Source organism: Streptomyces sp. NPDC048001, assembly GCF_043203115.1.
Lineage (GTDB): Bacteria > Actinomycetota > Actinomycetes > Streptomycetales > Streptomycetaceae > Streptomyces > Streptomyces sanyensis.
In genome coordinates, this window is sequence record NZ_JBIDBN010000001.1 from 512794 (window position 1) to 568015 (window position 55222).

General features: G+C 75.4%; 53 protein-coding genes (1 of these 53 cut by a window edge). 26 read left to right on the forward strand and 27 right to left on the reverse strand.

The features are described 5' to 3' along the window. On the forward strand, positions 1-141 hold the 3' end of the coding sequence (locus ACGF15_RS02150) for an MBL fold metallo-hydrolase (protein WP_345608895.1). 642 nt of this gene lie to the left of the window's left edge; only the last 141 of its 783 coding nucleotides appear in the window; the start codon falls outside the window, past its left edge; the stop codon is at positions 139-141. Then, entirely contained in the window at positions 138-791 is a 654-nt protein-coding gene (locus tag ACGF15_RS02155; protein WP_345608897.1) for a VTT domain-containing protein, read from the forward strand. The genes ACGF15_RS02150 and ACGF15_RS02155 overlap by 4 nt, the downstream gene beginning before the upstream one ends. Before the next feature lie 357 nt (positions 792-1148). Here ACGF15_RS02155 and ACGF15_RS02160 read toward each other — a convergent pair whose 3' ends face one another. After that, entirely contained in the window at positions 1149-2366 is a 1218-nt protein-coding gene (locus tag ACGF15_RS02160; protein WP_392796600.1) for an aminotransferase class I/II-fold pyridoxal phosphate-dependent enzyme, read from the reverse strand. A 221-nt stretch (positions 2367-2587) separates the two neighbouring features. Between ACGF15_RS02160 and ACGF15_RS02165 the strand changes: the two genes are divergently transcribed. Next, complete coding sequence (locus ACGF15_RS02165) at positions 2588-4108, forward strand: phosphatase PAP2 family protein (protein WP_345608901.1); 1521 nt, start codon at positions 2588-2590, stop codon at positions 4106-4108. 230 nt (positions 4109-4338) lie between these two features. On the opposite strand, the gene ACGF15_RS02170 is transcribed toward ACGF15_RS02165, so the two are convergent. Next, on the reverse strand, positions 4339-4782 hold the full coding sequence (locus ACGF15_RS02170; RefSeq protein WP_392796601.1) for a protein phosphatase: 444 nt from the start codon (positions 4780-4782) through the stop codon (positions 4339-4341). A gap of 164 nt (positions 4783-4946) precedes the next feature. On the opposite strand from ACGF15_RS02170, the gene ACGF15_RS02175 reads away from it, so the two are divergent. The 4 genes from ACGF15_RS02175 to ACGF15_RS02190 all read left to right on the forward strand — a co-directional run bounded on the left by ACGF15_RS02175 (position 4947) and on the right by ACGF15_RS02190 (position 9119). Next, positions 4947-5765 (forward strand): methyltransferase domain-containing protein, encoded by an 819-nt coding sequence (locus ACGF15_RS02175; RefSeq protein WP_392796602.1) that lies wholly within the window; start codon positions 4947-4949, stop codon positions 5763-5765. A gap of 430 nt (positions 5766-6195) precedes the next feature. Beyond that, positions 6196-7368 carry a PP2C family protein-serine/threonine phosphatase gene (locus tag ACGF15_RS02180; RefSeq protein WP_345608907.1) on the forward strand — a complete coding sequence of 391 codons (1173 nt, stop codon included), beginning with the start codon at positions 6196-6198 and terminating at the stop codon, positions 7366-7368. 211 nt (positions 7369-7579) lie between these two features. Beyond that, positions 7580-8698, forward strand: coding sequence for a cation diffusion facilitator family transporter (locus ACGF15_RS02185; protein WP_392796603.1), 1119 nt, complete (start codon positions 7580-7582; stop codon positions 8696-8698). Between the two features lie 64 nt (positions 8699-8762). Then, on the forward strand, positions 8763-9119 hold the full coding sequence (locus ACGF15_RS02190; protein WP_345608911.1) for a VOC family protein: 357 nt from the start codon (positions 8763-8765) through the stop codon (positions 9117-9119). Positions 9120-9150: 31 nt separating this feature from the next. On the opposite strand, the gene ACGF15_RS02195 is transcribed toward ACGF15_RS02190, so the two are convergent. The 12 genes from ACGF15_RS02195 to ACGF15_RS02250 form a co-directional block, all read right to left on the reverse strand. After that, entirely contained in the window at positions 9151-9825 is a 675-nt protein-coding gene (locus ACGF15_RS02195; protein ID WP_392796604.1) for a formylglycine-generating enzyme family protein, read from the reverse strand. Positions 9826-9912: 87 nt separating this feature from the next. Further along, positions 9913-10482: a GNAT family protein gene (locus tag ACGF15_RS02200; RefSeq protein WP_362612369.1), complete on the reverse strand. Its 570-nt coding sequence runs from the start codon at positions 10480-10482 to the stop codon at positions 9913-9915. A gap of 26 nt (positions 10483-10508) precedes the next feature. Then, positions 10509-11489, reverse strand: a complete 981-nt coding sequence (locus ACGF15_RS02205) for an LD-carboxypeptidase (protein ID WP_362612366.1) — start codon at positions 11487-11489, stop codon at positions 10509-10511. Then, on the reverse strand, positions 11486-13483 hold the full coding sequence (locus tag ACGF15_RS02210) for a prolyl oligopeptidase family serine peptidase (protein ID WP_392796605.1): 1998 nt from the start codon (positions 13481-13483) through the stop codon (positions 11486-11488). Before ACGF15_RS02210 ends, ACGF15_RS02205 begins: the two co-directional genes overlap by 4 nt. 9 nt (positions 13484-13492) lie before the next feature. After that, positions 13493-14833, reverse strand: a complete 1341-nt coding sequence (locus ACGF15_RS02215; RefSeq protein ID WP_362612361.1) for a M20/M25/M40 family metallo-hydrolase — start codon at positions 14831-14833, stop codon at positions 13493-13495. After that, positions 14826-15665 (reverse strand): M55 family metallopeptidase, encoded by an 840-nt coding sequence (locus tag ACGF15_RS02220; RefSeq protein WP_392796606.1) that lies wholly within the window; start codon positions 15663-15665, stop codon positions 14826-14828. The genes ACGF15_RS02215 and ACGF15_RS02220 overlap by 8 nt, the downstream gene beginning before the upstream one ends. Before the next feature lie 166 nt (positions 15666-15831). Further along, positions 15832-17055, reverse strand: coding sequence for an ornithine--oxo-acid transaminase (rocD, locus tag ACGF15_RS02225; RefSeq protein WP_362612358.1), 1224 nt, complete (start codon positions 17053-17055; stop codon positions 15832-15834). Further along, entirely contained in the window at positions 17052-17882 is an 831-nt protein-coding gene (ddaH, locus tag ACGF15_RS02230) for a dimethylargininase (RefSeq protein ID WP_362612355.1), read from the reverse strand. The genes rocD and ddaH overlap by 4 nt, the downstream gene beginning before the upstream one ends. Before the next feature lie 151 nt (positions 17883-18033). Then, the gene (locus tag ACGF15_RS02235; protein ID WP_392796607.1) at positions 18034-18555 is read right to left on the reverse strand and encodes an Lrp/AsnC family transcriptional regulator; all 522 of its coding nucleotides are present in this window, start codon (positions 18553-18555) and stop codon (positions 18034-18036) included. 213 nt (positions 18556-18768) lie between these two features. Further along, positions 18769-19215 (reverse strand): SRPBCC family protein, encoded by a 447-nt coding sequence (locus ACGF15_RS02240; RefSeq protein WP_345608931.1) that lies wholly within the window; start codon positions 19213-19215, stop codon positions 18769-18771. A 224-nt stretch (positions 19216-19439) separates the two neighbouring features. Beyond that, on the reverse strand, positions 19440-19742 hold the full coding sequence (locus ACGF15_RS02245) for a hypothetical protein (RefSeq protein ID WP_345608933.1): 303 nt from the start codon (positions 19740-19742) through the stop codon (positions 19440-19442). A 141-nt stretch (positions 19743-19883) separates the two neighbouring features. After that, the gene (locus ACGF15_RS02250) at positions 19884-20453 is read right to left on the reverse strand and encodes a HEAT repeat domain-containing protein (protein ID WP_345608935.1); all 570 of its coding nucleotides are present in this window, start codon (positions 20451-20453) and stop codon (positions 19884-19886) included. Positions 20454-20789: 336 nt separating this feature from the next. Here ACGF15_RS02250 and ACGF15_RS02255 point away from each other — a divergent pair, with 336 nt between their 5' ends. From ACGF15_RS02255 to pssA, 9 genes are all read left to right on the forward strand, one after another. Beyond that, positions 20790-22574 (forward strand): 3-hydroxyacyl-CoA dehydrogenase family protein, encoded by a 1785-nt coding sequence (locus ACGF15_RS02255; protein WP_392796608.1) that lies wholly within the window; start codon positions 20790-20792, stop codon positions 22572-22574. A gap of 94 nt (positions 22575-22668) precedes the next feature. Beyond that, on the forward strand, positions 22669-23517 hold the full coding sequence (locus tag ACGF15_RS02260; protein ID WP_362614166.1) for a TetR family transcriptional regulator: 849 nt from the start codon (positions 22669-22671) through the stop codon (positions 23515-23517). A gap of 414 nt (positions 23518-23931) precedes the next feature. After that, the gene (gene ccrA / locus ACGF15_RS02265) at positions 23932-25269 is read left to right on the forward strand and encodes a crotonyl-CoA carboxylase/reductase (RefSeq protein ID WP_362614153.1); all 1338 of its coding nucleotides are present in this window, start codon (positions 23932-23934) and stop codon (positions 25267-25269) included. A 9-nt stretch (positions 25270-25278) separates the two neighbouring features. Further along, a complete protein-coding gene (locus ACGF15_RS02270) occupies positions 25279-27291 on the forward strand; it encodes a protein meaA (RefSeq protein WP_392796609.1) in 2013 nt (670 codons plus the stop codon). Beyond that, complete coding sequence (locus ACGF15_RS02275; RefSeq protein ID WP_392796610.1) at positions 27288-28253, forward strand: HpcH/HpaI aldolase/citrate lyase family protein; 966 nt, start codon at positions 27288-27290, stop codon at positions 28251-28253. Before ACGF15_RS02270 ends, ACGF15_RS02275 begins: the two co-directional genes overlap by 4 nt. 2 nt (positions 28254-28255) lie before the next feature. Continuing rightward, on the forward strand, positions 28256-28780 hold the full coding sequence (locus tag ACGF15_RS02280) for a MaoC family dehydratase (RefSeq protein ID WP_392796611.1): 525 nt from the start codon (positions 28256-28258) through the stop codon (positions 28778-28780). Positions 28781-28782: 2 nt separating this feature from the next. Next, a complete protein-coding gene (locus ACGF15_RS02285) occupies positions 28783-29988 on the forward strand; it encodes an acyl-CoA dehydrogenase family protein (protein ID WP_362614162.1) in 1206 nt (401 codons plus the stop codon). 170 nt (positions 29989-30158) lie between these two features. Further along, a complete protein-coding gene (locus ACGF15_RS02290) occupies positions 30159-30815 on the forward strand; it encodes a phosphatidylserine decarboxylase (protein WP_345608950.1) in 657 nt (218 codons plus the stop codon). Beyond that, positions 30808-31665 (forward strand): CDP-diacylglycerol--serine O-phosphatidyltransferase, encoded by an 858-nt coding sequence (pssA, locus tag ACGF15_RS02295; protein ID WP_256522175.1) that lies wholly within the window; start codon positions 30808-30810, stop codon positions 31663-31665. Before ACGF15_RS02290 ends, pssA begins: the two co-directional genes overlap by 8 nt. Positions 31666-31768: 103 nt before the next feature. Here pssA and ACGF15_RS02300 read toward each other — a convergent pair whose 3' ends face one another. Then, positions 31769-32902, reverse strand: coding sequence for a glycerate kinase (locus ACGF15_RS02300; protein ID WP_392796612.1), 1134 nt, complete (start codon positions 32900-32902; stop codon positions 31769-31771). A 216-nt stretch (positions 32903-33118) separates the two neighbouring features. Between ACGF15_RS02300 and ACGF15_RS02305 the strand changes: the two genes are divergently transcribed. Then, positions 33119-33631, forward strand: coding sequence for an NUDIX hydrolase (locus ACGF15_RS02305; RefSeq protein WP_345608954.1), 513 nt, complete (start codon positions 33119-33121; stop codon positions 33629-33631). A gap of 128 nt (positions 33632-33759) precedes the next feature. Here ACGF15_RS02305 and ACGF15_RS02310 read toward each other — a convergent pair whose 3' ends face one another. After that, a complete protein-coding gene (locus ACGF15_RS02310; RefSeq protein WP_345608956.1) occupies positions 33760-34944 on the reverse strand; it encodes a sulfite oxidase in 1185 nt (394 codons plus the stop codon). A 128-nt stretch (positions 34945-35072) separates the two neighbouring features. On the opposite strand from ACGF15_RS02310, the gene ACGF15_RS02315 reads away from it, so the two are divergent. Then, positions 35073-35654, forward strand: a complete 582-nt coding sequence (locus ACGF15_RS02315) for a hypothetical protein (RefSeq protein ID WP_392796613.1) — start codon at positions 35073-35075, stop codon at positions 35652-35654. 137 nt (positions 35655-35791) lie between these two features. Further along, entirely contained in the window at positions 35792-36523 is a 732-nt protein-coding gene (locus ACGF15_RS02320) for a Sir2 family NAD-dependent protein deacetylase (protein ID WP_345608960.1), read from the forward strand. 106 nt (positions 36524-36629) lie between these two features. On the opposite strand, the gene ACGF15_RS02325 is transcribed toward ACGF15_RS02320, so the two are convergent. The 7 genes from ACGF15_RS02325 to ACGF15_RS02355 form a co-directional block, all read right to left on the reverse strand. Beyond that, a complete protein-coding gene (locus ACGF15_RS02325; RefSeq protein WP_345608962.1) occupies positions 36630-37127 on the reverse strand; it encodes a methylated-DNA--[protein]-cysteine S-methyltransferase in 498 nt (165 codons plus the stop codon). Between the two features lie 3 nt (positions 37128-37130). Continuing rightward, positions 37131-38621, reverse strand: a complete 1491-nt coding sequence (locus tag ACGF15_RS02330) for an AlkA N-terminal domain-containing protein (RefSeq protein WP_392796615.1) — start codon at positions 38619-38621, stop codon at positions 37131-37133. A 114-nt stretch (positions 38622-38735) separates the two neighbouring features. Beyond that, positions 38736-39458 carry a L,D-transpeptidase family protein gene (locus tag ACGF15_RS02335; RefSeq protein ID WP_345608966.1) on the reverse strand — a complete coding sequence of 241 codons (723 nt, stop codon included), beginning with the start codon at positions 39456-39458 and terminating at the stop codon, positions 38736-38738. Positions 39459-39696: 238 nt separating this feature from the next. Next, positions 39697-40221, reverse strand: coding sequence for an O-acetyl-ADP-ribose deacetylase (locus tag ACGF15_RS02340; RefSeq protein WP_256521498.1), 525 nt, complete (start codon positions 40219-40221; stop codon positions 39697-39699). 25 nt (positions 40222-40246) lie between these two features. Next, positions 40247-41662, reverse strand: coding sequence for a phytoene desaturase family protein (locus ACGF15_RS02345; protein ID WP_392796616.1), 1416 nt, complete (start codon positions 41660-41662; stop codon positions 40247-40249). Positions 41663-42196: 534 nt separating this feature from the next. Then, entirely contained in the window at positions 42197-43015 is an 819-nt protein-coding gene (locus ACGF15_RS02350) for an inositol monophosphatase family protein (RefSeq protein ID WP_392796617.1), read from the reverse strand. Between the two features lie 171 nt (positions 43016-43186). After that, entirely contained in the window at positions 43187-43924 is a 738-nt protein-coding gene (locus ACGF15_RS02355; protein ID WP_392796618.1) for an SDR family NAD(P)-dependent oxidoreductase, read from the reverse strand. A gap of 240 nt (positions 43925-44164) precedes the next feature. On the opposite strand from ACGF15_RS02355, the gene ACGF15_RS02360 reads away from it, so the two are divergent. Beyond that, entirely contained in the window at positions 44165-44791 is a 627-nt protein-coding gene (locus ACGF15_RS02360) for a universal stress protein (protein WP_345608977.1), read from the forward strand. 43 nt (positions 44792-44834) lie between these two features. Here ACGF15_RS02360 and ACGF15_RS02365 read toward each other — a convergent pair whose 3' ends face one another. Then, positions 44835-45440: a hypothetical protein gene (locus ACGF15_RS02365; RefSeq protein WP_362607418.1), complete on the reverse strand. Its 606-nt coding sequence runs from the start codon at positions 45438-45440 to the stop codon at positions 44835-44837. A gap of 274 nt (positions 45441-45714) precedes the next feature. Between ACGF15_RS02365 and ACGF15_RS02370 the strand changes: the two genes are divergently transcribed. Both ACGF15_RS02370 and ACGF15_RS02375 read left to right on the forward strand, forming a co-directional pair. Further along, complete coding sequence (locus ACGF15_RS02370; protein ID WP_345608981.1) at positions 45715-46596, forward strand: universal stress protein; 882 nt, start codon at positions 45715-45717, stop codon at positions 46594-46596. 224 nt (positions 46597-46820) lie between these two features. Next, on the forward strand, positions 46821-47495 hold the full coding sequence (locus ACGF15_RS02375) for a CBS domain-containing protein (protein ID WP_392796619.1): 675 nt from the start codon (positions 46821-46823) through the stop codon (positions 47493-47495). A 189-nt stretch (positions 47496-47684) separates the two neighbouring features. On the opposite strand, the gene ACGF15_RS02380 is transcribed toward ACGF15_RS02375, so the two are convergent. From ACGF15_RS02380 to ACGF15_RS02390, 3 genes are all read right to left on the reverse strand, one after another. Further along, a complete protein-coding gene (locus ACGF15_RS02380; RefSeq protein WP_392796620.1) occupies positions 47685-48341 on the reverse strand; it encodes a M15 family metallopeptidase in 657 nt (218 codons plus the stop codon). Positions 48342-48399: 58 nt separating this feature from the next. After that, on the reverse strand, positions 48400-49020 hold the full coding sequence (locus tag ACGF15_RS02385) for a TetR/AcrR family transcriptional regulator (RefSeq protein WP_392796621.1): 621 nt from the start codon (positions 49018-49020) through the stop codon (positions 48400-48402). A gap of 126 nt (positions 49021-49146) precedes the next feature. Beyond that, positions 49147-50586 carry an amidase gene (locus ACGF15_RS02390; RefSeq protein ID WP_392796622.1) on the reverse strand — a complete coding sequence of 480 codons (1440 nt, stop codon included), beginning with the start codon at positions 50584-50586 and terminating at the stop codon, positions 49147-49149. A gap of 55 nt (positions 50587-50641) precedes the next feature. Between ACGF15_RS02390 and ACGF15_RS02395 the strand changes: the two genes are divergently transcribed. From ACGF15_RS02395 to ACGF15_RS02410, 4 genes are all read left to right on the forward strand, one after another. Then, positions 50642-51430: an SDR family NAD(P)-dependent oxidoreductase gene (locus tag ACGF15_RS02395; protein WP_362607426.1), complete on the forward strand. Its 789-nt coding sequence runs from the start codon at positions 50642-50644 to the stop codon at positions 51428-51430. 365 nt (positions 51431-51795) lie between these two features. After that, positions 51796-53130, forward strand: coding sequence for a phosphoribosyltransferase family protein (locus ACGF15_RS02400; RefSeq protein ID WP_392796623.1), 1335 nt, complete (start codon positions 51796-51798; stop codon positions 53128-53130). Positions 53131-53256: 126 nt separating this feature from the next. Continuing rightward, on the forward strand, positions 53257-53718 hold the full coding sequence (locus tag ACGF15_RS02405) for a CBS domain-containing protein (protein WP_345608995.1): 462 nt from the start codon (positions 53257-53259) through the stop codon (positions 53716-53718). A gap of 417 nt (positions 53719-54135) precedes the next feature. Next, a partial coding sequence (locus ACGF15_RS02410; protein WP_392796624.1) for an FG-GAP-like repeat-containing protein occupies positions 54136-55222 on the forward strand: 1087 nt, incomplete at its 3' end.

Below are 55222 nucleotides of genomic sequence, written 5' to 3' on the forward strand. Positions count from 1 at the left end.
ATCGGGATGGACGCCGTCCGGCCGCACGAGTTCTACGCTCCCGGGGACGAGTTCGCCCGCAAGGCGGCCCGGCTGGCCCCCGGGGTCGCCGTCCACCGCCTCGCGCACGGCGAGCGCGTCCGCCCGGAGGCGGGCCGGTGAGCGCCGCTCTGGCCGGGGCCGTGCGGCAGCTCTCGGACACCGTGGGGGTGCTGCCCCCGGAATCCACCCAGCAGGCGGTCGGCTATCCGTCGCTGTTCCTGCTGGTGGCCCTGGGTGCGCTGGTGCCCGTGGTGCCGACCGGCGCGGTGGTCAGTTCCGCGGCGGTGGTCGCGTTCCACCAGACGTCCCCGCTGGCTCTCGGCGCGGTGTTCCTGATCGCCTCGCTCGCCGCGTTCACCGGGGACGTGGTCCTGTACTGGCTCGGGGCGCGGGGCGTCCGCTCGCGCAACGGCTCGCGCTGGCTGGTCGCCCTGCGGGACCGTGCCGCACCCGACCGGCTGGAGCAGGCGCGGAACCGGCTGGCGACGCACGGCGGGACCGTGCTGGTGCTGTCCCGCCTGGTGCCGGCCGGGCGGATCCCGGTGATGCTGGCCTGTCTGCTGTCGCACATGAGCCTGCGGCGGTTCGCCCGCGGGGACGCGCCCGCCTGCCTGGCGTGGGCGGCCACCTACGGCCTCATCGGCATCCTGGGCGGATCGCTGTTCCCGGAGCCCTGGCAGGGGGTGGTGGCGGCCGTGGCCCTGACCGTCGCGCTCGGCGCGGCCCCGGCACTGTGGCGCCGGGCCCGGCGGGCACGCCACGCGGGCTGAGCGCTCGCGTCGCCGCGGGCGCGCGGTGCCCGGGGCCCGGTCACCGGGCGCCACGGCGTCCGGCAGCCCCGGCCCCGCGGGAGTGCGGTACCGCGCCCGGGTGCTCGTGCATGCGCCGGCCCCGGCCCCGCGGGGGTGCGGGGCCGCTCCTCCACCACGCGCCGGCCCCGGTCCCGCGGGCGCGGGGCGGCTGGGGGAGGTACGCGGCGCGGTCCATGGAGTTGCCGCGGTCCTGCGGGCGCGCGGGGCCGCTCGCCGCCGCCCGGCGTACGGGGCGGGCGGATCAGGCCCGGAGCCCCGGCCGCCGCCGGGCGGCACGGGCCCCGGGCGGGCCCCCTCGGGCGCGCCGGGCGCCGCTCACCGGAGCTCGTCGAGGACGGCGGCGAGCCGCCCGAGGCCGCCGCTCACCTGGGGCAGTACGAGCGGGTCGGGTGCGGCGAGGGCCGCGCGCTGCTCCTCCGCCCTCGCGCCGAGGAGCGGACCGGTCGGCAGCCGGACGCGCAGGGCGCCGAGTTCGTCGCCGAAGCGGTGCCCGCCGGGAACCGGTGCACCGAGGCGGCCGCCCAGGTAGTCCTCCAGGTCCATCGAGTCCCCCACGCCGCGCTCGGCGAGCCGGCCGCGCAGCGGTGCGAGGTCGGCGTACAGGTGGCGTCCGGCCTGCGGGGGCCGGGCCAGGGCACCGGCCGCCAGGACGGTGCCGTGCACGGCGGCGGCGACGCTCGCGTGCAGGCGGGCCGCCCGGGCGGCCCGCTCGGCCACCGCGGCGGGCTCGCCGAGGAGATGGGCCGCCGCGGCGGCCACCGGACCGGCGACGACCGCCCCCAGCGCGGTGAGCAGGTCGAGCGTGCGGTCCCGTTCCACGGCACCCCGGCGGGTCGCCGGAAAGCGGGCCACGGCCACCGGCCAGGACTCGGGGGCGAGGCCGCCGACCAGGTCGGCCAGGACCGTCACGTCCTCGGGGCACATCTCGGCCGGGCTGAACAGCACCGTGTCCTCGGGCCGGTGCAGCGTGTCCCGCCAGGTCTCGTCGCTGATCACGTGCAGGCCCTCGGCGACGGCCGCCTCGCACGCCTCGCGGACGGTCTCCGGAGGGGCGACGGTGGCCGTCGGGTCGTCGGCGACGGACAGCAGCAGCAGACGGGGGCGCCCGCCCTCGGCCCGCACCCGGCGGACTCTCTCCAGCAGGGCCACCGGATCGGGGACGCCACCGCACTCGGCGGGGGTGGGCACATGGTAGGCGGGCCTGCCCAGCAGCCGGGCCTGCGGGGCCCACCAGGCGGGGCAGGGCCTCGGCATCAGCACGTCGCCGTCGTGCGCGGCGAGGAGGGCGAGCAGCAGGGGCTGCGCCCCGGGGGCCGCGACGACGCCCTCGGGTCCGCCGTGCAGTCCGCGCCGCGCCCAGTAGCCGGAGGCGGCGGCCCGCAGTGCGGCGCCGCCGCCGGGGGGCTCCGCCCGCGCCACGCCGGCCGCGGCGCAGAGCACCGCGGCGGCCGAGTCGAGGACGGGCAGTCCGGTGCCCGGCGCCGGAGGGCCGAAGCGCACGGGGCCCCGTCCGGCGGGCTCAGCGTCCTGCATACGGTCACCTCCTGCTCGGCGGCGCCGCGTCCGGTGCGCCCGCGCCGGTCACGCGGCGGTTCGCGCGCCCGGCCCACGAGCCCTTTATACGAAGGTTCGCCGGGGACCGCGCGGGGGCGGCGACCAGGCGTGGCACCCCCTGCCCGGCGGACGGCGCCGGGCCGTCGGCCGGGCAGGGGGTCTGCGGCGTGGCTCCGGCGGTCCCGGGGTATCCGAGCCGCATGACAGAGCTTCGGACCCCCTCTTCCTTCCCGGCCCGCGCGCCCCGCGGACGGCTGCACGACCTGCTCGGCACCTGGGACCGGCGGGTCTTCCACGCCGTGGCGGCCCACGAGTGGCCGGGGGCCGGGCCGGTCCTGCCCCGGCTGAGCCGCAGCGCCAACCACGGGCTGCTGTGGTTCGGCACGGCGGCGGCGATCGCGGCGTTCGGAGGGGGCGCGCGCTCCCGGCGGGCCGCGGTGCGCGGGGTGGCCTCGCTGGCGGTGGCCTCGGCAGTGATCAACACCGTCGGCAAGCGCTCGGTGCGCCGGGCGCGTCCGCTGCTCGACGCGGTGCCGGTGATACGGCAGCTGAAGCGCCAGCCCTTCACCTCGTCCTTCCCCTCCGGGCACGCCGCCTCCGCGGCCGCCTTCGCCACCGGGGTGGCCCTGGAGTCCCGTGCCTGGGGGGCGGTGGTCGCACCGGTGGCCGCCTCGGTGGCCTTCTCCCGGGTGTACACGGGCGTGCACTACCCGGGGGACGTGCTCGCGGGTGCCGCGCTCGGGGTGGGCGCCGCGCTCGCGGTGCGCGGTGCGGTGCCCACCCGCTCGCAGCTCCCCCCGCCGGGGCGCCCCCGGGAGCACGCCCCCGCGCTGGCGGGCGGTGAGGGCCTGGTGGTCGTGGTCAACCGGGAGTCGGGCACGGCCGACTGCGCCGCTGCGGTCCGGGAGGCGCTGCCGCTCGCGGAGGTCGTCGAGTGCGCACCGGACGAGCTGCCCGACCAGTTCGCGAAGGCGGCGGAGCGGGCGCGGGCCCTGGGCGTGGTCGGTGGCGACGGCACGGTCAACCTGGCGGCGACCGTGGCGGTGACGCGGCGTCTGCCGCTCGCGGTCTTCCCCGGCGGCACGCTCAACCACTTCGCCTACGACCTGGGCGTGGAGGAGGTGGCCGACGCCTGCCGGGCGGTGGAGGCCGGCGAGGCGATCGGCGTGGACCTCGGGCGCTTCCGTCCGGCCCCGGGCGCGGGGGACGGGGGCGAGCCGGGGTACTTCCTCAACACCTTCAGCCTCGGTGTCTACCCGGAGCTGGTCCGGATCAGGGAGCGGTGGTCGCCCCGGATCGGCGCCTGGCCCGCGGGAGTGCTGGCGGCGAGCCGGGTCCTGCGCGGGGAGCATCCCCTGGAGGCCGAGGTGCAGGGCCGCCGGCGGCCGATGTGGCTGCTGTTCGCGGGCAACGGGGTCTACCGGGGCGTCGGGCCGACCCCCGGCCACCGGCAGAACCTGGCGGACGGCCTGCTCGACGTGCGCGTGGTGCACGGCGGCCGGTTGCCGGGACTCCGGCTGCTGGGGGCCGCGGTGGCGGGGAAGGTGCGGCGCTCGCCGGTGCACGCGGCCCGTCAGCTGCGGCAGGTGCGGATCGGCGGGCTGGCCCCGGGCACGCTCCTGGCCTGTGACGGGGAGGTTCGGCCGGCCCCGGGCGGCGGGCTGGTGGTCGACAAGCTCGTCGACGCGCTCACCGTCTACCGCCCGCAGCGGCTGCTCTGACCGGACGGCGGCGCAGGGCCCCCGCACCGCAGCCGCGGCCGGACCCGCGGCCGCGCCCGCGCCCGCACCCGCACCCGCACCCGCACCCGCACCCGCCGGAAAACGGATCGACGTGCGGACGCGGCGTCACGCACCATGGCCGAGCCGCTACCGCGGCCGGCCACGGGGGTGCCGGCCGCGGGGCGGGCACGGCCCGCCGCCCGGCCGTGGCCGTCGTGCCCGGGGTGCCCTCAGCCCTCCGTGCCGGCGGCGAAGCGGCGGGCGTACCGCCGCTGCCAGGGGGTCTCCACCGCGCGCCGGTCGTAGTGGTCGCGCACATAGGCCACCGCCTCCCGCGGCGGGACGCCGTCGAGAACGGCGAGGCAGGCGAGAGCCGTCCCGGTGCGGCCGCGGCCCCCGCCGCAGGCGACCTCCACGCGCTCCTCCGCGCAGCGCCGCCAGGCCTCGGTGAGCACCAGGTGGGCGAGCACGCGGTCGCGGGGCAGCCCGAAGTCCGGCCAGGGCAGCCACCGGACCTCCCCGGCGCCCGGGTCGGGCCGCCTGCCGAGCAGCCGGACGGACAGCCCGGGCACGGGTCCCCCGGGCGGCGGGCGGCGCAGCGCCCTGCCGCGGACGAGGCGCCCGGAGGGCAGGCGGAGCACCCCCGGACCGTTCGGATCCCAGGTCTCCGCCATCCGCCCCGCCTCCCTGCCCGCGTTCCCCGTCGTCCCGTCACCTCATGATGCCCGCACACCCCGGATGTCCGTGATACGAGATAGAGGTCTCGCCATTCGGTCGCGCCGCGTACGGTGGAGCGCAGCTCCTCCGCACCCTCCGCCACCGAAGGGACTCCACTTCCATGCCGAAAGAGACCGCCGTCTACACCCACGGGCACCACGAGTCGGTGCTGCGCTCGCACAGCTGGCGCACCGCCGAGAACTCGGCCGCCTACCTGATCGGGGAACTCCGCCCGGGAATGCGGGTCCTGGACGTCGGCTGCGGCCCCGGCACCATCACCGCGGACCTCGCCGAGCTGGTGTCCCCGGGCGGCAGGGTCACGGCCGTGGACGCCGCCGCCTCCGTCCTGGACCAGGCCCGGGCCCTCACCGCCGAACGCGGCCTGGAGTGCGTGGAGTTCGCGGTGGCGGACGTCCACGCACTGGACTTCGAGGACGGCTCCTTCGACGTCGTCCACGCCCACCAGGTGCTCCAGCACGTGGGGGACCCCGTCCAGGCCCTGCGCGAGATGCGCCGGGTGTGCCGGCCGGGGGGTGTCGTCGCCGCCCGGGACAGCGACTACCGGGCGTTCACCTGGTTCCCCGAGCCGCCCGTGCTGGACGACTGGCAGGAGCTCTACATCCGGGTCGCCCGCTCGTGCGGCGGCGAGCCCGACGCGGGCCGGCGGCTGCTCTCCTGGGCGCACGCCGCGGGCTTCACCGACGTCACCGCGTCGGCGACCGCCTGGTGCTTCGCGACCCCGCAGGACCGCGCCTGGTGGAGCGGCCTGTGGGCCGACCGCACCACCGAGTCGGCCTATGCGGAGCTGGCCGTGGAGGGCGGCCACGCCACCCGCGGGCAACTCGCCGCGATCGCCGAGGGCTGGCGCGCCTGGGGCGCCGCCGAGGACGCCTGGTTCATGGTCCCGCACGGCGAGATCCTGTGCCGGGTGCCGGACTGACCGCCTCCCTCCCCCGTGGCCCGGCGGCCGCGCTCCCGCGAGGGGCGGCCGCGGGCGCCGGCCCCGGGGCGGGTGGGGCGGGGCCCGCGGACAGCGCGGACCCCGGGCGCCTCACCGCCCCATGGCACCGCCGACGGGCGATCAGAACCGGTCACCTCGCGTGTACTTCACGACAGGTCGAGGCCGGAAGCGCTCACCCCGGGAGCGGATCGGCACTCCGGTGGATGTTCCGGGACCAATGCCCCTGCGCCGGGAGCCGTCCGGCCCGTAGACTCCGGCATCTGGACCACACCCGCGGTGCCGTGCCCGAGACGCCCCGGAGAACGGCAGCCCTCCCGACCGGCAGGCGTCGGCGCGGGCACCGACGCCGGCAGGTCGCCGGGGCGGCCACGTACCCGCCTGCGCGGCCCCACGCTGCGCTGGAGAACTCATGACGATCTCGCGGACCCGCATCCGCCCGTGCCTCGCCCCGGCCCTGGAGTCGGTGCCGTTCGCCCTCCTGCTCCTGGACCTGCTCCTCGGACCGGAGATACGGCTGGTGGAACTGCTCGCGGTGGTCCCGCCGTTAGCCGCCCTGCGCTCGTCGGCGGCGACCACGCTCCGGCTCGGCGCCACGTGCGCGCTCCTGGCCCTCGCGGCGCACGCGCTCGGCGGGGGGCCCGCCCGGCACGCGTACCCGGCCGTGGCCGCACTCGCCCTGATCACCCTCTGCTCCGCCTGGGCGGCGCACGCCCGGCTGCGCTCCACGCGGCGGCTCGCCGCCGTCCAGTCGGTCGCCTCGGCCGCGCAGGAGGTGATCCTCCGCCCCCCTCCGGCCCGCGTGGGGTCCGTCTCCATCGCCGCCTCGTACGTCTCCGCCGCCGCGTCCGCAAAGATCGGCGGCGACTTCTACGCCGTCGAGCCCGTACGCGGCGGCGTCCGCCTCGTCGTCGGCGACGTCCAGGGCAAGGGGCTCGACGCGGTCCGGACCGCCGCGACCGTCCTGGCGTCCTTCCGCGAGGCCGCACAGGCGACCGTGGACCTGGAGGCCGTCGGACGGAGCATCGAGTGCGCGCTCTCGCGGCGCACCGACGACGAGAAGTTCGTGACGGCCGTGCTCGCCGAACTCCGCGACGACGGAACGCTGACCCTGCTCAACCACGGCCACCCGGGACCGCTGGTGGTGCGCCGGGGCGGAGGCCGGGAGGACGGCCGCGGGGAGGACTCCCGCCGGGGGACGGCCGAGCCGGCGCGCTTCGGCCTGCCCCTGGGCCTCGGGCTGCCCGACGCCGCGGAGCCCTCGCAGGAGCGGGCCGTCCTCGCCCCCGGGGACCGGGTGCTCTTCTACACGGACGGCCTCAGCGAGGCCCGGGACGCCTCGGGGGCGTTCTACCCCGTCCACGCCTGCGCACCGCTGGTCCGCCACGGCACGCCGCAGGAGGCCCTCGACGCGGTGCGCCGCAGCGCGCTCAGCCACACCGAGGGCCCGCTGGACGACGACTCCGCCCTGCTCCTGCTGGAGGCCGGCGCCCGCCGTGAGATACCCCTGCCGCCGCTCGCCGGGGGTTTCGACGCCTCCTGCGCGCTGTGCCCGGTGGAGGACTGCTCGGTCCGCACGCCGTGACACCGCCCGGACCGGACGCGGGCGCCCGCCCGCCGGTGGTCCGCCGGGGCGGCGGCCCGGGCCGCGGCCCCTGCCCGCCGCCCGCCGCGCACCCGGGCGCCGCCGCCTCGGCGCTCCCGGGCACAGGACGCAGTTGCGCATGCATCGCACCTGGTCAGGCCCGGTACCACGGCTGTAGCCGCAAGGGGTTTCCTGTGCCACCGTGGGGGTCATGGAGGGGAACCGGCACCACCACGAGGACGCGCACCCCCACCCCGGCACGGACCGGCACGGCCGCGCACCGGAGCACGGCCACCAGCACGCGCATGCGCCCGCCCGGCGGCCGGCGGCGCGGCTGCGGCGGCGGATCGCCCACCTGCTCACCCCGCACGGCCACGAGGCGGCCGACCGGGTCGACCCCGCCATGGAGGCCTCGCGGGAGGGGATGCGGACCCTCTGGCTGTCCCTGGCGGTGCTCGGTGCCACCACCGTGGTACAGGCCGCCATCGTCGCCCTCTCGGGATCCGTCGCCCTCCTCGGCGACACCGTCCACAACGCGGCCGACGCCCTGACCGCGGTCCCCCTCGGCATCGCCTTCCTGCTCGGGCGGAGGGCGGCCAACCGCCGCTACACCTACGGCTACGGCCGCGCCGAGGACCTGGCCGGGCTCGTCATCGTCGCCGTGATCGCCGCCTCGGCGGCCGTCGCCGCCTACACCGCCGTGGAGCGCCTCCTGCACCCGCAGGACGTGACCCATCTGTGGGCCGTCTCCGCGGCGGCCCTCGTGGGCTTCGCCGGGAACGAGTGGGTGGCCCGGTACCGGATCCGCACCGGGCGCAGGATCGGTTCCGCGGCGCTGGTCGCCGACGGGCTGCACGCCCGGGCCGACGGGTTCACCTCGCTCGCCGTCCTGTTCGGCGCGGGCGGCGCGGCGCTCGGCTGGCGGTCGGCGGACCCCGTGGTGGGCCTGCTGATCACCCTCGCCATCCTGCTGGTGCTGCGCGACGCGGCCCGCGAGGTCCTCCGGCGGCTGATGGACTCCGTCGACCCCGCCCTCGTGGACCGGGCGCACACGGCGCTGGCCGGGGTCGACGGGGTCCTCGCCACCGGTGGGGTGCGGATGCGCTGGATCGGCCACAGTCTGCGGGCCGAGGCCGAGATCGTGGTGGCGGCCGACCTCACCGTGGTGGCGGCGCACCGGGTGGCCGTCGCGGCGGAGCACGCCCTGCTGCACGCCGTCCCCCGGCTGACGGCCGCCACCGTCCACACCGACCACCCGCCGGCGGGGGACGACCCGCACGCGGTCCTCGTCCACCACGCCCGCGGGGCGCCCGCGGCACCCGGTTCCTGAGCACGCCCGCCCGGCCCCGGGGGAGGAGTGCCGCGGACGGCGGGCTCCAACTACCCTCGCCCATATGGAGATCCTCGGAACCACGATCCGCGTGTGCGTCGACGACCTGGACGCCGCGGCCGTCTTCTACCAGCGTCTGACGGGCGCACCGCCGCAGCGCTTCGAACGCGGCGGGGTGTCCGTCGCGGCGGTGGGGTGCTTCCTGCTGATGAGCGGTCCGGAGGAGGAACTGGAGATCCTGCGCAAGGTCACGGCGACCATCGCGGTGGCCGACGTGGAGGAGACGCACGCCGTGCTGACGGGGAACGGCGCCCGCGTCCTGGCCGGTCCGGTGCCCACCCCCGCCGGGCGGAACCTGATCGCGCTGCATCCCGACGGCTCGGTGTTCGAGTACGCGGACCGCAGGGTCCCGGCCTCCTGACGCGGGCCGGGGGCGCGGCCGCCGGGAGGGCTCAGGGCGCCGCGTCCCGGGCCACCCGGAAGCCCACGTCGTCGATGCGCAGCGTCGGATGGCTGCGCCGCCGGACGGAGGCGCGGCAGCTCCAGTGCTCGTCGAACCAGCCGCCGCCGCGCAGCACCCGGTAGCTTCCGTAGACCTCGGGGTCGTAGAGGTCCCAGCACCACTCCCAGACGTTGCCGAGCATGTCGTGCAGGCCCCAGGCGTTGGGGCGCCTGCCGCCGACCGGGCGGGGGGCGCCGCCCGCGTTGGCGCGGTGCCAGGCGATCTCGTCCAGCGGTCCGTAGCGGGCCTGCCCGGTGCCGGCGCGGCAGGCGTGCTCCCACTCGGCCTCGGTGGGCAGCCGGTAGCCGCCGGCCGCCGGGTCCCGCTCCACGGCGTCCGCGGCGTCCGCGGCGCGGTAGGCGGGGGCGAGCCCCTCCCGGGCGGAGAGGGCGTTGCAGAAGGCTACGGCGTCCTGCCAGGAGACGCTCTCGACCGGCAGCGCGGGGCCCTCCGCCGCGCTCGGGCGGGCACCGGTGACGTCCGCGTAGAGCTCCTGCGTCACGGGGTGGGTGCCGAGCAGGCAGGGGGCCACGTCGACGGACCAACTGCGCCGGGTGCGGCGGTCCGAGAGGGTGACCCGTCCCGCCGGAACGGCCGTCATCCGCGGCCCTGGTGCTGCGTCCATGCCGCGAGGATAGCCGGGGCGGATCCGGGTCCGCCCGCCGTGTGCGGGCCCGGCGGACGGCCGGGCCCCGCCGCGGCCGCCCCCGGGTCAGCGGCGGGCGCCGGAGGCGTCCCGCCCGGCCGACTCCCGGGTGAGGGCCCAGCGTTCGTGGTCGCGCCAGGCCCCGTCGATGTGGAGGAAGTCGGGGGAGAAGCCCTCCCGCCGGAAACCGGCCGAGCGCACCAGCGCGAGGGAGGCGGTGTTGCCCGGCTGGACGTTGGCCTCCAGCCGGTGCAGGCCCAGGGGGCCGAAGGCGTGGGCGATCACCAGCCGCAGCGCCTCCCCCATCAGGCCCCGGCCCGCGGCGTGCGCGAAGGCGCCGTAGCCGAGGGCGCCGCACTGGAACGCTCCCCCGACGATGTTGTTGACGTTGACGAAGCCCGCGAGGGCCCCGGTCGGCCGCTCGCAGACCAGGAAGCCCGCGCGTGCCGGGTCCTCGGTGAGGCGCCGGGCGTAGTCCGCGTACGCCTCCTCGGTCAGCGGGGGGAAGAGCCACGGCCGGTGCAGGCCGGTGCTCTCCCGGGCGCGGGCCGTGAACTCGGCTCCGTCGCCCGGTGCGAAGGGCCGCAGGGCGACGCGGCGGCCCGCGGCCGTGTACGCGCCGGTCTGCTCCGCCATGCCGGTCCCGCCCTTCTCCCGGTCGCTCACCGCAGCGGCGCGACGTCGAGCACCAGTCTGCACGCGTCGGCGTCCAGGAGCGCCGGGACCCCGAGCGGGACGGTGAGCGCACCGGGGCCGTGCCCGAAGCCGAACTCCTCGACAACGGGGACGCCCAGCGGGGCGAGGCGGTCGAGCAGGACCGCGCGGACCTCCTCGTAGCGGCCGCAGTCGGCCCAGGAGCCCAGCAGGACGCCCGCGACGCCGGTGAGCCAGTCGGCGCGCAGCAGCTGGGTGAGCAGTCGGTCGATGCGGTAGTCGTCCTCGCCGACGTCCTCCAGGAGCAGCAGCCCGCCGCGAGCGGAGGTCCGGGCGCCGGGGACACCGAGGTCGGCGGCGAGCAGCGCCAGGCAGCCGCCGAGCGTGGTGCCGCGGGCGCGGCCCGGGACCATGGCCCGCGCCCCGGAGCGGGCTTCGACGACCCGTGCGCGCTCGGGGTCGAACAGGGCGGTGTGCAGGGAGGCGCGGGCGGCGGCGTCCGTGAGGAAGGCCTCGGTGGCGGGCATGGGGCCGTGCAGGGTGGCCACGCCCGCCCGGACGGCGAAGGCCTCGTGGAGCGCGGTGGCGTCGCTGTAGCCGACGAAGGGCTTGGGGGGTGCGGCGCGGACCGCGTCCCAGTCGACGAGGTCGACCATGCGCTGGGCGCCGTACCCGCCGCGGGCGCTCAGGACGGCGGCGAAGGCCGGGTCGCACCATGCCTCGGTCAGTTCCTGTGCCCGCAGCCGGTCCTCGCCCGCGAGGTAGGCGAGGCCGCGGTGGGCGGCGGGGGTGCGGGGCAGGGCGACGGGGTCCAGGCCCCAGTCGCGCAGGATGCGCAGCCCGGCCTCCAGCCGTTCGGGCGGGGGCGGTCCGCTCGGGGCGACGACGGCGACCCGGTCCCCGGGGCGAAGACGCGGCGGGCGGGTGAGCGCGCGGACGGCGTCGGGGCCCGGTGCGGGGGTGGGGGCGGCGCCGGGCGGCGAGGTCATGTGTCCAGCTCCAGCGGGGGGACGTCGGAGCGCGCCGCCCCGAACACCTGTGCATAAAGGGCGAGTTCGGCCTCCAGTGCGCGGACCAGGGTGCCGGCCCGGCGGAAGCCGTGGCCCTCCCCGGCGAACGCGAGGTAGGCGTGCGGGACGCCCCGGCCGGCGATCCGGGCGAGGAAGCGCTCGCTCTGCGCGGGCGGGCAGACGGCGTCGTCGAGGCCCTGGAGCAGCAGGAACGGGGCGGTGACCCGGTCGGTGTGGTGGGCGGGCGAGCGCTCCCGGTACCGGGCGGGGTCCTCGGAGCGGGGGCCGACCAGGGAGTGGAGGTAGTGGGACTCGAAGTCGTGGGTCTCGTCCTCGGACCAGGTCTCCAGGTCCAGTACCGGGTACAGGACGGTGGCGCAGGCGTACAGGTCGGTGGTGGCGAGCGAGGCGGCCGCGGTCCAGCCGCCCGCGCTGCCGCCGCGGATCGCCAGCCTGGCGGGGTCGGCCGTCCCCTCCTCGGCGAGTGCGCGGGCGACCGCCGCGCAGTCCTCGACGTCGACCACGCCCCACTGGCCGCGCAGCCGCTCGCGGTAGGCGCGGCCGTAGCCGGTGGAGCCGCCGTAGTCGACCTCGGCGACGCCGATGCCGCGGGAGGTGAAGTAGGCGATGCCCAGGTCCAGGGCGAGCGGCGCCCGGCCGGTGGGCCCGCCGTGGGCCCGGACCACGAACGGCGGCAGTTCCTCGCCCGGGGCCGTGCGGTCGGGGCTGTGCGGCGGGTAGACGCGGGCGTGGACGTCCCGGTCGCCCGGACCGGTGAAGGTGCGCAGCTGCGGTTCGGGGTAGTACGCCGGGTCGACCGGGTCGTCGTGGGGGCTGCCGAGGACGCGGGCGTGGCCGGTGCGGGTGTCGAGCTCCACGACCTCGTGGCCGCTGCGCGGGCTGGCGGCCACGCCGATGACGCGGTCGCCGCTGACGGCGAGGGTGGGCGACCACTCGGTCCAGGGGCCGGGTGCGTCGACCAGTTCCCCGGTCTCGGCGTCCAGGATGCCGAGGACGGCGGCGCCCCTGCCGTGGAGGGTGGCGATCATGCCCCCGGCCAGCGGGCGGAACCAGGCCGAGCCCAGGGTCCACAGGGGGCCGGCGAACTCCTCCTCGCGGCCGGGGCACAGCTCCCGCGGGGGGCCGAAGCCCCCGTTCCCGGGCCGCAGGCTCCGCAGCTCCCACCAGCCGCCGGCGTCGGAGGCGTACACCAGGGAGCCGTCGTGCGCCCATGCGACCTGGGGGACGGACTCCCGGTCGCCGCCGGCGACCTGCCGGACCCCGGTGAAGGGGCCCTCGGCGGGGACGTCCGCGACCAGGACACGGGTGCCGTCCCAGGGCATCCGGGGGTGGTCCCAGGCGATCCAGGCGGCGCGCCGGCCGTCGGGGGAACGCTGCGGGGCGGTCAGGAAGCGGTGCCCGCCGCCGAGTTCGCGGACGGCCGCGCGGTCCTCGGCCGCCGAGCCGTCGAGGGGGACGGCGGCGATCACCCGGCGCAGCTCGGCGGGCCCCTCGCCGGTGAACTCCTCCAGGACGCACCACACCTCGCCGCGGTCCGGGTGGAGCTGCGGGTCGGCCCAGCGCAGTCCGCCGCCGACGGCCGAGAGGGGGGTCAGCGGGCGTGGCCGGGCGCCGGGGGTGTCCGGTTCGAAGGCGTAGAGGCGCTGGTCGGGGAAGTGGACGAAGACGACCAGCGGACGGCCGCCGGCCGCGAGCGGGTCCCCGGCCCAGGGGTGGCCGCCGTACTCCATGACCCGGGAGCGGACGTTCCAGGGCGCCGGGAGCACCGTCTCCTCGCGCCCGTCGGCGCGCAGGCGGACGAGCGTGCGGCGGCCGTCCTCGGCGGGGCGGGGCGCGGTCCACCACACCTCGGCGCCGACCGTGCCGAGGTGGTCGGGGTGCCCGTCGCGGGCTGCGGCGAGGCCCGGCCCGATCGGCGAGGGCCAGGTTCCGTAGGGGCCCGTGGGCACCATCGCGGCCTCCTAGGCGGTGCGCAGGTAGTGGTCGAGGACGCGGACGCCGAAGTGGAGGGCGTCCACGGGCACACGTTCGTCCACGCCGTGGAAGAGGGCGCCGTAGTCGAAGCCGGGGGGCAGCCGCAGCGGGGAGAAGCCGTAGCCGGTGATGCCGAGCCGGGAGAAGTGCTTGGCGTCCGTGCCGCCGCCCAGGCAGAAGGGCACGGCGTGGGCGCCCGGATCGAAGTGCGCGAGGGCGGCGCGGAGTTTGGCGAAGGTCGGCGAGTCGACGGGGGCCTGGAGCGGGATCTCCCGGTGGTGGAAGGCCCAGTCGACGTCCGGGCCGGTCAGGCGGTCCAGGGTGGCGGCGAACTCCTCCTCGGTGCCCGGCAGCATCCTGCCGTCGACGAGGGCGGTGGCCTGCCCGGGGATGACGTTGACCTTGTAACCGGCTTCCAGCAGCGTCGGGTTGGTGCTGTTGCGCAGGGTGTCCCGGACCAGGGCCGCGGCGGGGCCGAGGCGCTCCAGCAGCGCGTCCGCGTCGAAGCCGGGGGCCTGGACGTCGGCGTCGATGCCGTACAGCGCGGACAGCTCGGTCAGCGCGGCACGCACGGTGGGGGTCAGGCGCACCGGCCAGCGGTACTCGCCGATGCGGGTGACGGCGGCGGCGAGCCGGGTCACGGCGTTGGCCTGGTTGGCCTTGGAGCCGTGTCCGGCGCGGCCTCGGGCGGTCAGCCTCAGCCAGGCGGTGCCGCGTTCGCCCGCGCCGACGGGGTACAGGCGCAGCCCGCCCGCGTGGACGGTGAAGGCGCCGCACTCGCCGATGCCCTCGGTGCAGCCCTCGAAGAGCGCCGCGTGCTCGGAGGCGAGGTAGGCGGCGCCGTCGGCGGCGCTGTCCTCCTCGTCGGCGGTGTAGGCGAGGACGATGTCGCGGCGCGGCCGCACCCCGCTGCGGGCCCAGGCCCGGGCCACGGCGAGGACCATGGCGTCCGTGTTCTTCATGTCGACGGCGCCCCGGCCCCACACGACGCCGTCGCGGATCTCCCCGGAGAAGGGGTGGACGCTCCAGTCGGCCGCCTCGGCGGGGACGACGTCGAGGTGGCCGTGGACGAGGAGGGCGTCGGCGGAGGGGTCCGTGCCGGGGATGCGGGCGACGACGTTGGTCCGGCCGGGGGTGCGTTCCAGCAGCACGGGGTCGAGGCCGGCGTCGGCGAGGCGCTCGGCGGTGTACTCGGCGGCGGGGCGCTCCCGGCAGTCGCCGGAGCCGCGGTTGGTGGTGTCGATGCGGATCAGGTCCGAGGTGAAGGCGACCACCTCGTCGAGCGCGGTGCCGTCGACGGGCGAGGGTGCGGTGGTCTGCTCAGCCATAGCTCTCCTCCACGGCCGCGGAGACGATCGTGGTGACCGCCTTGAAGGTGCGGATGCCCTCGTACATCGTGGGACTGGTGTAGGCGACGCGGCGTTCGCCGCCGGTGGCGCGCTCCACGCCGGGCACGACGGTGGCGGCCGCGGCCAGGTGCTCGGCGTCGAACTCGACCTCGACGGTGAACGGGCCCTCGTGCACGGGCTCGTGGCGGACGGCGAGGGCGGTGGCCTCGCGGGCGGCGGCGCGGATCTCGGCGGCCGTCCGGGCGGGGGTGCGGCAGACGGCGGCGTAGCGCGAGACGTGGTCCTTGACGGCGACCTTCCGCGCCCCGGGCGCGTAGCGGAGGGCGTCCTCGCAGGTCAGGTCGTCACCGGTGACGAGGATGACGGGGACTCCGAACTCGGCGGCGACACGGGCGTTGAGCAGGCCCTCGCCCGCGCGGACGCCGTCGAGCCAGACACCGGTGATGGAGTTGGCGAGATAGGTGTGGGCCAGGACGCCCTCCTCGCCCGCGCCGGTGTGGTAGCCGACGAAGGCGATGCCGTCGACGTCGCCGTGCTGGACGCCCTCGACCATGGAGAGGGACTTGTGGCGGCCGGTGAGCAGCTGCGCCCGCTCGTCGAGCCGTTCGAGGAGCAGGTTGCGCATCGTCGAGTGGGCCTCGTTGACGAGGACCTCCTCCGCCCCGCCGTCGAGGAAGCCGAGGACGGCCGCCTGGACGTCGGAGGTGAACAGTGCGCGGCAGCGCTCCCACTGGGGGGTGCCCGGGAGTACGTCGGCGGGCCAGGTCACCCCCGTGGCGCCCTCCATGTCGGCGCTGATGAGGATCCGCAACTCTCGCTCTCCGTTCCGGCGGGTCCGGGACCGGGGGGTCCCGGGGGTGGGTCCGGGACCGCGAGTCTAGACCGCGGAGCGGGTCCGGGGCGGTGAGGACGGGCAGCCGGTGCGGCGCCGTGGCCGGGCGGGGCCGCCCGGGCGGGTGCCCGGGCGGCCCGGGGGCTCAGCGCAGGGACTTCTCCAGCGCGGCGAGGGCGGTGGCGAGTTCCTCCTCGGTGATGGTCAGCGGCGGCGCGATCCGGATGGTGGATCCGTGGGTGTCCTTGGCCAGGACGCCCTCGGCCATGAGGCGTTCGCTGATGTGCCGTCCGGTGCCGATGGCGGGGTCGATGTCGACCCCGGCCCACAGGCCGCGGGAGCGGAAGCCGACGACGCCCTTGCCGAGCAGGGCGGTGAGGCCGTCCCTGAGGACCTCGCCCAGCTCGGTCGCCCTGCGCTGGAACTCGCCGGTGGCCAGGAGGTCCACCACGGCGGAGCCGACCGCGGCGGAGAGCGGGTTCCCGCCGAAGGTGGAGCCGTGCTCGCCGGGGCGGAGCACGGCCATGACGTCGCTGCGGGCCAGGACCGCGGAGACGGGGACGATGCCGCCGCCGAGGGCCTTGCCGAGCAGCAGGACGTCGGGGCGCACCGATTCGTGGTCGACGGCGAGGGTGGTGCCGGTGCGGCCGAGGCCGGACTGGATCTCGTCGGCGATGAGCAGGCAGCCCGCGCGGCGGGTCGCCTCGCGTACGCCGGCGAGGTAGCCGTCGTCGGGGATGACGACCCCGGCCTCGCCCTGGATCGGCTCGATGAGGACGGCGGCGGTGGTCTCGTCCAGGGCCGCCTCCAGGGCCGCGAGGTCGTTGTAGGGGACGACCCGGAAGCCGGGGGTGAAGGGCCCGAAGCCGCCGCGGGCGGTCTCGTCGGTGGAGAAGGAGACGATGGTGGTGGTGCGGCCGTGGAAGTTGCCGTCGGCCACGACGATGGTGGCCCGGTCGGGGGCGACGCCCTTGACCTCGTAGGCCCACTTGCGGGCGAGTTTGACGGCGCTCTCGACGGCCTCGGCTCCGGTGTTCATCGGCAGGACCGCCGGGAGGCCGGTGAGCTCGGCGAGCCCCTCGGCGAAGCCGGCGAGCCGGTCGTTGTGGAAGGCCCGCGAGGTGAGGGTGAGGGCGTCGAGCTGGCGGTGGGCCGCGGCGATCAGGTCCGGGTGCCGGTGGCCGAAGTTGAGCGCCGAGTAGCCGGCCAGCATGTCGAGGTAGCGCCGGCCCTCCACGTCCTCGACCCAGACGCCCTCGGCACGGGCGACGACCACCGGGAGGGGATGGTAGTTGTGGGCGAGGACCCCGTCCTCGGCGGCGATCAGCTCGGCGGAGGAGCGCCGGGTGCGTTCGGGCGTGAGTGTCATGGGCGGATCTCCAGGGTGCAGCACTTGACGCTCCCGCCGGCCTTGTGGAACTCGGAGAGGTCGACGGGGACGGGGTGGTAGCCGTGCTCGGCGAGCCGGTCCGCGAGGGCGCCGGCCTGCAGCGGCACCACGACGTTGCGGCCGTCGGAGACGGAGTTGAGGCCGAAGGCCATGGCGTCCTCGCGGCTCGCGGTCACGGCGTGGGGGAACATGCGCTTCAGCACCTCTCGGCTGCCGGGCGAGAAGGCGTCGGGGACGTAGCAGACGTTCGCCTCGCCGCCCCCGTGGCCGTCGTCGAGGACGAACAGGGCCGTGTCGAGGTGGTAGAGGTAGGGGTCCACCAGGGTGAGCCCGACGACGGGGGTGCCGAAGAACTCCTGTGCCTCGCGGTGGGCGGCCGGGGTGGTGCGGAAACCGGTGCCGGCGAGGACGAACCCTCCGACGGGGACGAGGTCGCCCTCGCCCTCGCACACCGACTCGGAGCGGTGGACGGTGTGGCCCGCGGCCTTGAACCAGGCCTCGAAGGCGGGCTCCTCGCCCTGGCGCTGCGGGGCGTGGAAGCGGGAGGCGAAGATGCGGCCGTCGAGGACGAGGGCCGAGTTGGCGGCGAAGACCATGTCGGGCAGGCCCGGTTCGGGCCGGACGTGGTCGACGGTGTGGCCGAGGTCGAGGTAGGTGTTGACGAGGCCCTGCCACTGGGCGAGGGCGCGGTCCCGGTCGACGGGCGCCTCCCCGGTCATCCAGGGGTTGATGGCGTACTGCACGTCGAAGTACCGGGGTTCACAGACCAGGTAACGCCTGACGCGAGGCACACGCTGGGTTGGCACCGAAGGGGCCCTCCTGTCGTCGCGATAACCGGTGACGCATGTCCGGTGACAGCAACCACGGTAGGAATCGGGACCTACGACGGACAAGAGACGACACCTGCGCATCTACGCAGGAATGCTGCGCGCTTTGCTCCCCGGGCGCAGGAATTCTTCAGGCGTCCCCGGTGGAGTCCGCTGCGGCCGCCGGGTCCTCGGGGGCCGCGAGGGCGGCGCCCGCCTCCGGGCTGGCGGTGAGCAGGTGGGAGAGCACCATGTAGCTGATCGTCTTGCGGATGAAGGGCTCCGCCCGGATGCGCTCCAGGACCTCCTCGAAGTGCTCCACATCGCGGGCGCGCACGTGCAGCAGGGCGTCGGCGCCGCCGGTGACGGTCATCGCCGCCATGATCTCCGGGTAGTCGCGCACGACCTCGGCCAGCCGCCTGGGGGGTGCGGCGCTGTCGCAGTACACCTCGACGTAGGCCTCGGTGCGCCAGCCGAGTGCGGCGGGGCGGACGGTCGTGGTGAAGCCGGTGATCACGCCGTCCTCGCGCATCCGGTCCACCCGGCGTTTGACGGCGGTGGCGGACAGGCCGACGGCCGCGCCGATCTCGGTGAAGCTGGTGCGGGCGTTCTCCACCAGGGCGGCGACGATCTTGCGGTCCAGTGCGTCGAACGGTACCGGGCGCTGCGTCATGGCGGTGTCCTCCCTGGTGCTGGTGGGCTGCGGCGCGCGGACCCTACCGGACGGCGGAGGCGGCTGCGGGCCGGTACGGGCGGGCGCCGCGCACCGGCGGGGCGCATGCGGCCCGCGCGCCGTGGTGCGACCGCGCCCCGGCGCGCGCCGGGGCGCGTCGACCGGGGCGCGGTCGGGACCACCCGATCCGGTGAGCTTCGCGGGGCCCGGGACCTACGCCTTCTCGACCTGGGCGGCGAGATTGGCCAGCAGGGCGTCGTAGATCCGCGCGAGGCCCTTCGGGGCGAAGGTCTTCTCGAAGAACCCGCCGATGCCGCCGGCACCGTTCCAGACGGTGGTCACCACGGCCCGGGACGCTCCGTCACCCGCGGGGGTGACCCGCCAGGTGGTGACCATGGAGGAGTTGCGGTCCTTCTCGACGAGTTCGCCGTCGGTCGGCTCGGTGACCTCCAGCAGGCAGTCGCGGACGCGCTTGCTGGTGGCCTGGAGCTTCCAGTGCACCAGGGTGCCCTCGCCGTCGCCCCCCTCGCGGACCTCGTACTCGCTGAAGTGCTCGGGGAGGATCTTCGCGCGGGTGCCCTCGTAGTCGGCCAGAGCGTCGAACACCGTCTCCGCGTCCGCCGCGATGATCCGTTCCGTGGTCGCCTCGACCTGCGCCATTCCTTCTCCTCCAGCAGTCGCTCCAGCGGGATGCCCCCAAGCCAACCACCTCGGGCACCCCCGCCCAAATCCTCGTCGCGCCGACCACGGGAACTGGTGTTCCGCGTGCGGCCGCACTCCCCGTGCGCAGGGCTCCTCCGCCGCGGTACGGGCGCCCGTACGCCGGGCACCCGGCCGCACTCCCGCAGCGCAGGGCGAGCGCAGGGGACCGCCCCGGAGGGACATCAGCCGCGGCGCCGGGCGGTGCGCGGCATCTGGCTCACGCCGATGAGCAGCAGACCGCAGAGCAGCAGCGCGAACACCGCGTAGAAGCGGACATCCCGGGACACCGCGGGCAGCACGCCGAGGGAGAACAGCCCCTGCCCCAGGCACGCGACACCGAAGAGCACACCGCCGAGCCCGTAGAGCTGCGGCCTGAGGACCTTGCCGCGCGTCCAGGGAAGCGTCCAGCCGGAGCGCAGCGCCGCCGCTCCCAGGACGAGCGCCGCGGCACCCACCGCCGTCGCCAGTACCCCGAGCCAGTGCACGGCCCCACCTCGCTTCCGTTCGCGCCCGCGGCCCCGTACCGCGGGGCCGCGTCCTGCGACCTTAGCCCGTGCACCCCCGGCTGCCCAGGCCCGGTCGGTGCGGTGCACCTGGGCACCTGGGCGCGTGAGCGGGCGGCGGGGTCAGCGCTCCAGGCGCGCGAGGGCCGCGGAGGCCGCGGCCGCCAGGCGCGGATGCGGCAGGGCGGCGCGTACGGCCTCGGTGGCGCCGGGGTCCCCGAGGGCGCCGAGCCCCTCGACGCAGGCCAGCGCGACCCGCCAGTGCGGGTCGCCCGGGGCGAGGCGCCGCCTCAGGACGGTGACCAGGGCGGGGGCCGATTCCGGGGCCCTGAGCCGGGCGAGCAGCCGGACCGGGATGAGGGCGTAGGCGATGCGGAGCTCGTTGGTGGCCAGGGCGGCGGCGGCGCGCGGGGTGCGGGGGTCGCCGAGGAGGTGGAGGGCGTGGGCGGCCGAGACGCAGCGTTCGGGGTCGCGGTGGTTGAGCAGCAGGACCAGGGCCTCGAAGGCCCGGGGGTCGCCGGCGCAGCCGAGGCGGAAGGCGGCCAGTTCGCGCGACCAGAGCGGGCGCCCCGGTTCGGTGAGCACCCCGGCCAGCTCCTCGGGGCCGGCGGCGGCCAGCAGGTGCTCGTAGGCCGGGCCGCCGCCCGACTCCTCGCGTAACCGGTGTGCGAGCGAGCGCAGTTCCTCGTCCATGGGGCGAGGGTATCCGGCGGCACGGCGACGCAGATCACAGTCGCCGGGGGCTGGCGCGCTCATTACCCACGGGTTAACCTCATGTGAGCGGGTTGAACCCCGCACCCCGCGGCGGCCTGGTGACGCAGCCGTCCGCGGAGCTGATCGGTTCGGCATCTCGCCGTGCGGTACGACGCGACTGGGGACAGAGTCCGTCGGCTCCCGTGTACGCCCGTGCGCATGCCCGCGCAGCCGGGCCCCCGTCGGCGTCCCGTACGCCGTCGCACCGGGCTCCGCCTGCGAAGGCACTCCGCAGGCGCCCTCCCCTCAGCCGTCACTCATCCCTGGAGTCCCGTGATGGACACCCCTCTCCACACCATCGCCGTGGTCGGCCTCGGCACCATGGGCACCGGCATCGCCGAGGTCCTGGCCCGGGCCGGCCGCGAGGTCATCGGCATCGACGTCAGCGACGAGGCGGCCCACCGGGCCTCCGACGCGCTCGCGGACTCCACGGCCCGCGCCGTGGAGCGCGGGCGGATCACCGAGCAGGAGCGCCGCGACGCCCTCGCCCGCTTCCGGACCTTCACCGAGCTGCGCGCGGCGGCAGAGGCCGACCTGGTCATCGAGGTCGTGCCCGAGTCCTACGAACTCAAGCAGCAGGTGTTCCGCGAACTGGACGCCGTGGTGCGCCCGGACACCATCCTGGCCACGGGCACCAACGCCCTGTCGGTGACCCGGCTGGCCGCCGAGTCCCAGCGCCCGGAGCGCGTGCTGGGCCTGCACTTCTTCAACCCGGCCCCGGCGATGAAGCTGGTCGAGGTGGTCTCCTCGGTGCTGACCTCCCCGCAGGCCGTCGCCGCCGTGACGGAACTGGCGCGGGCGCTCGGCAAGGAGCCGGTGGCGGTCGGCGACCGGCCGGGCTTCGTCGCGGACGGCCTGCTCTTCGGCTACCTCAACCAGGCCGCGGCCATGTACGAGTCCCGCTACGCCTCGCGGGAGGACATCGACGCGGCCATGAAGCTGGGCTGCGGCCTGCCGATGGGGCCGCTGGCGCTGCTCGACCTGATCGGCGTCGACACCGCCCGGACCGTGCTGGACGCGATGTACGCGGCCTCCGGCGACCGGCTGCACGCCCCGGCACCGATCCTCGGCCAGCTCGCCGAGGCGGGCCTGACCGGGCGCAAGGCGGGCCGCGGCTTCTACACCTACGCCGGGGCCGGTTCCGCGGAGGTGGTGGCGGACGCTCGGACCCCGTCGGCGGACACGGCAGGGGCCGCGGCCCCGCGACAGGTGTCCTCGGTCGGCGTCGCGGGCTCGGGCACCATGGCGAGCGGCATCGCCGAGGTCTTCGCCAAGGCCGGGTACGACGTCGTCCTCGCGGCACGCAGCCCGGAGAAGGCGGAGAAGGCCAAGGGGCTGATCGCCCGGTCGCTGGAGCGCTCGGTGGCGAAGGGCCGCATGACGGCGGAGGCCCGCGAGAGCACGCTGGCCAGGATCGTCCCGGCCGGTTCGCTGGACGCCTTCGCGGAGGTCGATCTGGCGGTGGAGGCGGTGGCCGAGGACCTGGAGGTCAAGCAGGAGCTGTTCCGCACCCTGGACAAGGTCTGCCGCCCGGGTGCGGTGCTCGCCACCACGACCTCCTCGCTGCCGGTGATCGCCTGCGCGCGGGTCACCTCCCGCCCCCAGGACGTGGTCGGGATGCACTTCTTCAACCCGGCGCCCGCGATGAAGCTGGTGGAGGTCGTCCGCACGGTGCTGACGGCGGACGACGTCCACGCCACCGTCCGGGAGGTCACCGCCACGGTCCGCAAGCACCCCGTGGACTGCGGCGACCGGGCGGGGTTCATCGTGAACGCCCTGCTCTTCCCCTACCTGAACAACGCGATCAAGATGGTCGAGGAGCACTACGCCTCGCTGGACGACATCGACGCGGCCATGAAGCTGGGCGGGGGGTACCCGATGGGGCCCTTCGAGCTGCTGGACGTCGTCGGACTGGACGTCTCGCTCGCCATCGAGAAGGTGCTGCACCGGGAGTTCCGCGACCCGGGCCTGGCCCCGGCACCGCTGCTGGAGCACCTGGTGGCCGCGGGGTGCCTGGGCCGCAAGACGGGCCGCGGATTCCGCGAGTATGCCCGTCGCTGACCCCGGTGCGGGATGGGGCGGGCTGCTCGATCCGGGCGGCCCGTCCCCGGCGGCGGACGGGGAGCACGACCCGCACGCGCGTCCGGGCACGTCGATGCAGTACGTTCAGGTCATGCCGCTGCCAGCCGATCCCGCCCGACGCACCGTACGCGCCGGTTCCCCGCCCGAGGCCGCGGAGGGCACCGCGGGCTCGAAAGCCGCCGCCCAGCGCCTGCGGATGCGCCGCGAGTTGGCCGCCGCGGCCATGGAGCTCTTCGCCACCAAGGGGTACGAGGCGACCACCGTCGACGAGATCGCCGCGGCGGCGGGGGTGGCGCGCAGGACCTTCTTCCGCCACTTCCGCTCCAAGGAGGAGGCGATCTTCCCGGACCACGACGACACCCTGGTCCGCGCCGAGGCCGTGCTGAACGCGGCCCCGCCCCACGAGCATCCCCTGGACACGGTGTGCCGGGGCATCAAGGAGGTCATGCGGATGTACGCGGCCTCCCCCGCGGTCTCGGTGGAGCGCTACCGGCTGACCCGCGAGGTGCCCACCCTGCGGGAGCGGGAGATCGCCTCGGTGGCCCGCTACGAGCGGCTCTTCACCCGCTATCTGCTGGGCCACTTCGACGAGCGCGACCATCACGACGGCAACGACGACCCGCTGCTGGCCGAGGTGGCCGCCTCCGCGGTGGTCACCGCCCACAACCATGTGCTGCGGCGCTGGCTGCGGGCCGGCGGCCAGGGCGACGTGGAGGCGCAGCTGGACCACGCCTTCGCCATCGTGCGGGACACCTTCGGCTCCGGGATAGGCGCGGGGCGCAAGGCGGGGACGCAGCTCCCCGGGGCCGAGGCCGCCGCGGCGGTGCGCACCGAGGGCGAGGTGCTGGTGGCCCTCGCCCGCACCGACGCCCCGCTGAGCGAGGTCATGCGCACGATCGAGCAGGCGCTCAAGGAGGCCTGACCCCCCTCGGAGGGGCGCCGTTCGCCGCCTCCCTCCGCGCACTCCCCCGGCGATGGCCGTCCGTTTCGGGCGGCCATCGCCCGTTGTGCGCCCCCGTTCGATCGATCATCGCTCATATGTGGCGATGATTTTTCAGATGAGAGAGATTTCTGGCACGGAGTGTCTTGCGGCCTGGCACGGCGTGCCATACGTTGAAGGAGTCCGGTCGGCCGGCGCCCCGGGAACTCCCGTACGCCGGCTGTCCCGGCGGCCTCCCGACCGCCCCGCCCGGACGCCTGCGTCACAGGCACCTCACGCGCACACCAGCGCCGCCAGCAGCACCCTCAGCCGAACCGACGGCACACCTCCACAGCAGCACCACCCCGACGTTCCCATCGGCGTCCCTTCGGGACGCTCCCCGCCGGAGGCAACACCGTGAAGGAAATCCTGGACGCGATCCAGTCGCCGGAGACCACGTCCGCCGACTTCGCCGCACTGAAGCTCCCCGAGAGCTACCGCGCGATCACCGTGCACAAGGACGAGACCGAGATGTTCGCGGGCCTCGAGACCCGCGAGAAGGACCCGCGCAAGTCCCTCCACCTGGACGACGTGCCCCTGCCCGAGCTCGGCCCCGGAGAGGCCCTGGTCGCCGTCATGGCCTCCTCGGTCAACTACAACTCCGTGTGGACCTCGATCTTCGAGCCGCTGTCCACCTTCGCCTTCCTGGAGCGCTACGGCCGGCTCTCCGAGCTCACCAAGCGCCACGACCTGCCGTACCACGTCATCGGCTCCGACCTCGCGGGCGTCGTGCTGCGCACCGGCCCGGGCGTCAACGCCTGGACCCCCGGGGACGAGGTCGTCGCGCACTGCCTCTCCGTCGAGCTGGAGTCCTCGGACGGCCACAACGACACGATGCTCGACCCCGAGCAGCGCATCTGGGGCTTCGAGACCAACTTCGGCGGCCTGGCCGAGATCGCGCTGGTGAAGTCGAACCAGCTGATGCCCAAGCCGAAGCACCTCAGCTGGGAGGAGGCGGCGGCCCCGGGCCTGGTCAACTCCACCGCCTACCGCCAGCTGGTCTCCCGCAACGGCGCCGGCATGAAGCAGGGCGACAACGTCCTCATCTGGGGCGCCTCCGGCGGCCTCGGCTCCTACGCCACCCAGTTCGCCCTCGCCGGCGGCGCCAACCCGATCTGCGTCGTCTCCAGTCCGCAGAAGGCGGAGATCTGCCGCGCCATGGGCGCCGAGGCGATCATCGACCGCAACGCCGAGGGCTACCGGTTCTGGAAGGACGAGCGCACCCAGGACCCGAAGGAGTGGAAGCGCTTCGGCAAGCGCATCCGCGAGTTCACCGGCGGCGAGGACATCGACATCGTCTTCGAGCACCCGGGCCGCGAGACCTTCGGCGCCTCCGTCTACGTCACCCGCAAGGGCGGCACCATCACCACCTGCGCCTCGACCTCGGGCTACATGCACGAGTACGACAACCGCTACCTGTGGATGTCGCTGAAGCGGATCATCGGCTCGCACTTCGCCAACTACCGCGAGGCGTGGGAGGCCAACCGCCTGATCGCCAAGGGCAGGATCCACCCCACCCTGTCCAAGGTGTACTCCCTGGAGGACACCGGGCAGGCCGCGTACGACGTGCACCGCAACCTGCACCAGGGCAAGGTCGGCGTCCTCGCGCTCGCCCCCGGGGAGGGCCTGGGCGTGAGCGACCCCGAGCTGCGCGAGAAGCACCTCGACGCCATCAACCGCTTCAGGAATGTCTGAGGTCAGCGCATGAGCGAGCGCAAGAAGGACCGGCCCTGGCTGATGCGGACGTACGCCGGCCACTCCACGGCCGAGGCGTCCAACGAGCTGTACCGGCGCAACCTCGCCAAGGGCCAGACGGGTCTGTCGGTCGCCTTCGACCTGCCGACCCAGACCGGATACGACCCCGACCACGTCCTCGCCCGCGGCGAGGTCGGCCGGGTCGGGGTCCCGGTCTCCCACCTGGGCGACATGCGGCGCCTGTTCCAGGACATCCCGCTGGAGCAGATGAACACCTCGATGACCATCAACGCCACCGCCATGTGGCTGCTGGCGCTGTACCAGGTGGTCGCCGAGGAGCAGGGCGCCGACGCGGCCAGGCTCCAGGGGACGACGCAGAACGACATCGTCAAGGAGTACCTGTCGCGCGGGACGCACGTCTTCCCGCCCGGTCCTTCGCTGCGCCTGACCACCGACATGATCACCTACACGGTGGCGCACATCCCCAAGTGGAACCCCATCAACATCTGCAGCTACCACCTGCAGGAGGCGGGTGCCACGCCCGTCCAGGAGATCGCCTACGCGATGTCCACCGCGATCGCGGTGCTGGACGCGGTGCGCGATTCGGGGCAGGTGCCGCCGGAGAGGTTCGGCGACGTGGTCGCCCGCATCTCGTTCTTCGTGAACGCGGGCGTCCGCTTCGTCGAGGAGATGTGCAAGATGCGCGCCTTCGGGCGCATCTGGGACCAGGTCACCCGGGAGCGCTACGGCATCACCGAGGCCCGGCAGCGGCGCTTCCGCTACGGCGTGCAGGTGAACTCGCTCGGCCTGACCGAGGCGCAGCCCGAGAACAACGTCCAGCGGATCGTGCTGGAGATGCTGGCCGTGACGCTCTCCAAGGACGCCCGGGCCCGGGCCGTGCAGCTGCCCGCCTGGAACGAGGCGCTGGGCCTGCCCCGGCCGTGGGACCAGCAGTGGTCGCTGCGCATCCAGCAGGTGCTGGCCCACGAGAGCGACCTGCTGGAGTACGAGGACATCTTCGCGGGCTCGCACGTGATCGAGGCCAAGGTGGAGGCGCTGGTCGCCGAGAGTCTGGCCGAGATCGAGCGGATCCAGGAGATGGGCGGCGCCATGGCGGCCGTCGAGTCCGGCTACCTCAAGTCGCAGCTGGTCGCCTCGCACGCCGAGCGGCGGGGCCGCATCGAGGCGGGCGAGGAGAAGATCGTCGGCGTCAACATCTTCGAGACCACCGAGGAGAACCCGCTCACCGCGGACCTGGACACGGCGATCATGACGGTGGACCCGGCCAACGAGGCACGCGTCGTCGCCAAGCTGCACGCCTGGCGGGCGGAGCGCGACGAGGCGCGGGCCGCCGAGGCCCTGGCGGCCCTGAAGAAGGCCGCCGCGGGCACCGAGAACCTTATGGCGACCACCGTCGAGTGTGCGCGTGCGGGCGTCACCACCGGCGAGTGGGCCTGGGCGCTGCGTGACGTCTTCGGCGAGTTCCGTGCGCCGACGGGCGTCAGCAGCGCCCCGGTGGCCGTCCCGGCGGAGGCCGGCACCCCGCTGGCCGCCGTCCGGGAGAAGGTCGCCCGGACGGCCGAGGAGCTGGGCTGCGGCCGGCTGCGGCTGCTGGTGGGCAAGCCCGGCCTGGACGGCCACTCCAACGGGGCCGAGCAGATCGCCGTGCGCGCCCGCGACGCCGGGTTCGAGGTGGTCTACCAGGGGATCCGGCTCACCCCCGAGCAGATCGTCTCCGCCGCCCTCGCGGAGGACGTGCACTGCGTCGGGCTGTCGATCCTCTCCGGCTCCCACGCGGAGCTGGTGCCGGACGTGCTCGACCGGCTCCGCGAGGCGGGTGCCGGCGAGGTCCCGGTGATCGTGGGTGGCATCATCCCGAACGCCGACGCCGCCCAGCTCAGGGCGGCGGGTGTGGCCGCCGTCTTCACGCCGAAGGACTTCGGCATCACGGAGATCATCGGCCGTATCGTCGACGAGATCCGCCAAGCGAACAAGCTCGACCCCCTGGAGGTCCCCGCATGAGTACGCCGGTCAACCGTCTGCGTCCGCGCCGCTCCTGCCTGGCCGTGCCCGGCTCGAACCCGCGCTTCCTGGAGAAGGCCCAGGGCCTTCCCGCGGACCAGGTCTTCCTGGACCTGGAGGACGCCTGCGCGCCGCTCGCCAAGCCGGACGCCCGGCACACCGTCGTGAAGTTCCTCAACGAGGGCGACTGGACCGGCAAGACCCGCGTGGTGCGGGTCAACGATTGGACCACCCACTGGACCTACCGGGACGTGGTGACCGTCGTCGAGGGCGCCGGCCAGAACCTCGACTGCATCATGCTGCCGAAGGTGCAGGACGCCCAGCAGATCGTGGCGCTGGACCTGCTGCTGACGCAGATCGAGAAGACCATGGGCTTCGAGGTCGGCAGGATCGGCATCGAGGCCCAGATCGAGAACGCCCAGGGCCTGAACAACGTCAACGCCATCGCCCAGGCCTCCCCCCGGGTGGAGACCATCATCTTCGGCCCGGCGGACTTCATGGCCTCCATCAACATGAAGTCCCTGGTCGTCGGCGAGCAGCCGCCCGGCTACCCGGCCGACGCCTACCACTACATCCTGATGAAGATCCTGATGGCGGCCCGCGCCAACGACCTCCAGGCGATCGACGGCCCCTACCTCCAGATCCGCAACACCGAGGGCTACCGCGAGGTGGCCCGGCGCGCCGCGGCCCTGGGCTTCGACGGCAAGTGGGTGCTGCACCCGGGGCAGGTGGAGGCCTCCAACGAGATCTTCTCCCCCTCGCAGGAGGACTACGACCACGCCGAGCTGATCCTGGACGCGTACGACTACTACACGTCCGAGGCGGGCGGCAAGAAGGGCTCGGCGATGCTCGGCGACGAGATGATCGACGAGGCGAGCCGCAAGATGGCGCTGGTCATCGCGGGCAAGGGGCGCGCGGCGGGCATGCGGCGCAGCAGCACGTTCGAGATCCCGGAGGCCTGAGCATGCAGTTCGGACGCACCTACGAGGAGTTCGAGGTCGGGGCGGTCTACAAGCACTGGCCCGGGAAGACGGTCACCGAGTACGACGACCACCTCTTCTGCCTCCTCACCATGAACCACCACCCGCTCCACATGGACACCAACTACGCGGAGAAGACGACGGACTTCGGCAGGAACGTCGTCGTCGGGAACTACGTGTACTCGCTGCTGCTCGGCATGTCCGTGCCGGACGTCTCCGGCAAGGCCATCGCCAACCTGGAGATCGAGTCGCTGCGGCACGTGGCCCCCACCTTCCACGGGGACACGATCTACGGCGAGACCACGGTCCTCGGCAAGACGCCCTCGCGCTCCAAGAGCGACCGCGGGATCGTCCACGTGGAGACCAAGGGCTACAAGCAGGACGGCACCCTGGTCTGCGTCTTCCGGCGCAAGGTGATGGTCCCCACCGAGGCGTACATCAAGGAGCGCGGCGGCGAGCAGCCCGGACGGCCGGAGCTGAACGAGCCCCAGAAGAAGGCGGAGAAGTAGTCATGGCGCGACTCGCCCAGACCCACGGTCTGACCGATGTCCAGCAGGAGATCCTGGCCACGGTGCGGGACTTCGTCGACAAGGAGATCATCCCGGTCGCGACCGGGCTGGAGCACAAGGACGAGTACCCGGCCCAGATCGTCGAGGGGCTCAAGGAGCTCGGCCTGTTCGGGCTGATGATCCCCGAGGAGTACGGCGGCCTGGGCGAGTCCCTGCTCACCTACGCCCTGTGCGTGGAGGAGATCGCCCGCGGCTGGATGTCCGTCTCGGGCATCATCAACACCCACTTCATCGTGGCGTACATGCTCAAGCAGCACGGCACGCAGGAGCAGAAGGACACCTTCCTGCCGCGGATGGCGCTGGGCGAGGTGCGCGGCGCCTTCTCGATGTCGGAGCCGGGCCTCGGCTCCGACGTGTCCGCGATCACCTCCAAGGGCGTGCGGGACGGCGACGAGTACGTCCTCAACGGCCAGAAGATGTGGCTGACGAACGGCGGGACCTCCAACCTGGTCGCCGTTCTGTGCCGGAGTGACGAAGGACACCCCGAGGGGACCGCGCCGCACCGGTCCATGACCACCTTCCTGGTGGAGAAGGAGCCCGGTTTCGGCGAGGTGCGCCCGGGGCTCACCATCCCCGGCAAGATCGAGAAGATGGGCTACAAGGGGGTCGACACCACCGAGCTCATCATGGACGGCCTGCGCGTTCCGGCCGACCGGGTCCTCGGCGGGACCACCGGCCGGGGGTTCTACCAGATGATGGACGGGGTCGAGGTCGGCCGCGTGAACGTCGCGGCGCGTGGCTGCGGTGTCGCCCAGCGTGCCTTCGAGCTGGGGGTCTCCTACGCCCAGCAGCGGCACACCTTCGGCAAGCCCATCGCCTCCCACCAGGCGATTCAGTTCAAGCTGGCCGAGATGGCTACCAAGGTCGAGGCCGCGCATGCCATGATGGTGAACGCGGCACGCAAAAAGGACTCCGGGGAACGAAACGACCTGGAGGCAGGGATGGCGAAGTACCTCGCCTCCGAGTACTGCAAGGAAGTCGTCGAGGACGCCTTCCGCATCCACGGCGGCTACGGCTTCTCCAAGGAGTACGAGATCGAGCGCCTCTACCGCGAGGCTCCGATGCTGCTGATCGGCGAGGGTACCGCCGAGATCCAGAAAATGATCATTGGCCGCCGACTGCTGGAGGAGTACCGGTCGCAGGGCTGATTGTCTCTTTTGAGTCGGTTCCGGCCGGAAGATGATCACACCCTGTCATCATCTTCCGGCCGTCGACTCGGCTTCTGGCTTTCCCAGTTGCGGGTCGTAACCGATAACATCGCGGGAAAGCCGCCGTCCCCCGTTTGCCAGCGCGGCATCATCCGCTACGAAGGTCATCCATGCCCCACAGCCAAACCTCTGCATCTCGCGACAGCCTCCTCGGCGTACGGATCGCTCGCGGAGCATCGCCGTGGCTTCTGCCGACCGTCGCCACCGCTGCCCTCAGCCTGGCCCGCTCGCGGCGGTCGCGCCGCGCCGCGGCCCTCGCCGTGCCCACCACCGCGCTCGCGGCGGGCATGCTCTGGTTCTTCCGCGACCCGGAGCGCGAGATCGCCCAGGGCCGGGTCATCTCCCCCGCCGACGGCGTGGTGCAGAGCATCATGCCGTGGAAGGACGGGCGGACCCGCGTGGCGATCTTCATGAGCCCGCTCAACGTCCACGTCAACCGGGCACCGCTGGCCGGCACCGTGACCTCGGTCGAGCACGTGCCCGGCGGCTTCGTTCCCGCCTTCAACAAGGAGAGCGAGAACAACGAGCGCGTCGTCTGGCACTTCGACACGGAACTCGGCGACATCGAGATGGTGCAGATCGCCGGCGCGGTGGCCCGGCGCATCGTCCCGTACATCCCCCAGGGCACCAAGGTCGAGCAGGGCGACCGCATCGGGCTGATCCGCTTCGGCTCCCGCGTCGACATCTACCTGCCGGAGGGCGTGGAGGTGGACGTCGAGGTCGGTCAGGTCACCACGGCGGGGGTGACTCGCATTGACCGTGATTGATCCGGACACCCAGGCGTCGACCTGGACGGACGACGAGGACGACGACGCGGAGGAGATGCCGCTCAGTCTCCGGCTGTCGATAGCGGACACCCTCACGCTCGGCAACGCCACGTGCGGCTTCATGGCGGTGTACTTCACCACCACCGGCATCCTCATCCCGCACCTCCAGGGCAGCCAGGAGACGGGGATGGCGCGCCACAGCGCCGCCACCGCCGTGATCCTGATGCTGCTCGCGGCGATCTTCGACCTCTGCGACGGGCTGGTCGCGCGCAAGCTGCGGTCCTCGCCCATGGGCGCGGAGCTGGACAACCTCTCCGACCTGATCAGCTTCGGTCTGGCGCCGGCGTACTTCGTGCTCGTCTACGGCATGGTCGCCGACGACGCCCACCAGCGGGTCTCGGCGGTCGCCGCGATCGTGGTGCTGCTGGCGGTGGTGCTGCGGCTTGCGAGATTCTCCTGCGTGACCCTGAAGGACGGCATGTTCCAGGGCATGCCGAGCCCCTTCGGGGCGCTGACGGTGGTCTCCATCGTGCTGCTGGAGCTGCCGTTCATCCCGACCCTGCTGGCCATCATCGGGACGGCATGGCTGATGGTGAGCCGGGTCGAGTACCCCAAGCCCCGGGGTGTGCTGGCGGTCGCGATGCTCGGCTGGATCGTCTCCGCGATGGGGATGCTGGCGGCGTGGGCCTTCGACGCGCCCGGCGGGGAGGGCATGCTCCAGGCCGGGTGCGCGCTCCAGATCGTGATGGCGGCGACGATCCCCCTCTTCGCCACCGCCCGTCGCGTGAACACCTTCCGCGACAACCGGCGCGAGAACCGCGAGGCACGCGCGGCGCGCGCCGTGCAGTAGGCAGGCCGCGCGAGCGGATGTGCGAGGGCCCCGGAGGCGATGCCTCCGGGGCCCTCGCACGTCTGCACCGGGCTCCGCCCGGACCGGGGCCGGGCGCCCGCTCTCAGAGCAGGAAGTCCCGCGCGACGGACTCCGCCGCGCGCTCCAGCAGGGGCCCCGCCTGGGCCATGGACACCGCCGGGTCGGGCTCCAGCTCGGAGAGCGGGTAGGCGCGGCGGATGCCCGCCCGGCCCAGCTCCTCCGCGGGCAGCGCGAGGCGGCCGCAGACCGCGACCACCTCCACCCCCCGGGCCCGGGCCGCGGCCGCCACACCCGCGGGCGCCTTGCCGTGCAGCGTCTGCCGGTCGAGGGAGCCCTCGCCCGTCACGACCAGCGTGGCCCGCTCCAGGGCCGGGGCGAAGCCCAGCACGTCCAGCATCACCTCGATACCGGGGCGGAAGCGCGCGCCCAGGGCGACGAGCGCCCCGTAGCCGATGCCCCCGGCCGCACCCGCACCCGGCGCCTGGGCCTGCTCCGGGCCGAGGACCGAGGCGTAGTGCGCCAGGGCGGCGTCGAGGACGGCCACGTCCTGGTCGCCGGCCCCCTTCTGGGGCCCGTAGACGGCCGCGGCGCCCTCGGGGCCGGTGAGCGGGTTGTCCACGTCGCTCGCGAGGACCAGGTCCACCTCGGCGAACCGCGGGTCCAGGCCCGACAGGTCGGCCGTGGCGAGTGCCCGCAGGCCGCCCCCGCCCGGGGGCACCTCCCGGCCCGAGGCGTCGAGGAAGCGCGCGCCGAGCGCGGCGAGCATCCCCGCACCGCCGTCGGTGGTGGCGCTGCCGCCCACCCCGAGGACCAGGGTCCGCGCCCCGGCGTCCAGCGCGGCGCGCAGCAGCTCGCCCGAACCGTAGGTGGTGGCCGTGAGGGGGGCGAAGACGCCGTCGGGCAGCAGCTGCAGCCCGGAGGCCTCGGCCATCTCCACGACCGCGGTGCCGTCCCGCAGGGCGAAGGCCGCGGTCACGGGGGTGCCGAGCGGCCCCGTGACCCTCACCTCCCGGCGTTCGAAGCCGGCGGCCACGGCCGCGGCGACCGTGCCGTCGCCGCCGTCGGCGACGGGCAGGCGGTCGACCGGGAGGCCGGGGACGACGCGCCGGAGGCCGGCGGCGACCCGCTCGGCGACCTCCACGGCCGTGAGCGAGCCCTTGAACTTGTCAGCCGCCACGAGCACCCGGGCAGGCTGAGTAACTGCTCCGTCCGTCACCTTGTATCCCTTGCTTTCGAACAGGCAGTCGCGCCGCCCCGACCCTATCGGCACGCCCTCGGCCCCTGCCACCCCGCGTTCCGACAGCTCCGGGGCTCTTGACCGGGTGTTTCCTCCAGCCCGGATGCGGCCCCTGCGGCGGGGGCGCGGCGGCCCGGGAGGCCCCTCCCGCAATCCCCGGGCGGGCGGGCGGCGGCAGCCCCTAGGCTGCACCGGGTGACGACCTCCGAGGAATCCGACTACGCCGCCTACATCGCCTCGCTCCCGCGCATCCTCGCCGGTGCGGCCGTCCTGCTGCGCGACGCGGCGGGCCGGGTGCTGGTGGTCGAACCCAACTACCGGGAGGGCTGGGCCCTGCCCGGCGGGACGGTGGAGTCCGACCGGGGCGAGACCCCGCGGGAGGCCGCGCGCCGGGAGGCACGCGAGGAGATCGGGCTGGACGTCGAGCCCGGCGCGCTGCTGGCGGTGGACTGGGTGCCGGGCACCAGGCGTCCGCCGCTGGTGGCCTATGTGTACGACGGCGGTGTCCTGCCGGAGGAGCGCTTCGCGGAGATCCGGATCCAGGAGGAGGAGCTGCTGTCCTGGCGGCTGGCCGCGCCCGAGGAGCTGCCGGGCCTGCTGCCGGGCGAGCTCGGGGACCGCGTGCGGCACGCGCTGGACGCCCTGGCGTCGGGGAGCGGGGCGGTGGAACTGGTCGACGGGCGGCCCCCGGTGACGCGGACGGGCTGAGGCGCCCGGTGCCCGCTCCGGCGGGCACCGGTGGCGGCACCCGGCCGCGACCCGCGGGCTCGACCCGGGCACGCGACGAGCGCGGCGGGCGCGCGCACGACGGGGCGCCGGGCCGAGGGCCGGCCGCCTCAGCGGCCGGCCGCGGGGCCGTCCCTGCCCGTGGCGGCGTCGTCGTCCGCGGGGCCGTCGTCCACGGCCGCGCAGAGCACGGGCAGTCGCTGGACCTCGTTGTTGGCGAAGCCCCCGCGGTTCCACGGCGGCCGGACCGGCTGCCGTGCGCCCCGCGCGTCCGTGGCCCGTGCGCCGAGCACATGGCGGCCGGGCTCCGCCGTCCAGTCGAACCGCCAGCGGCGCCAGGCCCAGCGCCCGCTGCCGTCCGCGGGTTCCGGGTCCAGCTCGGCGTCCCGCCAGCTGCACCCGCCGTCCGCGCTCACCTCGACACGGACGACCGGGCCCCCTCCGGACCAGGCACGTCCCTCCAGCGGCACCGGCCCCGGACGCACCACACGGGTGCGGGACATGAAGTCGGGGAAGCCCGGCGGCACCAGCAGGGCGCGCGGTGCGATCCGGGTGACGGGCTCCCCCTCCTCGTCGGCACCCTGCCGCAGCCGGTAGGCGACGGCCTGCTGGAAGCCGTCGAACGGTGTGTCGGTGACGGTGACGGAGCGCAGCCACTTCACGTGCGCCATGCCGTACCAGCCGGGGACCACGAGCCGCAGCGGACGGCCGTGCTGGGGAGGCAGCGGGCCGCCGTTCATCGCGTAGGCGACGAGCACCTCGTCCGCCTCGCCCAGGGCGGTCCCGATCGGCAGGGCGCGCGCGTAGTCCTGTTCCACACCGCGCTCCACGCCGTGGTCCGCTCCGGTGAACACGGCGTCCACCGCGCCGGGCAGCACCCCGGCCTCGCGGAGCAGGTCGCGCAGCGGGACGCCGGTCCAGTCGGCCGTCCCCACGGCCCCGGTCAGCCAGGGCTGGCTGACCGGGCGCGGCGAGAGCAGCGCGCGCCCGTTGCCCGCGCACTCCAGGGTGACGCGGAGGGTGACCGCGGGACGCGACCGCAGCTCGTCCGGTCCGAGCACGAGCGGCCGCCGCACCCGGCCCCCGATCGCCAGCTCCCACCCGTCCTCCTCGGCGGCGGGGATGTCGTAGTGGGTCAGGACGTAGTGCAGACCGGGCGGGGTGACGTCGTAGCGCAGCGCCTCGGGGGGCATGGCGTGGTTGCGTGCCGCGAGGGCCAGCTCGTCCGGACCGATGCCTTCCCCGGGATCGGCCAGGCGCGCGGGGGTGCTGATGTCACCGGGGCCCCGTCCCATGGGGACAGTGTCCTCCCGCCCGGCCCCGCCCCACCACCGGAGCCCGGCCGTCGCCGACGGCCGGTGGCGGGGCCCGTGCGCGCATGCGGTTGACTGTCCCCGCACATGATCACAGAGGGGGTACCGGGATGGCCGGACGATACGGCAGACGGGCTGCGGCGTTCACCGCACTGCTGGTGTGCGGGCTGGCGGCCTGCGCGGGCGAGGCGAGACCGCTGTCGGCCGAGGACATCGGCAAGGCGCTCCCGAGCGACGCGTCCCTGCCCGACGGCTGGAGCCTCCACCACGAGCCCAGCACGGAGGACCCCCTCTGGGCCGAGAACAAGTGCCGCACCTTCACCGGCACCAAGTGCCCCGGAATCCGGGCCATGGGCGGTGCGGGCGTGGAGGACCCCCGGCTTCGGGAGACCGGCAGCGGATCGTACGCGGGGATCAGCATCCTCTCCTTCGACACGGCCGAGCAGGCCCAGGCCGCCCTGCAGGCCAAGGTCGGGGACTCCGATCTCGATCTTCCGCTGGAGCTCGAGACCTCGGCGGACCGGACGGTGGCCACCCACCGCTACACGCCCCTCGTCGGCTACTCCTCACGCGTGGCCCTGCGCATCGGCCCGAACTTCGCCTACGTCGCGGGCAATGTGGTCGCCCCCGAGGACCTCAACGGCCTCGCGCAGCACGTCGCCGAGCGGATCAGGGAGCACAGCGGGGGCTGATCCCCCGCCCGGCCCGGATCCGGACCGGGCCCCGCCGCAGACCACCGCGGCAGCAGATCTGATACGTCGTCAGCTCCGGCCCCGGGCTCCGCCGGAATCCGCTGGCGGGCCCTGCCGGGGCTGCCTACGCTGCGGGCATGACTCTCGTGGCCATCCTCAGCGGGGCGGGCATCTCCACCGACTCCGGCATTCCCGACTACCGCGGCCCTCAGGGGCTGTGGCGCCGCGACCCCGAGGCCGAGAAGCTGGTCACCTACGACTCCTACATGGCCGACCCGGACATCCGGCGGCGCTCGTGGCGGATGCGCCGGGAGAGCGCCACCTGGTCCGCGGAACCGAACGCGGCGCACCGGGCGGTCGCCGCGCTGGACGGGCGCCCGGGCGTCGCGGTCCGGGTGATCACCCAGAACGTGGACGGGCTCCACCAGCTGGGCGGCATGCCCGCCCGCAAGGTCCTCGAACTCCACGGCACCGCCCGCACCGTGGTGTGCACCCGCTGCCGGGTCCGCTCCCCCATGGCCGAGGCGCTCGCCCGGGTGGAGGCGGGCGAGGAGGACCCGGCGTGCGAGGCGTGCGGCGGGGTGCTCAAGTCGGCGACGGTGATGTTCGGCGAGCGCCTGGACCCGGTGGTGCTGGGCGAGGCGCTGGGGGTGGCCAAGGCGTGCGAGGTGTTCGTGGCCGTGGGGACCACCCTCCAGGTCCAGCCCGCGGCCTCGCTGGTCGGCATCGCCGCCGACCACGGCGCCCGCCTGGTCATCGTCAACGCCGATCCGACGCCGTACGACGAACTCGCGGACGAGGTGGTGCGCGAGCCGATCGGTGCGGCGCTCCCGCCCCTGCTGGACCGGATCGCGGCCGGGGGCGTCTGAGCGAACTGCGCCGGGAGCCCGCGGGTGCCGCATCCGGCCGCCGCCGTGTCAGGGAGGGCTCGGAAGCCGGGTCGAGGGCGGGTCCGGAGGGCCGGTGCGGGCGGGCTCAGAAGAGGGTCCCGTCCGGCGCTCCGCGTTCGAAGGCGAGCAGGCGGCGCTTGCGGTCGAGTCCCCCGCCGTAGCCGGTGAGACCGCCCGAGGAGCCGACGACCCGGTGGCAGGGGACGATGATGCCGATCGGGTTGCGTCCGTTGGCGAGTCCGACGGCCCGGGAGGCTCCCCTGTTGCCCAGTTCCCCGGCGAGCTCGCCGTAGCTGCGGGTCTCGCCGTAGGGGATGCGCAGCAGGCACTCCCAGACACGGCGCTGGAAGGGCGTGCCCGCGAGGTGCAGCGGCAGCTCGAAGGCGGTGCGCTCCCCCGCGAAGTAGGCGCCGAGCTGGCGTGCGGCCTCGTCGAGGGCCGGGGCGCCGCCCCGCTCGCCGAAGGTCTCCTCGGCCGGGCGGTGGCGCTGGCCGGTCATGTAGAGGCCGCTGAGGACGCCGTCGGTGGCGACGAGTGTGAGAGGTCCGAAGGGGCTGTCGAGGACGGTGTGGTTCCTGGTCACCGCTCAGGGTCCTTCCGCGGGGAGGTGGTTGACGGGGTGGTCCTCCGCGGCCCACAGGTACTGGACGGCGTAGGAGCGCCAGGGGCGCCAGGGGGCGGCGCGTGCGGTCAGGGCCGCGGGGGTGGCGGGCATCCCCAGTCCCGCGGCGGCCCGGCGGATGCCGAGGTCGGTCGGCAGGAAGGCGTCGGGGTCGCCCAGTGCGCGCATGGCGATCACCTCGACGGTCCACGGACCGAAGCCGGGCAGGGCGGCCAGGTGGGCGCGCGCCCGGTCCCAGTCGCTGCCGGGGTCGAGTTCCAGGCTTCCGCCGGCGAGGGCCGCGACGAGGGTGGTCAGGGTGGTGCGGCGGCTGCCGGGCAGGGCGAGGCGCTCCGGGTCGAGGGCGGCCAGCGCGGCGGCCGCCGGGAAGAGGTGCGTCAGCCCGCCCTCCGGGTCCTCGACGGGGGTGCCGTGCGCGGTCACCAGCCGGGCGGCGTGGGTGCGGGCCGCGGCCGTGGACACCTGCTGCCCGAGGACGGCGCGCACGGCGAACTCGGCCGCGTCGGCGGTGCGCGGGACCCGGCGGCCGGGTGCCCTGTCGACGAGGGGCGCGAGCCCGGCGTCGGCGCGGAGCTGCTCGTCGACGGCCTCGGGGTCCGCGTCCAGGTCGAGCAGCCACCGGCAGCGGCTGATGGCGATGGTCAGGTCGCGCAGGTCGGTGAGGGCGAGACGGCAGGCGACGTGGTCGGGGCGGGGGGCGAGGGAGGCGATGCCGTGCCCGTAGGGCAGGGACAGGGTGCGGCGGTAGGCGCCGCCGCGCCACTCCTCCACCCCGGGGACGGCGGTCGCGGCCAGGTGCCCGAAGAGGTTGCCGGGCTCCAGCGGGGCGCGGAAGGGGAGCCGGAGGGCGATCGACCCGGCCGTGGGGGGCCCGGCGGCGCCCCCGGGCCTCCGGGCGGCGCGGGAGCGCAGCTCGGTGGGGGGCAGGGCGAAGACCTCGCGCACCGTGTCGTTGAAGGTCCGCACGGAGGAGAACCCGGCGGCGAAGGCGATGTCGGCCATGGGCAGGCCGGTGGTCTCGATGAGCAGCCGGGCGGTCTGGGCGCGCTGGGCGCGGGCGAGGGCGAGGGGCCCGGCGCCGAGTTCGGCGAGGAGCTGCCGCTCGATCTGGCGGGTGGAGTAGCCGAGCCGGGAGGCCAGACCGGGGACGCCCTCGCGGTCGACGACGCCGTCCGCGATCAGCCGCATGGCCCGGGCGACGGCGTCCGCGCGGGTGTTCCAGGCCGGGGAGCCGGGGCTGGTGTCGGGCCGGCAGCGCTTGCAGGCCCGGAACCCGGCCTGCTGGCAGGCGGCCGCGCTGGGGTAGAAGACCATGTTCTCCCGTTTGGGGGGCACGGCGGGGCAGCTGGGGCGGCAGTAGATGCGGGTGGTCAGGACGGCGGTGAAGAACCAGCCGTCGAACCGCGCGTCCCGGGAGCGGACGGCGCTCACACAGCGGTCCATGTCGGTGTGCATGGGTCCAGGATGCTCCGAGGAATCGCTCGGTGCTGGCAGGAATACGACACTGATGTTCCACTGCCTGGGGTTCTATGCCGCCCAGGCCCGCCATCCCTGCCCCGCCTGCGTGGCTCAGCCGATGGCGATCCGGGGGTGCCGGTCCGGGCGGATCCAGGCCATGAGGCGTTCCATCGTCTCCCGCGGGACGGACACGCAGCCCGCGGTGGCACCGGCGCCGTTGACATGGAGGAAGATCCCCGCGCCCCGGCCGGGTACGGCGGGCCACCGGTTGAAGTCGATCACGAGGGCGAGGGCGTACTGGACCGGCCGGTCGGCCAGGTGCTCGCTGCCGCGCTCGCCCTCCTCGGTGAGGGGGAAGTCGGCCCCGTCCGCCGTGCGCAGCTGGTTGTAGTGGGGGGACTGCGGGTCCTGGACCCACCAGTGGCGCTCGTCGACCCGGGTGTAGGGCATCCGCGTGCGGGCGGGTTCGAGCCCGAAGCCCTCGGTGATCGTGTACGTGCCCGCGGGCGTGGTGGAGGTGCCCTGGCGCCGGGTGGCACCGTCGGTGACCCCCCGTGCCCCGACCCGGGCCCCGGTGGTGCCGAAGCGGGGCTTCCAGCCGAGGGGGCCCTTGGACCACGCCGTCACCGTCGCACGGGTGCCGTGCGCCTCGACGGTGATCAGCTGCCGGGCGTCGCCCGGCGCGGCGGGGACGGGGAAGGCGGTGGCCGAGGAGGCGGGGCCGCCGGAAGCGGGGTGCGGCGGCCCCGCCGGGGCCCAGGCGGTGGTGAGGGCGACCGCGCACGCCGCGGCGGCGAGCGGGAGCCGGTGGCGGGCGGTGGAGGGTCGGGCCACGGTGCGCTCCTTGCCGGGAGGGCGGCTCCCCGGGAGGGTTCCCCCGGGGAGCCGGGTGCGTCTGTCACGGGGTGGGTCGTTCGCGGGGTGGGTCGTTCGCGGGGTGGGTCGTTCGCGGGGTGGGTCGTTCGCGGGGTGGGTCGTTCGCGGGGCCAGTCTGTCGCGGGGAGCGGCGCGGGCCGCGCCGCGAACCGCCGCCGGCCGGGTGGCCGGTGCCCCCGGGAGCGGCGCCGGTGCCTCAGGCGTACTCGGCGAGGGCGGCCTGGAAGGCGATGTACGCCGCCTCGTCGAAGAGCACGAAGCGCACCTCCCGCACGGAGGTCTCGGTCCCCCGGACGGCGGCGACCGCGATACGGGCCGCGTCCGCCATCGGCCAGCCGTAGACGCCGGTGGAGACGGCCGGGAACGCCACGGTGGCGGCGCCGAGTTCGTCGGCGACGCGCAGGGACTCCCGGTAGCAGGAGGCCAGCAGCCCGGAGCGGTCCTCGGAGGCGGAGTGCACCGGGCCCACGGTGTGGATGACGTTCCGGGCCGGCAGGCGCCCCGCGGTCGTCGCGACGGCCCTGCCCGTCGGCAGGCCCTTGCCGTAGTGGGAGGCACGCAGGCGGCGGCAGTCGGCGAGGATCTCGGGGCCTCCCCTGCGGTGGATGGCGCCGTCCACCCCGCCGCCGCCCAGCAGCGAGGAGTTGGCCGCGTTCACGACGGCGTCGGCGTCCTGCTCGGTGATGTCGCCGCGGACCAGGGTGATCGTCGGTGCTGTCATCCTGTCATGATGGCCGCTGCCGCGCTCACTTCGCGCGCAGGACCCGCCAGACCGCCTTGGCGGCGTGATGGCCCGACATGCCGTGGACGCCGGGACCGGGCGGGGTGGCCGAGGAGCACAGGAAGACGGCGGGATGCGCCGTGGCGTACGGCACCCGGGCCAGTCTCGGCCGGATCAGGGTCTGGAGCCCGGCGAAGGCCCCGCAGGCGATGTCGCCGCCGACGTAGTTGGCGTTCCGCGCGGCGAGTTGGGGCGGGCCGGCCACGGCGCGGGCGAGCACCAGGTCGCGGAAGCCCGGCGCGAACCGCTCGATCTGGCGCTCGATCACCTCCGTGGCGTCGCCCTTCCACCCGGCGGGGACGTGGCCGTAGGCCCACAGCACGTGGCGCCCCTCGGGGGCGCGGCCCGGGTCTACGAGGCTGGGCTGGGCGGTGATCAGGAAGGGGACCTCCGGGTCGCGGCCCTCGACGGCGGCCCGGAGGGCCGCGTCGATCTCGGTCGCGGTGGGGCCGAGGTGCACGGTGCCCGCGATACGGGCCTGGGGCGAGGTCCACGGGACGGGGCCCGAGAGCGCGTAGTCGACCTTGAAGGCGGCCGCGCCGTAGCGGTAGCGCCAGTAGGCGGAACCCAGGCCGGCGATCCGGGCCAGCGCGGTGGGCGAGGTGTCGAACACATAGGCGCGGGCGGGCGGGAGTTCGTCCAGGCGCCTGACCTCGACGCCGGTGTGGATGGTCCCGCCGAGCTCGGACACGTAGGAGGCCAGGGCGTCGGAGACGGCCTGCGAGCCGCCGCGCGGCAGGGGCCAGCCGACCTCGTGGGCGGCGAGCGCGAACATCAGGGCCACGCCGCCGGTGGCGACGCCGCTGGTGGGGGCGATGGCGTGGGCGGCCAGCCCGGCCATCAGGGCCCGGCCCTTGTCCCCGCCGAAGCGCCGGGCGAGCCAGGTGGAGGGGCGGATGGCGTCGAGGCCGAAGCGGGCGAAGCGCAGCGGGTCCCGGGGCAGGCCGTCCCAGGGGGTGCGCAGGAAGTCGGCGGCCAGGGTGTCCCAGTGGCCGGTGTAGGGGGCGAGCATACGGCGGTAGGCGCCCGCGTCGCCCGGCCCGAGGGAGAGCGCGGTCTCGGCGACGGAGCGGCTGAGCACGGCCGCGGTGCCGTCGGGGAAGGGGTGCGCGAGGGGCAGTTCGGGGTGGATCCACTCCAGTCCGTGCCGGGCGAGCGGCATCCCCGCGAAGGCGGGCGAGCCGACCCCGAGGGGGTGGACCGCGGAGCAGGGGTCGTGGCGGAAGCCCGGGAGGGTGAGCTCCTCGGTACGCGCACCGCCGCCCACCGTCCCCAGGGCCTCGAACACGGCGACGGAGAAGCCCCGGCGGGCCAACTCGGCCGCGGCCGTGAGCCCGTTGGGGCCCGCCCCCACCACGACGGCATCGAGCATCGACGGCACCTTGGGACTCCTTCGTCAGCCGGCAGCCATGGACGTCCAGGATATTCGGCGGCACGGGCGGCGGGGGCCCGGGTCCGGCACGCGGGTGGACGAGGCGAGGGCGGCGAGGGCGCGGCGGCCGCCGCGCCCGTCGGGGGCCGCGCGGTGGCGCCGGGCGGCAGCAGGGCGCCGGTGGGGGCCCGTCCGGGAGGCGGAGTTCACGGTGGGGGCCCGCACGGGAGGCACCGGCCCCGGGGGGCACGCCGCCCGTGTCGCCGTGTCCGCGGGGGGGCGCGGGCAGGCCGGCCGTGTCCGTCCCGGGCGCCCGGGGCGGCACGGGCACCCGGCGCACCGGGCGAGGCGGCCGAAGACGGGGCGGCCCCACCGGTGCGTCAGGTGCACGCCCCGGCGGCCGGGCCGGATCCATGAGGGCGTGCCTCCGGGCGGCAGGACCCGCCGGGAAGGGCCCGCGGGGCCGCGCCGCCTGCCGGGCGGGCGGCGCGGCCCCCGCGGGCCGGCCGGGACGCCGGCCCGGATGCGCGGGCGGGCCCGGGCTCAGCCGAGCAGGGCGAGGAGCCGGTGGGCCGTGGCCTCGTCCCGGGCCGCCGTGAACGGGAGCGCGTTGCCGCCGGCTATCCGGAAGGGCTGCCCGGCCACCGTCGTCTGGTGGCCTCCGGCCTCCGTGACCAGCAGCAGCCCGGCCGCGTGGTCCCAGGCGTACTCCCAGCTGAAGGCCGTGGCCTCCAGCTCGCCCCGGGCGACGCGCAGGTACTCCAGCCCCGCGGACCCGCAGGGCCGGGTCTCGACGCCGGGCCCCGTGAGGCCCCGCAGCAGGCGCTTCTCCTCGGGCGAGGAGAAGTCCGGGTTGGACATCGCGACCCTCAGGGGTGCGCCGCGCTCGGGCGACCCGGAGCACAGGGGTGCGCCGTTCAGCCGCGCGCCGCGCCCGCGGACGGCGACGGCCATCTCGTCGGCCACCGGCGCGTACGTCCAGGAGGCGAGGAGTTCACCGTGGTGGGCGAGGGCGACGAGGGTGCAGAACCCGGCGTCGCCGCGGACGAACTCGCGGGTCCCGTCGACCGGGTCGACCACCCAGACCGGCGCGTCGCCGCGCAGGGCGTCGTAGACGGCCGGGTCGGCGTGGACCGACTCCTCACCGACGACCACCGATCCCGGCAGCAGGGCGGTCAGCGACGCCGTGAGGTGCTTCTCGGCGAGCCGGTCGGCGTCGGTGACGAGGTCGTGGGGACCGCGCTTCTCGTCGACCTCGTCCTCGGACAGGCGGCGGAAACGCGGGGTGATCTCGGCCTCGACCGCGGCGCGGACGGCCTCCTCGACGTCGGACAGGCCCTCGGTAAGGAATGCATCGATCATGTGTCCAGCCAACCATGCCCGACCGACATCCAGGGACGCGGTCGGCACCCTCGTGCGCAACCCCGCGTTCTCCCGGGGTTTCACCGCGGCTCGCGGCAGGGCCGGGGCTCGACGCCGGGCCCGGGCTCGGCCGAGCAGGGCGAGGAGCGGGCCCCGCCCGGAGGCGGAGGGTCAGAGCCGGTCGCCGAGCATCGCGCTGCCGGTGGTGGCCCCGCCGTCGATGACGAACTCGCAGCCCGTGGAGTACAGCGCCTCGGCCGCGACGAACACCGCCATGGCGGCGACCTCCTCCGCGGTGCCGTAGCGGGCAGTGGGCTGGCCGGCCACCATCTCCTCGCCCATGCCGGCGGTCATGGGCGTGCGGATCGGGCCGGGGTGGAGGGAGCAGACGCGCACCCCGTCGGGCGCCAGCTCCAGGGCCGCGGTCTTGGTCAGGCCCCGCAGCCCCCACTTGCTGGCCGCGTAGGCGCCCAGCCCGGCGTACCCCATCAGGCCGGCCGCCGAGGACATGTTGATCACGACACCGCCACCGGCCCGGCGCAGCGAGGGGATCGCGGAGCGCACCCCGAGCCAGGCACCGTACAGGTTGACGTCGGTGACCCGCCGGAAGGACTCGGGCTCCTGGTCCTCGATGCCGCCGACCTCCAGGATCCCGGCGTTGTTCACGAGCACCGACACCGGGCCGTGCGCCTCCTCGGCCGCGGCCACGGCCGCCGCCCAGCTGTCGGCGTCGGTGACGTCCAGCGGCGCGAAACGGGCCGCGGCACCGAGCCCGGCCGCCAGCTCCCCGCCCTCCCCGTGCAGCACGTCGCCGATCGTGACGGTCGCGCCCTCCTCGACGAAGCGGCGGACGACCGCCGCCCCGATGCCGCGGGCGCCCCCCGTGACGATCGCGTTCCGCCCGGTCATACGTCCCACGGTGTCCTCCGGTCTCTCGCCTGGCCTCCGGAGCAGCGTCGTCCTCCCCGCGCCCGGCGGCCGGTGCGACACGCCGGGAAGGACGGCGCCCCGGAGAGGAGCCCTCCGGCCCCGCACGGCGCGGGGCCCGTTGACCCGAACGGGTGCTCCACGCCCCGGAGCACCCCGGCCCCGGGCCCGCGGTGGCAGGGATCACCTGCATCCCGACTCCCCCACCGCATGGGACCCTCGATGAACCAGCTCGCCTACGTCCTCGCCGCCGTCGGAGCGTGGGTCGCCATCGGCCTCGCCACCGCCTGGTGGATGGCACGCCGGGGCTACCACCACTGGGGGTGGCTGCTCATGGGCGTCGTCTTCGGGCCGTTCCTGGCCCTCGCCGCCAGTGACCGCATCCAGGTGCACCGCGTCGGGCCGCTCGCGCGGATCCCGGTCGGCACGCCCGGGCCGGGCGGTCTGCGGGTGCTGGTGGGCCTGGACGGCTCCCCGGAGTCGCAGGACGCGCTGGACCTGGCCGTCGCGCTGCTGGGGCCGTACGCGCAGGCGCTGGTCGCGGCCGAGGTGGTGGGGTACGACGCGGCCGAGGACGAACGGGACCCGAGCGTGGCCGCCGCACGGAGCAGGCTGGAGGCGGCCGCCGAGCGCAGCCGCGGACGGGTGACGGAGTGCGACATCCTCTCGGGGCCGCCGGCCCGGGCCCTGGCGGACTACGCCGCGGAACAGGACATCGACCTCGTCGTCGTCGGCGCACAGGACGGGGGGCTGCCCCATCGCCTCCTGGGCGACGTCGCCCAGGAGCTGGTGCGCCGGCACACCGTGCCCGTCCTCGTGACGGGACGGCGGCGCGCGGCCTCCGGGTGAGCCCCGCAGCCGCACGTCGCCCGCGGCACCGCGCCGGGGCGTGTCACGGGCGGAAGCGCGCGGACCACACGGGCTCCACCAGGTCCCACTCCCTGTCCCAGCGCGCGTAGCGTCCGCGGTCCAGGGTGCGGCGGACGCCGGCGCGTGCCGCGTACACGCCGCCCGCCACGCCGAGCGCCGCCGCGAGGCCCGCGGACCAGCCGCCGGCCGCGGCGTTCGCCGCGCTCGCCGGCGCACCGGTGAGGTCGCCGTCGCGGTCCACCCATACGCGCACGACGGCGCCCTCGGCCGTTCCCGCGTCCACCAGGGTGGTGCCCGTCCGAACCGTGCCGTCGCCGCCGGTCCAGCGGACCCGGGCCGGCTGCTTCCCGTAGGCGCTGGGGCCCGAGGCACCGGCGGTCAGCCGGGCGGTGACCTCCTGCCGCTGATCCGCCTGCTCCTGCGCGGTGCGCAGCGAGGACGCGTACACGGCCGTTCCCGCGCCGAGCCCCGCCGCGGGCAGTCCGAGCAGGAGCACCAGCGCCAGGATGCGGCGGCACCAGGACTCGACCCGGTCGGACGTCCGGCGCAGGGGGTTGGCGCCCGGCGGCGGCCCGCCCCGGTCGGGCGGGGGTGTGCCGGGCGGGTGCGGAGAACCCTGTGCGCTCATGAGCCGGCCTCCGGTGGATGGCTGGTCCCCCCGTCGCCACCTCCTCACCATGGGACGGCACCGGGTCGTGGGGCACGGGGCCGAAGGTCCCTTCCGGCGCGGCATCCGGCCCCGGCGGTCCGGCTGCCCGCCCGCCGTGGCGCCCACCGGTGCCGCGGGAAGGGCCGTGCGGCCCCTCGTGCGCCCCGAGGGGCCCTGGCGGCGGGGTCCGGGCGGGCCGAGGCTGGAGGACGGAGCGGCTGCCCGCCGACGCCGTTCCGGGACGGAGTTCCCCATGACCGGTCCGGTGATCGTCGGGGTGGACGGGTCCGCCTCCAGCCTCGCCGCGGTCGACACCGCGGCCCGTGAGGCGGGGCTGCGCGGGGTGCCGCTGCGGATCGTGCACGCTTTCGGCCGCGCGCCGGGGCACCTGCCGCACGGTGCGCCACCGTGGAACCCGGGCGACCACGGGGTGGAGCCGATGGTCCACGGGGCGCTGGCCCATGCCGAGGAACGGGCGCAGCGGTCGGTGCCGGACCTCGCGGTCACCCGGTCGGTGGTGTCCGGCACCCCGCTGGAGGTGCTGGAGATCGAGTCGCGTGCGGCGGTGCTCGCCGTGGTGGGCAGCCGCGGCCACTCCGGTCTCGCCCGGCTGCCGGCGGGCTCGACGGCCGTGCAGCTGGCCGCCCGCGGCGGCTGCCCGCTGCTGGTCGTGCGCGGCCGCCCCGAGCCCGGCGGTCCGGTGGTGCTGGCGGTGGACGGCTCCGGGGCCGGGGAGCCGGCGGTGGACTTCGCCTTCGCCGAGGCCGTACTGCGCGGGGCGCCCCTCGTGGCGCTGCACGTGTGGAACACGGTGGGCGAGCACGCCTACGAAGGCCCCGGCGACCCCCTGAACGCCGTGGTCGCCGATGTCGACCACCGCCGCGCGGCCGAGCGGCAGGTGCTGGACGAGGCGGTCGGCCCGCGCCGGGAGCTCTTCCCGCGGCTCGCGGTGGAGCGGCGCCTGGTCCGCTCCCGGGTCCGCCCCGCGCTCGTCGAGGCGAGCCGGTCCGCGCAGCTGGTGGTGACGGGGGCGAAGGGCCACGGGGGCCTGACCGGCCTGCTGCTCGGCTCGGTCAGCCAGGCCCTGCTGCACCATGCCCACTGCCCCGTCGCCGTCGTCCGCGGCGGCGAGTGAGACGGGCCCGGTCGCCGGACGTTTCCGCCGGGCACGCGGGTGCGGTGGGCCGCCGGGCCGCTCCCGCCGGGGCACGCGGGTGCGGCGGGCGGCCGGGCGCCGTGGGCTCGCACGATGGCCACCGGCTGCTCAGAATGGTGCTGTGTCCAAGCTGCCACGCACCGCGCCGGCCCGGTCGGCCGCGCCCGGCCTGCGGGGCGGACGGCGGATCTCCGGGAGGCGGTATGCACCACAGGACGGTCGGGGAGCTCATGACCCGGGACGTGGTCAGGGCCAGGCGGGACACACAGTTCAAGGAGATCGCCAGGCTGCTGACGGAGAGCGGTGTCACGGCCGTGCCCGTGGTGGACGACCTCGACCGGCCCATGGGCGTGGTGTCCGAGGCCGACCTGCTGCGCAAGTGCGCCGACCAGGCCGATCCCACCGGGCTGGCCCCCGTCCCGCACCGGGAGGCATGGGAGCGGGCCAAGGCCGAGGGGGCGCGCGCCGAGGAGCTGATGTCGGCTCCCGCCGTGTGCGCCCGGGAGGACTGGAACGTGGTCGAAGCCGTCCGTCTGATGGAAGCCCAGCAGGTCAAGCGGCTGCCCGTGGTGGACGAGGCGGACCGGCTCCTGGGCATCGTCAGCCGCGGCGACCTGCTGCGGATCTTCCTGCGCCGCGACGACGCCATCCGTGACGAGATCACCGCGGACGTGTTGCGGGGCACCCTGGGGCTGGCCCCGTGGGAGGTGACGGTGGACGTGCACGACGGGAGGGTGGAACTCGGCGGCACGGTCGGGAGCGAGGGCCTGATCCCCGTCGTGGAGCGGCTGTGCCGGAGCGTCGACGGCGTGGTCGAGGTGTCCGCGCGCCTCACCCGGCGCACCGGCGACGCCCTCCCCGAGCCCGGCGCCGACTGAGGCCGGGGAGCCCGGCGCCGGGCTCCCGGGCGGCGTCCCCGCGGTCCACTGCGGTCGCCGGGCGCGCCCCGGGCGGCGTCCCTCAGGCCCGTCGGCCCTCAGGTTCCGTGAGCCTCAGGTTCCGTAAGCCAGCCCTCAGGTTCGGTCAGCCCTCAGGTTCCGTAAGCCACCCTCAGGTTCCGTCAGCCCTCAGGTTCCGTCGGCGGAGAAGTGCTGGTAGTCCGGGGGCGACCAGGTTCCGCCCCAGGTCCACCCCGCCTCCTCGATCGCCCGGGTCACGGCGTCGCCCTCGACGAGCATGCCGGGTTCGGGGGGTGTGCGGTCCAAGGCGTCCTCGGCGCCGGGCGGGTGGACCTCGCCCGAACGGTCGACGTAGGGGTTCTCCCGGGGGTTGAGGTCCACGGCGTCGCCGTAGGCGTGCCGGGAGAGCTGGCGTGCGTCCCCGGTGACGCGGCGGCAGTTGAACGCCGAGGTGTTGTCGTCCGCCATGGCCCGGGCGTCGCTGCCGCCGTACTCGGCCGTCACCCGCATCCGGTGGATCGGGAAGCGCTCGTCGAAGGCCCGTCCGAAGATGTGCAGGACCGCGCCGACGGCGTCCTCGTGGACGACCATCTCCCCGCGGTGGACCCGTCCGTCGAAGCCCCAGTGGTTCATGCCGACCAGGCGCAGCTGCTCCGGGGGCACCGGGCAGCCGGGGCGGTGACTCGCGCCCAGCTTCTGCTCGGGCACGCGGCCCACGGTGGCGCGGAGCGCGGGTTCCTCGGCCGCGGCGGCCCCGGCGGGCGGCGCGCCCAGGACCAGCGCCAGGGCGAGCGCGGGTGCGGCGCACCGGCGGGCGGCAGGCACCCCTCAAGGGTAGGGGGGCTCTCCCGGTCCCGCACCGGCGCCGGAGCGCGGCCGGGTGTCAGCGGGCCGGTGCGGAGGCGGCCGCCCCCGGCACCGGGGCGCCGGGCCCGACGGCGCCCCGGGCGAGCAGCAGCAGGGCGTCGACCAGGTCCTCGGCGGGGCTCCCGGTGGCCAGACGGCGCAGTTGAAGGCCCATCACGAGCGCCACCGTGGCGGCCGCGTACCGCTCGGCGTCCGGGACGCCCAGGCCGGCGAGGATCTGGGCGGCCAGCCGGTCGTAGGCGGTGAACGCCTCCGCCGCGGCCTCCCGCAGCCGTGCGTCGCGCCCCGCCTCGACGTAGAGCTCGAAGGGGGCGATGTGCTCGCTGTCGAAGCCGATGTCCCCGGCGACCTGCCCGGCGAGGGCCGCCGCCCCCGCGACGTCGAGGTCGCAGGCGCCGCGGTGGGCCTCGGCGAGTTCGGTGAAGCGCCGGGTCTCCTCGCGCACGAAGTGCAGCAGCGACTCCCTCAGCAGCTCGTGCTGCGTCTCGAAGTGGTACGTCACCGAGCCGAGGGAGACGCCCGCCTCGCGGGCGATCCTGCGGTTGGTGACCCCTGCGACGCCGTCCCTGCCGATGATCCTCAGCACGGCCTCGATGATCCGCTGCCGGGTGGGGACGGGGCTGGTGGCGCTCGACATGGGGTCATTGTCCCATCGGGTCGCGGCCGCGGGTCACCGGACCGGCACGAGCCTCGGCCGCGGGTCACCGGACCGCCACACACCTCGGCCGCGGGCCACCGGACCGGCACGCACCACGGCCGCGGGTCACCGGACCGGCGCGTCCTTCGGCGCCCGGCCGCCGGAGGACGCGGGCGGGCGCTTCTCGTACCAGCGCAGTTCGGCCTCCAGCTGTGCGGCGAGCGAGACCAGCCGCGCCTCGCTGCCGTCCGGGCCGAGCAGTTGGGCGCCCACCGGGAGCCCGTCGGCGGTCAGTCCGGCGGGGATGCCGACGCCGGGCCAGCCGAGGACGTTCCAGGGCCAGGCGTAGGGGCAGGCGGAGGCGATCGCGAGGTCCGTGCGGGCGGCGGACAGCCCGTCGAAGGTGCCGATCCGGGGCGGCGGGACGGCCGTGCTGGGGGTCAGCAGGACGTCGTAGCGGTCGAAGAAGCCGCCGATCCGGCGGTGCTGGACGGCTTCGCGCGCCCGTGCGGCGCGCACGGCCCGCCCGCCGAGGCGGCGTCCGGAGCGGGCGGCCGCGCGGGTGCGCGGGTCCAGGAGGGACGGCTCGGGGTGGCGGTCGGCGTAGGCGGCGATCCCGCTCGCCGCCCGGGGCAGGAAGCCCAGCCCGATCAGGCCGTAGCGCGGCCGCGCCTCCTCCACGCGGTGCCCGAGCCGGGCGAGCACCTCGGCGAGGGCGGTGACGGCGCGGCGCACCTCGGGGGCGGGCCGCGCCCCGGTCAGGGTCAGCGGCGGGCGCAGGGCGAGCGCGATGCGCAGGCGGCCGGGCTCGCGGCGGGCGGCGGCGGAGGCGTCCACCGGGGCGGCCGGGCGGTGGCGTTCGCGGGGGTGGGCGCCGGCGGCGGCGTCGAGGAGCAGTGCCGCGTCGGCGACGGTGCGCGCCAGCGGGCCGTTGACGGTCAGGCCCTGGAAGCAGTCGTCGTAGGGGTGGACGGAGATCCTGCCGCGCTGCGGCTTGATGCCGACGAGGTGCGTCCAGGCCGCCGGGATGCGGATGGAGCCGGCGCCGTCGGAGCCGAGGGCCGCGGGGACCAGGCCGGCGGCGACCGCGGCGGCGGAGCCCCCGGAGGAGCCTCCCGGTGTGTGCCCGGGGTCCCAGGGGTTGCGGGTGGCACCGAAGGCGGGGCCCTCGGTGAACGGCCACTGGCCGAGTTCGCAGGAGTTGGTCTTGCCGACGATGACGGCTCCCGCGGCGCGCAGCCTGCGGACCGCCTCGCCGTCCTCCGCGGCGGCCGGCAGCTCGCCCGCGCAGCCGAAGTAGGTCGGCACCCCGGCGACGTCCGTGTCGTCCTTCACGGCGACGGGCACGCCCAGCAGCGGCAGCCGCTCCCCTGCCGCGAGTCTGCGGTCGGCCGCCCGCGCCTCGGCGAGCGCGGTCCCGGTGAGCACCGTGCGGAAGGCGTTGAGGCTCTGCCCCGTCGCCTCGATCCGGGCGAGTGCGGCGCCGACCAGCGCCTCGGAGGTGCTCTCACCGGACGCCAGCGCCCGTGCCTGCCCGGCCAGCCCGAGGAATCCGTCTGTGGACACGCTGCGCCCGCCTCTCTATTGTTCGTTCGAACGAACAGTACGGGAGGGTAACCAGATGCGGATCAGCGGAGCAACCGTCCTGCTCACCGGGGTCACCGGCGGTATCGGCGGCGCCCTGGCGGCCGGGCTGGCCGGGCTCGGGGCGAAGCTGGTGGTCAGCGGCCGCCGCGAGGAGGCGCTGGCACCGGTCGCCGAGCGCTACGGGGCGCGGGCCGTTCTCGCCGATCTCGCCGACGCCTCCGACGTGGAGCGCCTGGCCCGCGAGGCGGCGGACGCGGACGTCCTGGTCGCCAACGCGGCGCTGCCGTCCAGCGGCGACCTGCTGGAGTACACCCCGGAGCAGATCGACCGGGCGTTCGCCGTGAACCTCCGGGCGCCGGCGGTACTGGCCAGGCTGATGGCCCCCGCCATGGTCGAGGCGGGACGCGGCCACCTGGTCTTCGTCGGCTCGATCTCCGGCAAGGCCGCCACCCGTTCCGCCTCGCTGTACAGCGGCACCAAGTTCGGCCTGCGCGGTTTCGCCCTCGGGCTGCGCCAGGACCTGCGCGGCACGGGCGTGGGGGTGTCGGTCGTCCAGCCGGGGTTCGTGCGCGAGGCGGGCATGTTCGCCGAGACCGGCGCCAGGCCGCCGGCCGGGATGCGGACGGTCTCCCCGCGGCAGGTGGTCCGGGGCGTGGTGCGCGCGGTCGAGCGCGATGTCGCCGAACTCAACGTCGCTCCGCTGGAGCTGAGACTGCTGAGCGCCGTGGCCGGGCAGTTCCCCGGCTTCGCGGAGCGGGTGCAGCGGGGTGCGGGCGAGGCGACGCTGCGGCAGGTCGTGGCGGCGCAGCGCTCCCGGCGCTGAGGCCCGGGGCGCGGCGCCGGGAGCCCGCGCCCGCGCGAGGCGCCGGGAAGCACCCCCGCCCGACAGGGCGGCGCCGCCGGGCCGCACCGCCCCCGGAAGGGTGCCCGAACGGCTCTTCCCCGCGGGGCGGGCGCCGGAGCGATGCTGGAGGGAGAGCGGCGGACGCCGGACCCCGGCCGGAGGACGGACCCGGGCGGCGTCGGCCGGTCGCCGCGGCGGGCACGCCGGTCCGCACCCCGCGGTCGGCTCCCGGCCCGGGGCCGTGCCTCTCCGGCGCGCGCATGCGGCGGGACGGCGTGCCGCGGATCCGAAGGACCGGGACGCCGCCGCGCGGCCGCCCGGTCGCCGAGGCAGGGAGTGCGGACGTGTTCTTCAGGGATCGGCGTGAAGCGGGGGAGCGGCTGGCAGCCCGGGTGGCGCACCTCAGGGGTTCCGATGTCGTGGTGCTCGGACTCCCCCGCGGCGGGGTTCCGGTCGCCGAGGAGGTCGCCCGCGCGCTGGGCGCACCGCTGGACGTGTGCCTGGTGCGGAAGCTGGGGGCGCCCTACCAGCCGGAGCTGGCCATGGGCGCGCTCGGCGAGGGCGGCGTCCGGCTCGTCAACGAGGAGGTGCTGCGCGCCGCGGGCGTGACACCCGAGCAGCTGGCCGCGGCGGAGGCCCGCGAACGGGCGGTGCTGGAGGGTCGCGCCCGGCGCTACCGCGGGGCGCGCAGACCGGTCCCGCTCGACGGACGCACCGTGCTGGTGGTCGACGACGGGGTGGCCACCGGGGCGACGGCCCGGGCGGCCTGCCGCATCGCGCGTGCCCGGGGGGCCGCCCGGGTGGTGCTGGCGGTCCCGGTGGCCCCCCACGACTGGGCCGCGCGCCTCGGATCGGACGCCGACGAGCTGGTGTGCCTGCACGCGCCCCGGGGCTTCCATGCGGTCGGCCAGTACTACGCCGACTTCTCGCAGACCGACGACGACGAGGTGGTCGCCTGCCTGGAGGAGAGCACCCCGCGGCCGGTGACCGACCGCCCGGCCGGAGCGCGCCCCGCCGGTCCGGTGGACCGGGACGTGCAGGTACAGGCGGGCCCCCTGGTGCTGCCGGGGCGGCTGAGGGTGCCCGGGGACGCGAGGGGTGTGGTGGCCTTCGCCCACGGCAGCGGGAGCAGCCGCCACAGCCCGCGCAACCGCCAGGTGGCGTCCGGCCTGAACCGGGCGGGTCTGGGCACCCTGCTGTTCGACCTCCTCGCACCGGAGGAGGAACGCGACCGGGCGAACGTCTTCGACACGGAGCTGCTGGCCGGGCGGCTGACCGGGGCCACGGAGTGGCTGCGCGGTCAGCCGGAGGCACAGGGCCTGCCCGTCGGGTACTTCGGCGCCAGCACCGGGGCGGCCGCGGCGCTCCGGGCGGCGGCCGGACCGGACGCCGGGATCGCCGCGGTCGTCTCCCGCGGCGGCCGGCCCGACGCCGCCGGACCGCGGCTTCCCGAGGTCTCGGCGCCCACCCTGCTCGTCGTCGGCGGCCGGGACCGGATGGTGCTGGACCTCAACCGCGAGGCGCAGGCCCGTCTGCGCTGCGAGAGCGAGCTCGTGGTGGTGCCCGGCGCCACCCATCTCTTCGAGGAACCGGGAGCCCTGGAGGCGGTCACCGAGCTGGCCGTGCGCTGGTTCACCGACCACATGGCCCCGGCGGCCCGCGTCCCGGCCGGTCCCTGACGGCGCCGGGCCGGGGACCCGCCCCCCTCCCCGGGGAACCGGGACACCGCCTCCGCCTCCCCGGGGGGAGCCGGGAGTCCGGAACCGGAAGGAGTCCGGAAGCCGAGGAGTCAAGGAGCCGAAACGATGAACGTGTCCCAGCCGATGAGCCGCCCGGCGGTGTCCGTGCCGACGGGGACGCCCCTCGGGCAGGTGGCCCGCGAGATGGCCGCGTACGGGGTCGGTTCCGTGGTGGTCACCGAGGGCGGCGCTCTGCGCGGCATCGTCACCGACCGCGATCTCGCCCTGTCCGCCCTCGCCCGGCGCCTCGACCCGGACGAGGCGGTGGACGCGGTGATGACCTCGCCGGTGATCACCCTGGACGCGGACGACGACGTGCAGACCGCCTACCGGACCTTCCGCCGGGCCGGTGTGCGCCGTCTGCCCGTCCTGGACGGCCCTCGGGTGGTCGGCGTCCTGACCGTTGACGACCTGCTCATGGACGTCTTCCAGCGCCTCGCCGACCTCCTGGGCCCGGTCGCCTGGAGCGTGCTGGAGGAGCCGCCCGGGCCGCCCGCGGCGGGTACGGCTTCGCGGACCGGGGGCTGAGGCCCCCGCGGCGGGCCGCATACTCCCCGCCGGTGGACCGCGGGGGCAGCCTCAGGGCCGGCCCTGGCGGGGTTCTGCCGTCGCATGCCAGGCCGGTGCCGGTTGCGGGAGCGGACCGCTCCCCCGCCTTGCCGGTGAACAGGTCGCGACCACAGACAAGATGCGGACTCGCGTTCGATCGAGCGCTATCGAATAGACCGGAAGTTCGACTTGCCTGATAATGCCGATTTCACCTTCTCGGTGCGGCTGCCGTGACATGCTGGATCTCCGGTCGAGTTCTGCCTGCGATCGGACAACGGGGAATTCGGCGTGGTCGCGTCCGGTCGCAAGGAATACGGCGATCGGGGATCCGGAGCGCCCCGCTCTCCCTGAGAATCACCTTTTCAGGCCATCCCGGAATCCACGAAGGAGCATTCCTTGGCCGAGGCACCCTGGCACCGCGCCCGCGTCCGCGTCGCACCGCAACTCCGCTGCATTCCCCCTGCACTGATCCTCGTGACAAGCGGAATGGCGTGGGGCGCCGGTTCCGCATTCGCAGCCGAGGGCGACCTGACTCCTCCCTTCGACTCGGGAAGCGTGTGGAACGTCTGCCAGGGCTACAACGGCAGCGTCACGCACACCGGAGCCTCCCTGTACGCCCTCGACCTGACCGGTTCAGGCTGCGACAACTCGGCTTCGGGAAGGGCCGTCCGAGCACCGCTCAGCGGGACTGTCCAGTACTACGACGCGGAATTCGGCACCGTGTGCATCAACGCCGACGACGGCCGCAGCGTGGCACTCACGCATATCGACAGCGGCATCACCGGTGGAAGGGTCGACGCGGGGCAGTACGTCGGAACCGTCGCCGCGCCCGGACAGCGGAAGAACAACGGCGTCGCCCATCTTCACCTGCAGATGTGGTCGGGTCACGGATGCTGGGCGAACGGGGGTGGAGGCATTCCCTTCGACTCCGCGCACGACGCACGGATCTGTGGCGCACCGGATCTCACGGCCAGCGGGCCGGACGGAGGAAACGGCACTTGGAGCGGCGTCACGATCACGGCTGCGGCATGCAATGCGAGCAGCGGTGACAAGCCCAGTCCGAGGGACTTCAACGGGGACGGGAAGAGCGATGTCCTCTGGTACGGACCGGGTTCGGACCCGGACGCCATCTGGCACGGCAGCAGCGACCGCACCACCAAGTTCCACAAGGCCGCCGACGTCACCGTGAACGGCACCTACACCCCCGTGGCAGGCGACTTCGACGGAGACGGCCACGGAGACGTCCTCTGGTACGGCCCAGGCTCCGCTCACGACAGCATCTGGTACGGAACCACCACCAAAGGCCACTTCCAGACCGGCTCCATCGAGGTCAAGGGCACCTACACACCCGTGGTCGGCGACTTCAACGGCAACGGCAAGGACGACATCCTCTGGTACGGACCGGGTTCGGACCCGGACGCCATCTGGCACGGCAGCAGCGACCGCACCACCAAGTTCCACAAGGCCGCCGACGTCACCGTGA

Coding starts and splice junctions, on each gene's coding strand:
- ACGF15_RS02320 (WP_345608960.1), top strand. CDS start 35,792: ATGACTCTCGTGGCCATCCTCAGCGGGGCGGGCATCTCCACCGACTCC.
- ACGF15_RS02310 (WP_345608956.1), bottom strand. CDS start 34,944: ATGGGACGGGGCCCCGGTGACATCAGCACCCCCGCGCGCCTGGCCGAT.
- ACGF15_RS02185 (WP_392796603.1), top strand. CDS start 7,580: ATGGAGGGGAACCGGCACCACCACGAGGACGCGCACCCCCACCCCGGC.
- ACGF15_RS02180 (WP_345608907.1), top strand. CDS start 6,196: ATGACGATCTCGCGGACCCGCATCCGCCCGTGCCTCGCCCCGGCCCTG.
- ACGF15_RS02250 (WP_345608935.1), bottom strand. CDS start 20,453: ATGGACGAGGAACTGCGCTCGCTCGCACACCGGTTACGCGAGGAGTCG.
- ACGF15_RS02235 (WP_392796607.1), bottom strand. CDS start 18,555: ATGACGCAGCGCCCGGTACCGTTCGACGCACTGGACCGCAAGATCGTC.
- ACGF15_RS02290 (WP_345608950.1), top strand. CDS start 30,159: ATGCCCCACAGCCAAACCTCTGCATCTCGCGACAGCCTCCTCGGCGTA.
- ACGF15_RS02240 (WP_345608931.1), bottom strand. CDS start 19,215: ATGGCGCAGGTCGAGGCGACCACGGAACGGATCATCGCGGCGGACGCG.
- ACGF15_RS02405 (WP_345608995.1), top strand. CDS start 53,257: ATGAACGTGTCCCAGCCGATGAGCCGCCCGGCGGTGTCCGTGCCGACG.
- ACGF15_RS02175 (WP_392796602.1), top strand. CDS start 4,947: ATGCCGAAAGAGACCGCCGTCTACACCCACGGGCACCACGAGTCGGTG.
- ACGF15_RS02190 (WP_345608911.1), top strand. CDS start 8,763: ATGGAGATCCTCGGAACCACGATCCGCGTGTGCGTCGACGACCTGGAC.
- ACGF15_RS02280 (WP_392796611.1), top strand. CDS start 28,256: ATGCAGTTCGGACGCACCTACGAGGAGTTCGAGGTCGGGGCGGTCTAC.
- ACGF15_RS02385 (WP_392796621.1), bottom strand. CDS start 49,020: ATGTCGAGCGCCACCAGCCCCGTCCCCACCCGGCAGCGGATCATCGAG.
- ACGF15_RS02395 (WP_362607426.1), top strand. CDS start 50,642: ATGCGGATCAGCGGAGCAACCGTCCTGCTCACCGGGGTCACCGGCGGT.
- rocD (WP_362612358.1), bottom strand. CDS start 17,055: ATGACACTCACGCCCGAACGCACCCGGCGCTCCTCCGCCGAGCTGATC.
- ACGF15_RS02270 (WP_392796609.1), top strand. CDS start 25,279: ATGAGCGAGCGCAAGAAGGACCGGCCCTGGCTGATGCGGACGTACGCC.
- ACGF15_RS02215 (WP_362612361.1), bottom strand. CDS start 14,833: ATGGCTGAGCAGACCACCGCACCCTCGCCCGTCGACGGCACCGCGCTC.
- ACGF15_RS02160 (WP_392796600.1), bottom strand. CDS start 2,366: ATGCAGGACGCTGAGCCCGCCGGACGGGGCCCCGTGCGCTTCGGCCCT.
- ACGF15_RS02330 (WP_392796615.1), bottom strand. CDS start 38,621: ATGCACACCGACATGGACCGCTGTGTGAGCGCCGTCCGCTCCCGGGAC.
- ACGF15_RS02360 (WP_345608977.1), top strand. CDS start 44,165: ATGAACCAGCTCGCCTACGTCCTCGCCGCCGTCGGAGCGTGGGTCGCC.
- ACGF15_RS02340 (WP_256521498.1), bottom strand. CDS start 40,221: ATGACAGCACCGACGATCACCCTGGTCCGCGGCGACATCACCGAGCAG.
- ACGF15_RS02315 (WP_392796613.1), top strand. CDS start 35,073: ATGGCCGGACGATACGGCAGACGGGCTGCGGCGTTCACCGCACTGCTG.
- ACGF15_RS02200 (WP_362612369.1), bottom strand. CDS start 10,482: ATGGCGGAGCAGACCGGCGCGTACACGGCCGCGGGCCGCCGCGTCGCC.
- ACGF15_RS02195 (WP_392796604.1), bottom strand. CDS start 9,825: ATGGACGCAGCACCAGGGCCGCGGATGACGGCCGTTCCGGCGGGACGG.
- ACGF15_RS02205 (WP_362612366.1), bottom strand. CDS start 11,489: ATGACCTCGCCGCCCGGCGCCGCCCCCACCCCCGCACCGGGCCCCGAC.
- ACGF15_RS02375 (WP_392796619.1), top strand. CDS start 46,821: ATGCACCACAGGACGGTCGGGGAGCTCATGACCCGGGACGTGGTCAGG.
- ACGF15_RS02350 (WP_392796617.1), bottom strand. CDS start 43,015: ATGATCGATGCATTCCTTACCGAGGGCCTGTCCGACGTCGAGGAGGCC.
- ACGF15_RS02170 (WP_392796601.1), bottom strand. CDS start 4,782: ATGGCGGAGACCTGGGATCCGAACGGTCCGGGGGTGCTCCGCCTGCCC.
- ACGF15_RS02260 (WP_362614166.1), top strand. CDS start 22,669: ATGCAGTACGTTCAGGTCATGCCGCTGCCAGCCGATCCCGCCCGACGC.
- ACGF15_RS02285 (WP_362614162.1), top strand. CDS start 28,783: ATGGCGCGACTCGCCCAGACCCACGGTCTGACCGATGTCCAGCAGGAG.
- ACGF15_RS02370 (WP_345608981.1), top strand. CDS start 45,715: ATGACCGGTCCGGTGATCGTCGGGGTGGACGGGTCCGCCTCCAGCCTC.
- ACGF15_RS02275 (WP_392796610.1), top strand. CDS start 27,288: ATGAGTACGCCGGTCAACCGTCTGCGTCCGCGCCGCTCCTGCCTGGCC.
- ACGF15_RS02210 (WP_392796605.1), bottom strand. CDS start 13,483: ATGGTGCCCACGGGCCCCTACGGAACCTGGCCCTCGCCGATCGGGCCG.
- ACGF15_RS02355 (WP_392796618.1), bottom strand. CDS start 43,924: ATGACCGGGCGGAACGCGATCGTCACGGGGGGCGCCCGCGGCATCGGG.
- ACGF15_RS02365 (WP_362607418.1), bottom strand. CDS start 45,440: ATGAGCGCACAGGGTTCTCCGCACCCGCCCGGCACACCCCCGCCCGAC.
- ACGF15_RS02255 (WP_392796608.1), top strand. CDS start 20,790: ATGGACACCCCTCTCCACACCATCGCCGTGGTCGGCCTCGGCACCATG.
- ACGF15_RS02165 (WP_345608901.1), top strand. CDS start 2,588: ATGACAGAGCTTCGGACCCCCTCTTCCTTCCCGGCCCGCGCGCCCCGC.